This is a genomic window from Algimonas arctica (assembly GCF_014652695.1).
Lineage (GTDB): Bacteria > Pseudomonadota > Alphaproteobacteria > Caulobacterales > Maricaulaceae > Litorimonas > Litorimonas arctica.
On sequence record NZ_BMZH01000016.1, the window covers coordinates 1 to 48,688 of the forward strand.

Below are 48,688 nucleotides of genomic sequence, written 5' to 3' on the forward strand. Positions count from 1 at the left end.
CGTGATGGCGACCGCTTGGTCCGTCGTCGTTGCGCCGTCATTCGCCGTGACAATCACATCATAGACATTATTGCCGCCCGCATCCCCGGGCGCCTCAAAGTCAGGTGACGTGAGGAACGCAACCGCACCGGTGTTCGTATCAATCGAAAACAGCGCCGCGTCAGTCCCTGACAGGCTATATGTCACCGCACTACCATCGGCGTCCATTGTGCTCGCAGTATAGGCCGCCGATTGGTTTTCCGCGACAGACGCGGTTGCAGCGCTCGTAAAGATGGGCGCATTGTCATTTTCATTCGTCACGGTAATCACGACCGCTTGATCGGTGGTGGCTGCGCCGTCATTGGCGCTCACAATAATATCATAGACGTTATTTTCGCCGACATCCGACGGGGTCTCAAAATCGGGAGCATTTAGGAATGCCACCTCACCCGTCGCAGCATTAATCGTGAACTGAGCGGCATCCGCCCCTGACAGGCTATAGGTCACCGCGCTGCCATCAGCATCCGTCGTTGTCGCCGTATAAAATGGCGTCTGAAGTTCGTCTTGGTTCTCCACAACGCTGATAGTTACGCCAGACGTAAACACCGGCGCATTGTCATTCTCATTGGTGACCGTGATGGCGACCGCCTGATCCGTCGTGGTGGCGCCGTCATTCGCCGTGACGACGACGTCAAGGACATAGTCGCCGCCCTCAGGCCTACGTGGACCAATTATAGAGAAATTCTTTCCGCCAGCATCTCCAGGAGTCTCAAAGTCTGGGGCCGTGATGAAGGTAATATCGCCCGTCGTCGCGTTAATATCAAACAGAGCTGCGTCCGCGCCAGAGAGAGAATAGGTGACAACACTGCCATCGGCGTCCGTTGTGGTCGCAGTATAGACGATGCCCGTTGCATTCTCGGCGAAAGACGCGGTCGCAGCGCTCGTAAAGATCGGCGCGTTATCATTCTCATTCGTCACCGTGATGGCGACCGCCTGATCCGTCGTGGTTGCGCCGTCATTCGCCGTAACAATCACATCATAGACATTATTGCCGCCCGCATCTCCGGGCGCCTCAAAGTCAGGCGACGTGAGGAACGCAACCACACCGGTGTTCGTATCAATCGAAAATAGCGCCGCGTCAGCGCCAGAGAGCGAATAGGTGACGGCACTACCGTCGGCGTCCGATGTGGTCGCAGTATAGACGATGCCCGTTGCATTCTCGGCGAAAGACGCGGTCGCAGCGCTTGTGAAGACCGGCGCGTTATCATTCTCATTGGTGACCGTGATGGCGACCGCCTGATCCGTCGTGGCTGCGCCGTCATTGGCGCTCACAATAATATCATAGACGTTATTTTCGCCGACATCCGACGGGGTCTCAAAATCGGGAGCATTTAGGAATGCCACCTCACCCGTCGCAGCATTAATCGTGAACTGAGCGGCATCCGCCCCTGACAGGCTATAGGTGACCGCACTACCATCGGCGTCCGTTGTGGCCGCTATATAGACAGCACCTGTTGCATTCTCCGCGACCGTCGCGGTTGCAGCGCTCGTAAAGATCGGGGCGTTATCGTTTACATTGGTCACCGTAATCGCAACCGCCTGATCCGTCGTGGTGGTGCCGTCACTCGCCGTAACAATTACATCATAGACATTGTCATCATTGGCGTCTGTTGGCGCCTCAAAATCTGGAACCGCCATAAAAGTAACAATGCCTGTCGCGGCATCAATGTCGAATAACGCTGCATCTGTTCCAGACAGCGTGTAAGTCAACGCATCGCCATCCGGATCGACGACTTCGGTCGTGTAAGCCAAAACACCGTTTTCCTCAACGAAAACCGAAGAAGTCGATATGAACTCGGGGGCCTGGTTTGCTAGATTATCGACCGTTATCGTCTCTTGGATACGGACAATGGAATTCCCATCCGTATAAACGATATACGTAATTCCATTTTCAGTGACAGCAGCACCTTGTGTGAAGTTCCCAGTGCTTAAATCAACAAAACCTCCATTTTCCCCGAGAATATCGACGATTGCATTGCCGTTTTCATCTCGCTGTTCCGTCAACGCAGCAATGCCTGCTGCATCAAGACTTATCGACGAACCCTGAGATGTGCCGAAGTCGATAACTTCAATTCCACTTATTCCACTCACACCATCCTTGCGCGAGCTGGAGCTCTCGACCTTTTCAGCGACGTCACCAGCATTCGAAATCGTTAGATCAAGAAATAGATTGTCCGCCCCCATTTTTAGCGTGTCTCGTCCCTCACCGCCAGCGATAGACACAAAGTCTGTCCCGGAAATCGAAATGCTATCGTCCCCAGCTAAACCATCAATGGAATCGCCAGACCCAACATCGGTGAAAGTGTCTCCCTCTTCAGTTCCGACGAAGGTGTCACTGACCTCTGTTCCGACAAAGCTCTGGGCTTCAACGACATCTTGAACAGTTACATCCACATCTAAAGAGGCGCTATCCTGACCATCGGTTGCAGAGACAGTAACCTGATAGACATTGTCTCCATCAGAATCAGCGGGGTCTTCGAAATTAGGCGCCTCTTTAAATGTCACGAGACCCGTGTTGACGTCGATATTGAATAGTCCCGCATCAACGCCAGAGAGGCTATATGTCACGTCATCACCATCCGCGCATGTGGCAATTTTCTGAAACGCCTCAACGCTGTTCTCGGTCGCAGTAACAGGAGAAGGCGGTTTGAATTCTGGGACAGCATTCAATTTAACAGCCGCGTCTTGGAAGGCTGGCTCAGCGGAACCTCCGCCGCCCATCGCCGCAACGGCTAAGCCCGCGACACCTGCGGCACCTCCGACATAAACTCCTGCGCCTCCAAAGCCCGTACCGGCGCTCGTTCCGTCAGAAACAACCGAGAATATCAAGCCTTCAGAATTAACAACAGCTTGAGAGATTAAAATGGAATCGCCTTCAAACTGAACCGATCCCGCATCAATGACAATTGTGCGACCGTCCGACAAAACAATTTCCAGCCCGCCGTCGGCCAGTTTCTTGACGGATTCAATGCCATCGATCACCGCTAGATCAACAAAAGCAATCGAACCAGCTTCTCCGGATTGAGCCGCCGCCGCATCGGCCAACATAGCGAGACTGAACGCAGCTACTGCAACCGCACTTTTTCCAAGGCGTTTTGTTCCGGAGGATAAACTCGCACTATTCGAAACAACTGAGGTCACACAACCTTCGAAAGATAGCGTTTCATCGTACATGAACAATTCCTCAAACAAACCACCCAGCAAAGATTGCTCAAGTAGGCTTCATCCTCAAAATTTTCTCGGAAAAGAGGGCGCCCAATCCAGTAATCAATTCGTATTAGACACGTTCATTAAAAATGCGCGTGAAAAAAATACATTTTTTCGTTTTGGCCAAAAGGGGCGGGAGGTCTTCAACTAGGCCCACACGTGGTCTAAAAATTCATTCTTCTAACCCAACTCACAAACTCGCCCCTCTTCGCAAAGACATTTCTAGAACCAGTCGAAGGCCTTATGTCGGCGTGATGTCGATCAGAGCTTTGAGAACTAAATCGTTATTATGCGAACCGACGCAGGGAATAAATTGGGCGTAACCACCGCTCAATATCGCCGCGCCTGCGTGTAGCCCCTTGACCCCATAACGCTCTCTATGGTTTGAGAACGAAAGACGAACACATACAATTGCCGTTGTGGGTAAGGCTGAGGATAAATCTGTGAATAAGCGTGGGATAACGGGATGAACCGAGCGCGGGCTCATGATCATGTTCGCGCAGAGCAACGTCGCTTTCGCCGGGCAAAGACGGGCAGTGCGTGGAAACCGCGCGAACTCCCCCAATTTTATTACCTGACGCATTTCAATAGCTTCCTAAAGGATGTTCACGCCAAACACTTTGATCTTCTTGGTAAGGTCGATTTGGGATTCATCGCCGCGTTTGACGCGCTGCCCCGCAATGCGCAGGCCACCTACGTCCGGATGGCCAACCGCCGGGGATATGTCTTTGACCGCGATAAGTTTGCCTATGACGAAATCACAGATCAAACCCAACAATGGGTGACGCTCCGCGATCAGAATTTCATTGACCCCATCGCGAGCCCTCTTTTCCGGGACTGGCTATCAAGCCTTCCCAAGCCCGATCTCGTCGCCTTTATGACCGATACGATGTGCGCGACGCTGTTCAAGAAGAGCTGGAAGAAGTCTGTGCTGGTCGATCTCGCCCAATCTCAGACCGACCCGTCCGATGCCGTCATTCCTGAGCGCTACGTCGGACAAGGACGACGTGAGGCGCTGCAATATCTACTCTTCCTCTATTTCGGGCGGATCGAGGATAACCTTCAAACTCTCACCCATCGAGACCTCGGCCTTGTTCGGGATACGAATGATGATCAGAGCGGTCCTCAATTTGACACACCGCAAGAGGCAAAGATCGCGTTCTTCTACGCCAAGGCCTTGCACGACCTCCGTAACGGCACGGATTTTGACGCGACGCGATTCTGCGAAAGCTTCGACACGTGGCCAAGGCCAGACTGTGACCTGTCGACCCGGCATCACGATAAACTCCTGCAAAAATTGGGCGGCTGGTCAGAGCGGCAAGAGGACCACGACCGCGCCCTGCACCTCTATACGCAGAGCGACGCGCCGCTCTGTAATGAACGCGTTATTCGCATTCGCTGGACGCGAAACGCCGACGAGGACAGGCAGTGGTGTAAAGCCCGGCTAGAATCCCTGATCGAAAACCCGGGCTCTGATTCAGAAGCCAGCTTTGCCGAAGATTTTTACGCGCGTAAATTTCATAAAAAACGCACCTCTGCGACAACGGACCTTCTGCGCACGGCGACAGTGCTGACGCTGGACGAAGCCTTTCGCAATCAACCAGAACGAGCCGTGCTCAAACATTATAAAGCCAAAGGGATTGATACCTATCGGTCTGAGAATGTGCCGTGGCGCAATCTGTTTGGCCTGCTGTTTTGGGATATTCTGCACGATGGCCATCAAGGCCGTAGGCGCTTACCCGAAATTCTCCGCGCGGGGGGATTTTACGCTGCGCATCAGACAGAAATCGAAGCGCGCCTGAGCCGTTTAGACAATCCCCCTTTGGCCCTTCTCGATCTACTTCGGACACTGTCCATGCATTACAGCGAAGATAGCGCCCTCGTGCATTGGGGCTCGCGCTCGCTCGACCGGATCAAAGCGCTCTTAATACACGCGCCGCGCGGCGGGGTCGCCCACCTGCTTCGGTTAATGTCGCAGGATTGGCGCGGGACAAAAGACGGGTTTCCTGATCTCATGCTCATTGAGGACGGTCGCGTCAGCTTTGTTGAAGTGAAGACGGTCGGTGACAGTTTGCGCCGCAATCAGCTCACACGCATGCGCCAACTCTCCGCCGCCGGATTCCCGATTAAAATCGCAAAGATCGAATGGGCCGTTGACCCTAGCCAGCCCTATGTTGTTGTCGATGTTGAAACGACAGGTGGTCGACCCGGATTGCACCGACTCACTGAAATCGGTGCCGTGAAGATGATCGGCGGAAAGGTCGTGGATGAGTTCCAGACGCTGTTAAATCCGCAACGCTCGATCCCACCGAACATTACCCGGATCACGAACATCACCAATGAAATGGTCGCGGGTGCCCCTATTTTCTTAGAGATCGCTGAGCAATTTCGTGAGTTCATGGGCGACTCAATATTTGCCGCACATAATGTCAATTTCGATTATGGCTTCATGTCGGCGGAATATGAAATGATCGACCAAAGGTTTCGCTATCCGAAACTCTGCACTGTCGCGTCAATGCGCCGCTTTTATCCGGGCCATCGCTCTTATTCGCTTAAAAACCTCTGCCGCGATTTTGAGATTGATTTGAAAAGCCACCACCGGGCGCTGTGTGATGCCAAAGCGGCCGCAGAACTCCTGATCCTGATCAATGAAAAACGCATGATGGACTAGTCGTCCTATCGGCCCTGTGCCAGAGGCATGTAATGACTGTAACGGCATTCGACCTTAACGAAGACACGCATGCGCAGATCGATGCTATGCGGGGGCGAATAGACGCGTGCCTCGCCGCTCTTGTTCCCACCGCGGACACATGGCCCCGTCAGTTACACGCGGCGCAACGTCATGCCCTGCTCTCTCCCGGTAAACGGTTTAGACCGCTGCTCACAGCTTTTCTCGCCCAAGCCTGCGGAATTGATGAGGCCAGACAAGAGGCCGCGATGGAAGTCGGCTGCGCGATAGAAATGGTCCATGCGGCGTCGCTGATCCTCGATGATCTGCCCTGTATGGATGATGCGAATCTGCGCCGAAATCAGCCCACCACCCATGTCGCATTCGGCGAAAGCACGGCGATCTTATCAGCGACGGCGCTACTGAACCGTTCCTTTGGTGTTGTGGCCCGCAATGGGGCGCTGGACGCCGAACAGCGCGCCGAACTCTGCGATCTTTTATCTTATGCCGTTGGCACAAGCGGTTTAATCGCCGGACAAATGGCCGACCTTGATAATACCGGCAGCGCGAGTGTATCGGAAATCGAGCGTGTCAATCGCTTGAAGACCGGGGCCTTATTTGACTTCTCCGCCGATGCCGCTGCTATAATGTCTAATAGCCCCGCCGCACAGCGCGCCGCGCTCAAAGACTTTTCACGCCAAATCGGCCTTGCGTTTCAGTTACTGGATGACATTAAAGATGTTCTACAGCCCCCTGAAATAAGTGGGAAAACATCCGGACGCGATACAGGAAAAACCACGTTGGTCGCCAAACATTCCATGTCAGAAACCAAAGCGATGCTAGAAACCTATCTCGCCAATGCCAAAACAGCCCTCTCTCGCGCAAACCTTTTGACCACGAAAACGCTCTCCGCTTTAATCGACCGTCAGTTCTCTTTTCTCCGCGATCTCTGATTTTGATATGTTGGCAGAGGGCAGATCGTCGCAAGCCTACCCCGCCTTGAACGGTTCCAACTGTTGCGAATTTAACCTATAAGAGCGACAAAACCCAAACCCGCGAGAAGACCCTATTTCCGCTACCCGCGACATATCCACGCCGAATAGAGGTCCGCTTTTCGCGGCTCTGCTCGGTGGAGCGTGGATTGCGGTTCATTTCTATGCCGTCTTTTTCCATGTTATAGGGGATCCGTGGGTCATAACAATTGCCCTAATTGCCGTCCAAATTTGGCTTTACACAGGCCTATTCATCGTGGCGCATGACACGATGCACGGCTCTTTTTCTCCGGGATACCCGGCCCTTAATAAGTGGGTCGGGCGGATCATTATGGTCTGGTACGCGGGCTTTTCATGGGACCGCATGCGCACCGCGCACCACCAGCATCACGCAACGCCGGGAACCGAGGACGATCCAGACTTTTACGCCGATAATCCGACTGATTTCTGGCCGTGGTATGTGCAGTTCTTTTTACGTTATTTCGCGTGGACGCAAATCCTCGTGCTCGCTGGTATCGGGGCGGTCTATATGCTGCTCGGCGCTTCTTATTTAAACCTCGTCATTATGTGGGCAGTTCCCGCTATCGCCTCATCAGTCCAACTCTTCTATTTCGGCACATACCTGACCCACCGCCACGGCAACACTTTTGCTGATGAGCATCTCGCCCGGACCAATAACTACCCGCGCTGGCTCTCGCTGCTGACCTGTTTTCATTTTGGCTACCACCACGAACACCACCTCTATCCGAATGAACCTTGGTGGCGCCTGCCGGCGCGGAAGCGGGAGCGGAGATTGTGAGTCCATGGGCCGCGACGCTGACCGTTATATTCGCCGTGATTGGCATGGAAATTTTTGCGTGGGCTATCCATAAATATGTGATGCACGGACCCGGTTGGGGGTGGCATGAAAGCCATCATACGGAGACGAAAGGATTGTTTGAAACCAACGATCTCTACGCCGTTGTGTTCTCTGTCTTTGCAGCCGGGCTCTTTATCGTCGGCTCGCTATGGTGGACACCTCTATGGTTTGTCGCGCTCGGACTCACCGTTTATGGGCTCCTCTACGGATTTGTACACGACGGGTTGGTACATCAACGCTGGCCGTTCTTCGTCAAAACACGTGGGTTCTATATGAAACGCCTCGTTCAGGCGCACCGTATCCATCACGCCGTCCACACACGCGACGGGGCCGTCTCTTTTGGTTTTCTTTGGGCGGAAGATATTCGCAAATTGAAAGTTAAACTCAAGTCCGCTGCGGATCAGTGAGCAGTTTCGGCCCCGAGGACCTGATCGCATGCTACCGTCGCGGTGTGTTCCCGATGGCGGATAGCCGAGACGCAGAAGGCTTGTATGTGATGGAGCCAGACACGCGCGCTGTCTTTCCGATTGAGACGTTTTCGCCGTCCCGATCCATGCAAAAATTTGCGCGTAAAACCCCCCTTAAAGTAACGATCAATAACGCGTTTTCTCACATTATTACGGCCTGCGCCGATCTTCGCGAAGAAACGTGGATCAGCTACGGTATCGAATGGCTTTACGGTATTTTAAATGAGCGTGGAGAGGCCCATTCCGTCGAAGTTTGGGATGGAGAGATATTGGTCGGTGGTCTTTACGGTGTCACACAAGGCGGGGCATTCTTTGGGGAGAGCATGTTTTCAACCCAGACAAATGCGTCGAAGCTGGCACTCATACATCTCATTGACCGCTTACGCGCACGTGGGTTCACTCTGCTTGACGCACAATTCATGACGGATCATCTGGCGACACTAGGCGCGATTGAAATCACCAAGGCCCAATATAAAAAATGTCTTGAATCCGCACTTTTGATCGACACATCGTTCGACTAGGACTTGCGCCTAAAAAACTCGACGTTACGGTAATCTCATGATGACACTTCGATCCTGCCTCGCCCTTTCCGCTGCGCTCCTCGTGGCCTGCACTTCCGCCGATGATAGCGAGAAAGAGACAAAAGCTTTCGAGCTACCGACCGCCTTCCCAAGCACCTACACACCGATGGCATCTACGACGACGCTCATCACCAATGCCGCCATTATTGACGGTACTGGCGCGGCAACATCGGCCAACTCTCTTTTAATAGTAGACGGGCGCATTTCAGCGATCGGTACAGACCTAAGCGCCGATGACGCGACTATACTGGACGCAGGTGGACGGTTCGTAACGCCCGGCATTATTGATATACATAGCCATCTCGGCAATTATCCGACGCCCAGCGTCAATGCACATAGTGACGGCAATGAAGTGACCTCGCCGATTACGTCCGAAGTGTCCGCTGAACACGGCGTTTGGCCGCAAGATCCGGGCTTTGACGAAGCATTGCAAGGCGGTGTCACGACCCTGCATATCCTCCCCGGATCCGCTAACTTGTTTGGCGGGCGCGGCGTGACACTTCGCAATGCCCCATCGCGCACCGTCCAAGGGATGAAGTTTCCGGACGCGCCCTACACACTAAAAATGGCCTGCGGCGAAAACCCAAAGCGTGTCTATGGTAACAAAGGTGGCCCCGGGTCTCGTATGGGCAACATTGCTGGATACCGGAAGAACTGGATCAAAGCGGCGGAGTATAAGAAGAAAATCGAAGATGGGGATGAACCTACGCGCGATCTTCAGCTTGAGACCCTTGCCGGTGTTTTGAACGGCGACATCCTCATTCAAATGCATTGCTACCGTGCTGATGAAATGGCGCAGATCATCGACCTGTCCAAAGAATTTGGCTATAAAGTCACGACATTCCATCACGCGGTTGAGGCCTATAAAATTGCCGATTTGCTTGCCGAAAACGGCACCTGTGCAGCGATGTGGGCCGATTGGTACGGCTTTAAGATGGAAAGCTATGACGGCATTCTGGAAAACATCCCCTTCGTCCATGCGGCGGGAGCTTGTGCCATGATCCACTCGGACGATGATAAAAACATTCAACGCCTCAATCAGGAAGTCGCCAAGGCGCGCGCCAATGGCAATCGCGCTGGATTGGATATCTCCAAAGAAGAAGCGTGGACATGGCTTTCGACTAACCCGGCCAAAGCACTGGGCATCTTAGACGAAACAGGCACACTCGAAGTTGGCAAACGCGCGGACGTCCTGATTTGGAACGGAGACCCCTACTCCACTTTCTCGCGCCCTGACCAAGTCTATATAGATGGCGCCTTGATGTTTGATCGCGAAACTGGATTGAAGCCTCAGTCCGACTTCCGCCTTGGTACGGAGATTGCCCGATGAAACACCTCCTTCTCGCGTCCGTCGCGTCCTTGCTTACGGCCACATCTGCTTTCGCTCAGGATATGTTCCTCGATAACGTCACCGTTCTTGCGTCTGATGGCACGCGCCAAACGGCCGACATTCAAATGCGTGACGGTATGATCACCGCGATGGGGCCAGAATTGGCCGCCACAGACGGCTCGACCTTTATGACCGACGTTTGGGTAAGCCCCGCACTCGTGGCCTCTGTCTCCACGCTCGGCATTGTTGATATTGGCGGCGAACGCGACACAAACGATACATCGGCGAATACTGATCTTGCCTCAGCGTCACTCCGAGCCTCTGACTCGTTTAATCCGCGCGAAGTTCATATTGCCAATGCCCGTCGGCGCGGCGTTCTTTATGCCGCCATCGTGCCCAATCCCACGGGCAATACAATCTTTGGCGGAACGGGGCTTGTTGTCAGCCTCGACGGCACAAATTCGTCTGTCTTGAACGACACAGCCCTAATCCATATTGCTCTCGGAGAATCTGGCGCGCGGCGCGCGGGTGGCTCTCGTTCGGCCGCAATGTCCCAACTTCGTGGCGCATTGGATGATGTCCGCCGCAGCTATCTCACCCAAGATGAAGGTGATGTTCTGCGCCGCCGTGACGCGCGTGCCCTTCGTGCCGTTGTTGCCGGACGTGTGCCGCTCATGATTAGCGCCAGTCGCGCTTCTGATCTTATGGCGATTATTGCACTGAAGGCTGACTATCCCGCGCTCGATATTATTGTCGTTGGCGCCGAAGAAGCCCATCTCGTCGCCAATGAGTTGGCCGGCGCCGGCATCAAAGTGATCGTCGACCCGCATGAAAATCTGCCTGACAGCTTTGATTCAGTGAATGCATCGCTCGATAACGTCGTCGCCATTGATGCCGCAGGCGTCGATTTCGCTATTTTGGGTCTCTCTTCGTTCCGCACAATTAAGGCGGGGGGCTTGGCCCACCATGCTGGGAATGCCGTTGGCAATGGCCTATCACGGGAAGCTGCTTTCCAAGCGATCACAGGAACACCGGCTCGTTGGTTTGGGATCGACTTAGGCACTATGGATGTGGGGAGTCCCGCCTCCCTCGTTGTCTGGGACGGTGATCCACTTGAAGCCACGTCGGCCCCTGTCGCCATGTACCGCGACGGAGAGGCTCTCTCGCTGGAATCGCGTATGACAGCCCTTCGGGACCGCTATAATCCGACAATTGACGATGATCGGCCCTATAAATACCGATAGATCAAGTCAGTCCAATCGCTGACGTCCGTGCAGGGTGACGCAAAACTGATGGGAATGAATATGACTGCTAACTGCCTTTGTGGATCTGTCAGTGTCACAATTGATGCCAAGCCTGAATTTATTCACGATTGTAATTGCACTTTATGCCGAAAGTCGGGCGGCGCTTGGGGCTACTTTTCGCCTGCAACTGTTCACGTCGTTGGTGAAACAACATCTGTAATGAGGAAGGATAAAGATAACCCTGCTGCCGAAGTTCAATCTTGCAAATCCTGTTCTGCCACAACGCACTTCACAATGGCAAAGTCCTTTACGGATCAGCACGGGCCCGTTGATATGATGGGCGTAAATATGCGACTGTTTGACACTGACGGGCTTCATGGCGTCGAAGTTCGTTTTCCTGATGGCAAAAATTGGACAGGCGCCGGACCGTTTAAATATAGGCGCAATTCGATGAAAATTGGCAGCCATGAAGCTTGGTGAATCGCTCTGAAAACGGTCGTTCAACTAAACAGATTCCAACTTATAGCATCCCTTGATATTACTGTGCGCCCGTGTAGGGTGCGCTGGCCTGAGAGGTGCGTGCGAGAGTCGCATGCGATGCCGCCATCAAGACCGATGATGCCCGGCGCCTGGCCCGAAAGAACACCCACGTGAGCTCCAAAGACTCCCCGACTGAAATATCCCCTGACGCACCTGTCGACATCACCTTTGCAGAACTTGGCTTAGACGCCAAAATTCTGAAGGCGCTTGGCGAGATTGGGTACGAAAAACCGACGCCTATTCAGGCCCAAGCTATTCCATCTGCGATGCAAAACCGAGACGTTCTCGGCATTGCCCAGACGGGTACGGGTAAAACGGGCGCCTTTGTGCTCCCAACCATGCACAAACTGGCAAAAGGGCGCGCCCGCGCGCGTATGCCGCGCTGTTTGATCATCTGCCCAACTCGCGAACTGGCGGCTCAAGTGGCCGAAGATGTGAAGACCTACGGCAAATATCTAAAGCTCGAAACCGCCCTGCTTATCGGCGGCGTCTCCTTTGCGGAACAAGACCGGAAATTGACCAAAGGCGTTGATATTCTGATCGCGACGCCGGGTCGCCTGCTTGACCAATTCGAACGCGGTAAAATTTTGATGACAGGTGTGCAAACATTGGTTGTCGATGAAGCGGACCGCATGCTGGATATGGGCTTCATTCCCGATATTGAGCGTATTTTCCAAATGACGCCGTTTACGCGCCAAGTTCTGTTTTTCTCGGCCACGATGCCGCCTGAAATCAAACGATTGGTCGATCAATTCTTACACCAGCCTGTTACGGTACAAATCGCGCGCAGAAATTCAACTGCCAAGACGGTTCGTCAGCGGATCGCCCGCGTTCCCTCGTCCGATGGTAAGCTTAAGCGCACAGCGTTGCGCAAGATCATTGAAGGCGAAACTGTCGATAGCGCGATTATCTTTTGTAATCGCAAAAAAGACGTCGATGTTGTTGCCAAGTCATTCACAAAGCATGGCATTAGCGCGGAACCCATTCATGGGGATTTGGCACAAAGCCTGCGTACAAAGACTCTCGACCGTTTCAAAGCGGGCGAAATTAAATTTCTGGTGGCGTCTGATGTCGCCGCACGCGGGCTTGACGTGTCCTCCGTCAGCCACGTTTTTAACTATGACGTCCCTTTCCACTCCGAAGATTATATTCACCGGATCGGCCGGACAGGCCGTGCGGGCCGTAAAGGCGACGCCATCATGCTCGTCGCGCCGTTGGATGATAAAAATTACAGCAGCATTCTCAATCTAATCGGTAAAGATTCGATCGAAGAAATTGAGATTCCGGACGTTGATAATATGCCGCGGGAAGGCCGAGGCGGAAACCGCGGCAATAGTCGTAGCGGAAGTAGCAAGGGTCGTTCATCCGGCTCATCATCGCAGTCTTCATCCTCGCGTGGTAATTCCAGCCGTCGCCCTGCACCAAAATCTGAGCCAGTTCAGTCCGAAACCCCGGCTGTTGAAACGAAAACCGAAACGCCTGCAAAGCCAAAACGTGAACCACGTGCCAAGACAACGCGGACACGCAAAGCGCCCGGTAGACAATCAAATACGGCTTCGAATGATACGGCCCCTGTCCATGCGGACCTGACCGCGACGACGTCGAAGAACACTACACCTGAATCTAACACCGCTGCGTCCAAAACGCCCAGCCGTCGCCCAGCACGATCGCGCTCTAAGCCGCAGTCTGATGAAAAAAATCAGTCGGAGCCAAAACGTCAGTCAAGTCAGCGTGAAAAATCCGAGGTTAAGAAGCCTTTTGAGCCAAAGTCATCCACGCCAAAATCATCGACGAATGCACGCGGGAAATCAAAATCCCGCGGAAATTCGAGCAAAGAGGCTGGATTTGGCGGCGATATGCCGGCTTTCTTCAATCGCTAGGCTTTAATCGCGCGTTGCGATTATTCCCATTCAATGGTTCCGGGTGGCTTTGACGTCACGTCATAGACAACCCGGTTCACCCCCCGCACTTCATTGATGATACGTGTCGCCGTTTCGCCCAGAAATTCGTGGCTGTAGGGATAGTAGTCCGCCGTCATCCCGTCTGTTGACGTGACCGCGCGAAGGGCCAGAACGAAGTCATATGTCCGGCTATCGCCCATAACACCGACGGTTTGCACCGGCAGAAGCACGGCAAAGGCCTGCCAAATATCATCATAAAGCCCGTGTTTACGGATCTGGTCGAGATAGACGGCGTCGGCTTCACGTAGGATATCGAGGCGTGATTTTGTGATCTCACCGGGGCAGCGTATGGCCAGGCCAGGGCCCGGAAATGGGTGACGACCGACAAAGTCATCATGCAAGCCTAGCTCGCGGCCGAGCGCCCTCACCTCATCTTTGAACAATTCGCGCAAAGGTTCGACCAGTTTCAGGTCCATCCGCTCCGGCAAGCCACCCACATTATGGTGGGACTTAATTGTGACGGATGGCCCGCCATCAAAGGAAACAGACTCGATCACATCAGGATATAGGGTTCCTTGGGCGAGGAACTTTGCGCCGCCGACCTTTTTGGCTTCGCGCTCGAAAATATCAATAAAGGTCCCACCGATGATTTTCCGTTTCCGTTCCGGATCGGAGACCCCCGCCAGCAGGCCGAGGAATTCATCGCTCGCATCCACATGAATCAAATTAATGTCGTAGTGATCACGAAACAGGGCTGTGACTTGTGCGCTTTCGCCCATGCGCATCATGCCGGTGTCGACATAAACGCACGTTAGCTGATCGCCAATCGCTTCATGGATCAACACGGCCGCAACAGAACTATCGACACCCCCGGAGAGACCACAAATCACCTTGCCGTCACCGACTTGATCTTTGATCGCTTGGATCATTTCGCCTTTAAAAGCGGCCATCGTCCAATCGCCGTCAAAGCCTGCGATTTCATGCGTGAAGTTACGTAATATACGCGCGCCATTCTCCGTGTGAACAACTTCCGGATGGAACTGAACACCATAGAAACGTCGTGCTTCGTCGGCAATCGCTGCCAGTGGAGCATTGGGACTTTTCGCAATTATTTCAAAGTCCTTGGGCATTTTGCTAACGCGGTCGCCGTGGCTCATCCAAACCTGTTCGCGGTCGGTTAGACCTTCAAACAACGGGGATGACCCTGTCTTTTCCAGATAAGCCCGTCCAAATTCTTGCTCGTCGGATTTTTCGACCGCGCCGCCCAATTGGGCCGCCATTGTTTGCTGTCCGTAACATATACCGAGCACAGGCACACCCAAATCAAAGATGCCCGCATCCGCGCGAGGACTGCCAGCATCAGCGACACTGGCCGGACCGCCAGATAGGATCACAGCTTTGGGATTAAACGAGGCGAGAAATCCGGCATCAACTTTATTGTACGGATGGACTTCAGAATACACGCCACTTTCACGCACACGCCGAGCAATCAGTTTTGTAACCTGAGACCCGAAATCGACAATCAGCAAACGCTCATGTTGCTGAATAATGTCGTCGTGTTGTTCGCTCATTTCGTCCGTTCCATTACTGCGAAAAAGAAGCCATCTGTTCCTGTCGAAGCGGGTGTCATCGTTAAAGTAAGCCCGTCTTCTGACCAAGGTTTCGGGCCATCGACGCCAAACCGTTCTTCGAACACTTCGCCCGCGCTCAGCAGGGAAAATCCCTTATTGCGGTCCAAAAAGGCGTAGACTTGGCCTTCATTTTCTTCGGCCAACATCGAACAGGTGACATAGAAAAGAAACCCGCCGACTTTCACGAATTCAGATCCTTGATCCAGAACCGTGACTTGTTCCTTACGACGACGTTCCAACGCATTTTCTGTCAGACGCCATTTGGCATCCGGCTTCCGACGCCACGTCCCAATACCCGTGCACGGCGCGTCAATTAAGACACGGTCCATAGCCCCTTTAAGCGCAGGCAATGTTTCGGCGGGTGGGGCAATGACCTCTATAATTGAGGCCCCGGCCCGCTCGGATCGTTGCCAAGTTGGAGCGAGACGGCGTTTGTCGATATCATAGGCGTAGATTTCGCCCTTGTTGAGCATGTCAGCCGCAAGCGCGAGCGCCTTGCCACCCCCGCCAGCACAGTAATCCAGAACCTTGTCGCCCGGCTGCGCCGCACAAAGAAGGCTAACCAACTGGCTACCCTCGTCCTGCATTTCGATTTTGCCGCGTTGGTAATCGGATGTGGATTGCACATCAGGATGACGCCCAAACCCGATAATTGGCGGGTGGCGTAAACCGACAGGCGAGAGCGGTGTGGCAATCGCATCCGTTGCGATGTCGGTTCGTTTTGCCTTGATCGTGTTGACCCGCATATCAAGCGGCGGACGCTTGGCGAGCGCTTGACCCTCTTTGATCGCGTCTTCGGTAAAGTTGTTCTCAAACGCAGGCCAAATCCATTCCGGGACATCGGCTTGAATCCAATCCGGGGCGCTCGACAGATCAATTCGTCCGCCAATGTTCGCGCGCTCGTCGTCCGTGAGAGCGGCGGGTGAGTGCTTATCTTCGGAATCAAACTCCAGCTGCTCTAAGGAAACGCCACAGCCCCAAACGGCCCCGGCAATCGCTAGAGCCCGTGGGCTGTCATCATCCATGCGGTAGGCAAAGCTACTACGGTGGCGCAGCGCGTCATAAACAATATTACCGATCGCGGCCCGGTCTTTGGATCCTGCAAAGCGATGCGCTTTGGCCCAATCCCGTAGCGCCATAGCCACAGGTGTGCGTTGCGTGAGAATGTCCTGCAGAACTTCTTCTGCGGCGGCGATACGTCCACCAAGTCTCATGAAAATGTTCCTGCAAAAGCAATGATCGCTACAATGAAAATGCAGATGATCGAAAAAAGACCCGATGCGACATACCACTGAACTGGATCACGAAAAATCATGAAAGCATGGATCGCTAGTCCAACTAACGCAATGGCCCATAGAATGCCTAAGACCCAATTATCATGTGGGGCTGCCGCCATCAAAGCAACTGAGAGCAACAACAACCCTGAAGACAATGTTCTTGTTGATTCAGAAGCCTGCTTCAAAATTTCAAATGAAATCATCGAATTTTTGATGCGTAAGTATCTGCACAGGCTCAAAAGTGCCGAACCGACATAATAAGCTAAAGCAGGTCGAAGGTAGACAACATCCATTTTCTATCCGGGCATCGAATAGTTAGGGGCTTCACGAGCGATGTGAACATCGTGGACATGGCTTTCGCGGAGACCCGCGCCCGTAATCCGGACAAATTCCGCATTCTTATGGAAATCGTCAATCGTTTCCGAACCGGTATACCCCATGGAGGCGCGGAGACCGCCAAGCAGTTGATGTAAGATGGGGCCGACCGGGCCTTTGAACGCGACGCGGCCTTCAATGCCTTCAGGAACAAGTTTCATCGTATCTGAGACTTCTTTCTGGAAATAGCGATCCGCAGACCCGCGCGCCATCGCGGCGACGGACCCCATGCCACGATAGGCTTTATATTGACGACCTTGGTATAGGAACACTTCGCCCGGCGCTTCTTCGGTCCCGGCCAGCAGAGAGCCAACCATGGCGGATGTGGCCCCAGCGGCAAGCGCCTTGGCCATATCGCCCGAATATTTGATCCCGCCATCGGCGATCACAGGAATGCCGGCCGCCGTTGCGGCTTTGCAAACATCCATAATCGCTGTCAGCTGAGGCACGCCGACACCCGCGACTATCCGCGTTGTACAGATCGAGCCGGGGCCAATCCCGACTTTCAGCGCGTCAGCGCCGGCTTTGATAAGCGCGTGAGCGGCGGCTTCGGTGGCAATATTCCCCGCAATAATCTGCGTGTTGGGATAGGCCGCTTTAATGCGCTCGACTTGTGCGCCAACGGCTGAGCTATGACCATGCGCCGTATCGATGACGAGCGCATCCACGCCAGCTTCGATCAAGGCAACAGCCCGGTCAAAACCCGCATCGCCCACAGTAGAGGCCGCAGCAACCCTCAGGCTGCCGGATGCGTCTTTACACGCATTCGGATAGTTTTCGGCCTTTTCCATATCTTTGACGGTGATCAAACCGACGCAACGATAATTATCGTCAACGACAATCAGTTTTTCGATACGGTGCTTGTGCAAGAGGGTCCGGGCTTCAGCCTGCGTCACGCCAACTTTGGCTGTGACGAGATCCGTCGTCATAAGGTCACGGACCTTTTGAGTCGGATCGTCGGCAAAACGTACATCGCGGTTGGTAATAATACCGACCAGTTTTCCGTTCTCTTCAGTCACGGGAAGGCCAGAGAAACGATAGCGTTTCCCGAGCGCCGCTAATTCACCGCGTGTCGCGTCCGGACCAATTGTAACCGGATTGACCACCATGCCGGCTTCATACCGTTTGACCTTGCGGACTTCTTCCGCTTGCTCTTCAATCGTCAGATTGCGGTGAATGACCCCAATGCCGCCGATTTGCGCCATCGCAATTGCAAGAGGGGCTTCCGTGACTGTATCCATGGCCGCACTGATGAGCGGCACATTCATTTTTATGCCACGCGTGAGCTGCGTATGCAGCTTCGCTTGCGCGGGTATTATATCGGACGCCTTGGGTTGCAGTAGGACGTCATCGAAGGTCAAACCTTCTCGAATCTCCATGGGGGAGCCTCCGTTCCATTTGCGAGCCGCACCTATCAGTCATCCGGCTTGCCCGCAAACCCTATTCGACAGGTCGGAAGCCTTTTGCCACAAGATATATTTCTGGTGAGCCTTTGCGCGAGCTTTTCGGCTTCGCATGGCGCACGAACTCAAACCGTTCCCGGAGCCGCTTTAGCAGCTTTTCTTCGGCCCCGCCTTGGAAGACTTTCGTGATGAAATGCCCCCCTGGTGCAAGGACATCGAGGGCAAATTCCGCCGCCGCTTCGACCAAAGCGACCGTTTTCAAGTGATCGGTCTGCTTATGTCCGGTCGTATTCGCGGCGAGATCAGACATGACAAAGTCAGGCGCGCGCTCCAAATGTGCTTTGAGCTCTTCGGTTGCACCCTCAGCCATAAAGTCGAGATGCAATATTTCTGCGTTCGGTACGGACTCAACTTGCAAAATATCAATACCGACGATTCGCCGTGCGCCCCGCTTAAAGGCCGCTTGCATCCAACCGCCCGGGGCACAGCCCAAGTCGACGATGAGAGAATTCGGCGTGATCAAATTATAACGATCATCTAATTCTTCGAGCTTAAAGGCTGCGCGAGAGCGATAGCCCAACTCTTTGGCCCGCTGCACGTAAGGGTCATTGATCTGCCGCTCGATCCAGAGCTTGGAGCTAATCTTCCGCCCCTTCGCCTTCCGAACCTTCTTATGCAGCATACGAGTCGCATTATCGGCTCTAGGCTTGGTCTGCCGTGAACGCTTTACGCCCGACGGTTTACCGCCATACATCTTGCCATCGGAGACTTTGCCGTCAGAGGCATCATCATCATTATTCCCATTATCATCGGTCATTCGGCGGCATCCTTCGTAGAAGCTTGAGCGTCTTCAATACGCCCCGCCCCAATCAGACCGATCAACATACCTTCGCGTAATCCACGGTCTGCGACCCGGATCATCTTGGACGGCCACATTTCGCACACCACATCAATAATCGCGCAGCCCGCAACGAGCATGCGTGCGCGGTCTTCGCCAATGCAAGGTTCCTTCGCCCGGTCTTCCGGCGAACGCGAGGCCATATCACGCGCCACAGTGACTGCATCATGAGAGCGCAGCCAGAGACCATCAACTTTATTCCGCTGATAGTAGGGGAGCTTCAGGTGAATGCCCGCGAGTGAGGTGATTGTCCCACTCGTGCCAATCAAATGCCCTCGCCCCTCTTCAAACGCCCGAACAAACCGCGTATCCGCGCCTTGCTCACGGATCGCTTGACGGATCGTTTCTTTCATATCCGCGTACCATGCTTCCCGGTCCGCATGTTCAGGAACTTTATCGGACAGGGTCACGACACCCAGTGGCAGTGAGCACCAGGCACTAATAGGCGGACGATGCAGGCGGTGACTTCCACCATCCCGTAACTTTCGTACATCGACCCATGATAGTTCCGTTGACCCGCCGCCAATATCAATCACCAGCGCGACATCCTTTGTTGGATCGACAAGCTTGACGCAGCCCATCACCGCCAGTCTAGATTCGACCCGCGGCGAGATGACTTCGAGTGAAATACCGGTTTCTTTTTTAACCCGATCCAAGAAAAAGTCGCCATTACTCGCCCTGCGGCACGCTTCTGTAGCGACGCAGCGCCAGCGTTTGACGTGTTTGGCTTTCATTTTACGGGCGCAGACTTTTAAGGCTTCAACCGCCGCGTCCATACTGGCTTCGTCCAAAGCCCCCGTATGGGCTAAATTATATCCCAAACGAACGACTTTTGAGTAGCTATCGACAATCCTGAATCCGTCAGAGGTTTCACGCGCGATGAGCAAGCGGCAATTATTCGTGCCGAGATCGAGCGCCGCAAATGTGCGTGATGAGTTCCCACCTGAACGGGGGCCCGTTCGGCGCAAATTATTCTGTCGCCTTGCCCGTCCCCGCCCTTTTTCGGTCGCACTGCTCCCCTCGGGTGCAGGCTCCGGGACGGAGCCGGACGGTTCGTTGTCCGGCATGGCCGTGTCTTTCCTTGGCGGCCGTCGGTTCGCGCAATCCGAATTCGGTGCGCGTCGCCTGACGTCCTTTAAGTCTTCTGTCCCCTCGCTGTTAGCGAGCGGACTGATCCTGCGCAAGCCTATGATTTTCGACGGCTTTGCGCCGCTCAATGCATGTCAATGTGATCATCAAGGAAGGACCAGTCAGGCGCCGGACGAAGGGCCTCCATCGCTTCATGTTGCGACAAGAAGATCTGTCCTGTCAGCCGATCAAGGAAAGAGGACCGGAACAACCGTTCCCGCACTCGGCTTTGCATATCGGAAAAGTGCAATGCGATATTAGCCGATTTAAGGCGATTGTTGATGGTCTCTAGCGAACTCAAAGCCGACGCATCGATCCGATTGACGGCAGTACACATGAAAATCAAATCCGTCAGCTCGGGGTTTTCTGATACAATCGTGGCGACACGGTCCTCCAATGTCCGTGCATTCGCATAATAAAGGCTTTCATCGATCCGCATGGTTTTGACTTGATCATTGGTTTCAACCACAAACCGTTGCGCATCACGATAATGCTCTGTGCCGGGGAAACGTCCCACGAGCGGCATGTGAGGATTAACTGTGGTCCGAATATGCAGCGCCATCGCCAGCACAACGCCGACCAAAACCCCATATTGCACCCCTAACATTAACACGGAGAGGAAAGTGGCAACAGCGGTGACGCCATCAATCCGAGAATAGACCCATGTCCGCCAGATCGCTTTGAAATCAAGCAAGCTGAGACAGGCAATGATAATCAGAGCGGCCAAAACGGACAGCGGAAGAGATTTCAGAAGCGGCGTCAAAAACATTGCCGTCAAAGCCATTAAGGCGGCAACGATAATGCCCGACAGAGGGGTCTCAGCCCCCGCTGCCGCATTAACCGCCGACCGCGACATGGAGCCGTTTACGGCATAGCCGCCCGATAACCCCGCCGCGATGTTTGCAGCCCCCAACCCCAATAGTTCACGGTTGGCATTGATTGAATCCCGTTGCCGCGCCGCCAGCTCCTGCGCCGTCGACGTGCTATCCACGAAAGCGACAATGGCAATCACCGCAGCCGGAACAGTCAGCGACTGGATCAAGGAGGTCTCTATCATAGGAATTCGGAACGGCGGTAACCCGCTCGGGACGGCACCAACAATCGCAAGGCCCTTTTGGTCGAGTCCTATCGCCCAACTCACAGTGATAAATAGGCCGATGATGAAAATCGGCGCCATGCGCGACGCCAGCTTAGCCATATTGCTTGAGACCCCGAGCCTAACCAAGCGGTAGGCAAAACTATTTCTCGCCAGATAAAAACTGAGCAAGGCCAGCGACCCGACGCCGACCGTGATCAGGCTTGTTTGTCCAATCTGATCGCTCAGATTTCTAATCATTGAAAATGCTGTGCGGCCGCCCCCATCAACGCCAACAATATGACGTAATTGACTGATAACAATCAGAAGTGCCGCACCTGTTATATAAGCGGACACGACCGGTCGCGAGACGAAATTCATTAAAAAACCCGCCTTGAGTAGCCCTGCTCCGATCAACATCACCCCGACCATCAAGGCAATGGCGGCGGCCCCAACGACCCGTAATTCTTCTGGGAGCTCATAAATGGTTGCGGCAGTCATCAGCGAAATCACGGCTGTCGGACCGACAGTCAATTGTCGCGAACTACCTAAAACCGCATAAGCTAAAAGGGGGGTAATTGAGGCGTAAATGCCGACCTTGGGCGGCAGGCCTGCGAGCAAGGCATAGGCCAAGGATTGCGGCACAAGCAGGATCGTCACAACGATGGCGGCGACTAAGTCACTCGAGAAACGAGACCCTGAATAATCCCCGATCCAACCCCATTGTGCCTTCACGGCGGATCCCAGCCAGCCACTCATGACAGGGGCTCAATACGCTTGAATGTTTTGAGGGGTGTCAGTTTTTCTCTCTTGCAGCAAAATCAATCAAAGGCTGACGGATTTGACCGAGCTGATAACCGGCGGCGCTAACCGCGTCTAAAACGCCATCAACGCCGAGTTTGTCGACATGCGCAAACGCCCACAATGCCGCCGAGCGCGTTCCCGAGGCACAGAAAGTAACGATCGGACGGGGCGCTGATTCATAGGCCGTGATCGACGCTTCGATCAGACCCGGCGTGAGCCCCCCCGCCATCGGAATATGGTAATAGTTTCGCGACACCGCCATTGCGGCTTGCTCAACTTCATCCGACATCGGCTGAAGGGGCGCTTCTTGATCCGGACGGTTATTGATGAAACTCATCACGCCTTGCTCTGCCAAGGCGAACAATTGCGCTGGCATCAACTGTCCCGTGACGAACACATCTCCCGGAAGCTCTTTCATACGGCAAGCTGTGCTTTAGCGGCGGCCACAACGGCATCCGTCGTAATGCCGAAATGTTCAAACAGCGCCGCGCCGGGAGCAGACGCGCCAAAACTGTCCATGCCCACAAAAGCGCCCTGACGCCCGATCAGAGCGTCCCATCCTTGGCGGATACCGGCTTCGACAGCGACCTTTGGCAAATCCTTTCCCAGAACCGAACGAATGTAATTGTCGTCCTGCTCCAAGAAAATATCCATGCAAGGCACTGACACGACTCGCGCCAAAATTCCTTCACTGGCCAAGCGGTATGCCGCTTGGACACAGAGGTGCACTTCTGACCCCGTGCCAATCAACACAATATCATCGGCCCCCTCGCCCGCTTTGAGAACGTAACCGCCGCGTTCGCACCAGTTTTTTGACGCATCATCGCGCACGGCCGGCAATCCCTGACGGGTCAGCGCCATAACGCTTGGGCCATCTTTACGCTGCACAGCCAATTCCCAACATTCCGCCGTCTCAAGCGCATCGGCGGGACGGTATGTGTAAACATTCGGGATGGCGCGTAGGCTGGCCAAGTGTTCGACAGGTTGGTGGGTCGGGCCATCTTCGCCCACGCCAATGGAATCATGCGTCGCCACATAGATCGACTGAATGCCCATCAAACCCGCCAAGCGGACGGAGGGACGGCAGTAATCCATAAACACCATGAACAGACCGGAATACGGTATAATGCCGCCATGCAAGGCCATACCGTTCATCGCGGCGGCCATGCCGTGTTCTCGTATACCGTAATTGACGTAACGCCCCCCATAATGGGCCGCTTGAATTTCGTCAGATGTGGCGGGCGTCTTCGTTTTGTTAGACCCTTCCAAATCAGCAGAGCCAGAGATCATATCGGTGAGTAGTTCCGTCAGCGGCACGAGCGCTTTGCCAGACGCGGCACGGGTCGCCATAGTGGGCTTTTCCGCCGCGATCTGATCTTTATAGACTTGGAAGCTTTCCAGCCAGCCGTCGTTCAATTCACCCGCCATAGCGCGCTCAAAGTCAGCCTTTTGATCTGATGTGGATAGACGCTTGGCCCATTCACGGTGATCCTTTCGACCGCGTTTTCCGGGCCGCTTCCAGAGTTTGTAAACATGGTCCGGGACTTCAAAGGGACCATGATCCCAGCCAATGGCCGCGCGGACGCCCGCAATCTCTTCATCGCCCAGAGGGGAGCCGTGTGCTTTGTTTAAGCCCGCTTTGGTTGGGGCCCCTTTTCCGATCGTAGTTTTACAGGCGATCATCGTAGGTTTTTCGGATTTTTTGGCGCGCCGCAGTGCATTCGCGACATGTTGCGGGTTGTGCCCGTCAATCTCGATAACTTTCCAACCGCTGGCTTCAAACCGCTTCTTCTGATTCGTCGAATCAGACAGCGATACAGGGCCATCAATGGTAATGTTATTATCGTCCCAAAGGACGGTCAGTTTGTTCAGTCCGAGATGCCCGGCCAAGCTTATCGCTTCCTGACTAATGCCTTCCATCAGGCAGCCATCGCCGCAAATGACATACGTATGGTGATTGACAATATCATCACCATAGCGCGCATTCATGTGACGTTCCGCAAGCGCGAAACCGACGGCGTTAGCAATCCCTTGCCCAAGAGGCCCTGTCGTTGTTTCAACGCCCGGCACATGGCCATATTCTGGGTGCCCCGCCGTAATAGAGCCGAGTTGGCGGAAGTTTTTGATCTGATCCATCGTCACGGCTTTGTAGCCCGTAAGGTGCAACAGGCTATAAATCAGCATCGAGCCATGCCCTGCAGACAGGATGAACCGATCTCGATCGGCCCAGTTCGAGTCAGACGGATCAAATTTCAGAAATTTGGAAAACAAGACAGTCGCCGCATCGGCCATGCCCATTGGCATTCCGGGGTGGCCACTATTGGCGCGCTGCACAGCATCCATAGAGAGGGCAGTGATCGCGTTCGCCATGTTACGATGGTCACGCTGGCTTTGAGAGAGTTCGGTCATAAGCGCCCTTTGCCACGAAACGCGCCGAAGGTTAACCCAGAAGGTTGCAGGATTGTGGACTAACCGAGACCAAACGCCACGGCTGTGTGATAAGTTACGGCGGCGGCCAGATAAGCCAGAACAAAGAGGTAGCTAAAGGCGAAGAGCGGCCATTTCCAGCTATTGGTTTCTTTGCGGATAATCGCAAAAGTCGATAAACATTGCGGCGCGAAAACGAACCACGCGAGAAAGGCCAACCCGGTCGCCATAGACCACTGGCTCGCGATAATGTCGGTCATTTGACCCTCAACCATCTCGCCTTGCACAGCGTAGATCGTCGCGAGGCTCGATACAGCGACTTCTCGTGCGGCCATCGCTGGAATCAGAGATATCGACATTTCGAGATTAAAGCCGATGGGCTGCAGCACAGGCAGAATGATATTGCCAATCATGCCCGCGAAAGTCTCGTTTATGCTGACGGCATTACGCGGGAACGTAGTCAGGACCCAAATCACGACAGAGGCGGGCAGAATGATTCGTCCGGCTCGGTTCACGAAAATCATACCGCGATCATAGAGACCCCGTAGATAATCTTTGAAAACAGGCGATTTATAGCTTGGAAGCTCAATCAATAGCCCTGAACTTTCGCCCCGCGCCAAAGTCCGCTTGAAAATTGCCGCCATAATGAAGGCAAACACGATCCCAACAATAATCAAGCCAAACGCCACAAGGCCCTGTTGTGAAAATACGCCGACCCGACCCTCTGGGATGAACGCGCCAATAATCAGAAAATAGACCGGCCATCGCGCCGAACAGGTCATCAAAGGTGCAATCATTATCGTCGTCAGCCGATCGCGTTCCTGCTCGATGGTTCGCGCCGCCATGACACCGGGGATCGCGCAAGCAAAGGACGACAAGAGCGGAATGAAAGCCCGACCGTTTAGCCCAGCCTTGGCCATGATCGAATCAACCAAAAAAGCCGCGCGCGCCATATAGCCCGAGGCTTCGAGCAAGAGGATGAAGGCAAACAAGATAATGATTTGCGGTAAGAAAACGAGAACCGCGCCAACGCCCGCAATCATTCCGTCAACAATAAGCGATTGCAAGAGACCGTCTGGAAGCACCGCGGACACGACGCCTTGCAGCCATCCGATGCCGCTCTCAATCATGTCCATAGCGGGGCCTGACCAAGTGTAGACCGCTTGAAACATCACAAACAAAATACCGAGCAGAATGAAGAGGCCCAAAACCGGGTGCAGCACAAATTTATCGATCCGGTGCGTGAAGGTTTCAATCTGATGCACGCGGGACACGGACCTTGTTGTCGCTGATCGGGCGCGTTGCTGTAATTCGCGAACATCCCCGAGCTCGCTTTTCGGAACAGCGGCGCTCCCATGCTCAACATCACCCGTCCATTCCGTGAGGAAATCCAACAGCGGAGCGCGGCCTGATGCCCGCACTGCTACGCAGTTGATGACGGGAATACCGAGCTCTTGCCCCAATGCAGGGATGTCGATGTTCAAACCGTCTCGTGCGGCCATGTCCATCATATTCAAGACCAAAATGATAGGCAGGCCGTAATTCTTGGCTTGAAGGACATTGTGCAAATGGGTTTCGATGTGCGCCGCATCAAGCATAAATACGATCGCATCGGGCGCGCGCTCACCGCTCAGTCGCCCATTGACCGCGTCAATCGCGATCCGCTCATCCATCGACTTGCCCGTATTGCCATACACCCCCGGCAGATCGAGTAATTCAACTATCTGTCCATCAGGTAGAGAAAACTCGCCCTTGCGGTACTCAACAGTCACGCCCGGATAATTTGCCACCTTGGCCCGACCGCCTGTCAACGCATTAAAAAGTGAGGTTTTGCCGCAATTCGGCGCGCCAAGGAGCGCGAGCCGAACAGGGCGCGCCAAAGTATCTGTTTCAGACATAAGAACGGTCTAAGACTGTACGGATTCAACAAGAATGACTTGAGCGTCTTTTCGGCGCAGCGCAATAATGGCGCCATTTAGCCGGACGCTCATCGGGTTCCGCCCAAATAGTCCAAAATGAAGCGGCTCAACACGGTCACCCTCGGCAAACCCAATATCGCGTAACCGTGTTTCCTGAACCGGATCCGTGGTTGAAAATCCGAGAATTCGAGTCCGGTTCGACCGGGCGATATCAGTTAGACGGGTTGGTATGGAAGTCATAATCTATTTCATAGTGAGAACAAGTTGCAACCGCAAAGGAAAAGCGCATCACTTTTTGACTATGGGATGGTCTGATAAAAACAGTGTGAATTATGCCGCGAAACACGGTGGACAGGAGTCTATTGCCTGCCTATAGGCACGCCTCAGAAACGAGGCCCGAATAGCTCAGTTGGTAGAGCAACGGATTGAAAATCCGTGTGTCCCTGGTTCAAATCCAGGTTCGGGCACCATTCTTTTCCGCGGCTGGCCGCACTCTCCATCTATTTTATCCTACTCAGCCGAAACTGTGGCTCAGATCACCTTAAAGCACGTTGGCTCCCAACCCAAAGGATTAGCGCTAGTCGAGCAAACCGTTCGCAAGCTCATCTCTCAATTTGAATTTATCGACGACCTTAGTTATACCGAGGCGGCGTCGATCCTTGAGGTGTTTGGCGTCTATGTCTTTTGAAATCACAATAATCGGGACGTTAAAGGCCGCTTTTTGGAGCTGAGGAATAGAGTCGGCTGACGTCAAGCCACGCGACAAACGATCGTCCAGTAAAATAACGTCGACACCTTCTTTCGCCAAATGGGTTTGTGCCTCTTCGATGTTTTGCGCGTATGTTAGGGTGAAATCGTTTTTATAACGGTCCTTCAAAAGGAATTTCACGAACATAAACTCGTGCTCATCATCATCAACTAATAAAAAACGTCTCATCTGCCCTGCTTGCCAAATTTTGGATATTCGTCTTTAAGTGACTCTTAAGTGCCAATTTAATGTGCTCCATACGCCCCTTCCCTTACAAAAAAGACAGCAAAAATAGTGATTTTTTGGCTCAATAGGCAGAAAACACAGTGTTTATAGCAGATATTGGGACGAAACACTTTCTTAACCCCGACTCTTGACCCCTGTTTAAACCCCCAGCGTTAGATGTGGCTGCAGGGATAACTTATGTCTCAGGTCAGTATGACGGATACCCGGAGTATTTAGTCTCATTGCCCTTCGATAATGAATTTGCACTTTCCCTTTAGTGACGTCCTTCAAGGACAGCTCACAGAGTGCCCGAGCTTTTAGATAGGGATTGCCAGTATGGCAGTCTTATAGACCTGATAATCTATCAGGCTTACCCGTGCCCGCATCCCGTGGATCCTATGGTCCGCCAACGATGTCGCATGCCGAAAGCATCCGCACAGGTCGCAAGGATTTGCGCCAAAACCCCACCCTAAAATAATTATCATGATGGTTTCGGCCATCTTCACATTCGGCATCTCTGAAGGGAGCCATAATGACCCTTACTGTTAAAAACCTTGTCGCCTGCGTCGCGCTTTCAACTGTTTGTTTCACGTCGACCGCTCACGCGGCTGACACATTCAATAAGTTTGGGGCACAGCCCGCAGCCGCGACACAGACACACGCCGCGCCGTATACGGTTGTGACATATTCAAAAACCAAAGCGTTCAATAAGAAACGCACTCTGAAACGTGTCGTTGAACCTGTAAAAACGGATGCGACATTTTTAATGAATAATGCGGCCGCGACATCGACGGACCGCTTCAACAAAATGGCGACACAGGAGCAATCTGTTTCTCGTGCGATGCCCGTCCTCAACAAGCGCGCCGTCACAATTCGCTAGCCCCACATTCGGAGAAGCTTCTAGGCGTCTCCATTAGGGGTAGTGAGATTTCAGCGACTATCGTTCATAGAACGGTGGTCGTTGCTGTTTGGAGAGTCCAAGGTTTTGGGCTTAATTTGGGCATAGGGCGAAAACGATCCGCACACGCCCGACATCGGTCGCAGCTTGATCGGATTGCCAAAAACTTGACGTGCCCGGATCAAACGCGTCCAATCGGCGGGTTCACTAGGATCATCCGAGCGTTCGTATTGAGCCAGCCCTCGAGCTGTTCGACGAGACTGGCAAGTTGGGCATTGTGGCCACTTCTGTGGCTTACGGCTCCACAACAACGCCAGCTCAATCTAGCAGCAAAACATCACCGAGTCAGGGAGACGTTTTCAATTTTCAACTCTCGCCTGAATCCACGGCCCATTCAACTACGTGTTGACTAAAAGACCCAACCTCTTAAAATCATAAGAAGTTATTAACTTCATTCTCGTGAACCCTAAGGTTCTGATAAAGAGAATAAACCGACGAGACTGAGATATTTATGCCTGAAAACCAAGACGTATCTGGTGGACACATTCGGGACTTGTTTAAAAGCGGTTTGTTACAAGTTGCCCGCCAGCCTAAAGACAGTTTCTTGGACGTTAATACGATAGGCAGTAAGTCCTTATACCTTTTTCCTATCGACCATGACTACCCCGGCGGATCGGCAGCCATGCACAATGCGGTATTTCACCAATTTGGAATGAACAAACAGGCCGCCTTTGTTATTGGTGACCCGGCTGACTGCGAAGCTATTTTTGCTAAGCTAAAAGCCGATCCCGCTTATGATGGAGGCGGAGCCGGCTCCGGCTTCAAAGATAAAGTCGCGCCCTTCCTGGATCGTTTAGATCAATCAGCCAAGTCAATCGGGAGTGTAAATGTCATTTCTCGGGAAGACGGTGAGCTAGTCGGTTATAACACAGATGGCATTGGATTTGTCTTGGGCCTGTTGCACGAATATCCCGATTGTATTGCGGGACGTAAAGTCGTGATTTTGGGAGCGGGCGGCACGGCCTTACCTATCGCCTACGAGATGGCGCAAAAATCACCATCCGAAATTGTGATCGTCAATCGTACTGTCTCCAAAGCCGAGAAAATTGCAGAGCTTATCTCTCCCTTTGTAAAGGCGAGAGCTGTCGGTGAAAACGACATTGGCAATGAAATTGGTACAGCGGGTGTGATCGTCAATACATCGAACAAAGGCGCGCAACCGAATGAGAAATTTTCTGCCTTTGCGCCGATGACTGGGGATGTTGATGGCGATATGGTCGTTAGCAAAGCGAATGCGGCAAAGATCCCGAAAGATACGATTGTAGCGGACATTCTTTTAGAGCCAGAAACAATCACCATGAACCTAGCCATTGAGAATGGTAACCGCGTTCATTCCGGTCGTTTCATGAACTTATTTCAAGCCATCCCAGCATTCAAAATTATGACCAAACTGACCGACGAAAACTTACAATCGATAATGTCAGAGGCCTTAAAGTAAGAGCCAAAGCAGAACCTGTAAAATTACGCTTGATAGGAGTTGTAATGGAACTTCCGCGCTATGAAATCGCTTTTCGTAAACAGTATGAACCGTTAGTTTTAAATGGCTCTCTGACTGTTGTTTTTCGCCCTAGTAATAGAATTTTTCCAAATAGGAGAGGTTACATTCTGGGAGAGACGATTTCAGCCCGGATTATAGAAAAAATTGGATGTGATGAAACAGGCTTTCCTCCCATTTTTAATGATCGAAAAATTGGAGTCACTGTCTCATCTATACGAGTCATGAATTTGAATGAACTTACGGCGAAAGACTTTGAAGGCAGCTCTCCAGATGTCCATGACATTCATTCGTTAGAACGGCATTTAGAAAATATTTATAAAAAATCGATGGATTTTTTTGATCGAAAAGTAACAAAAATCGAATTAAGCTACCTGACAAACCCATTGTTAGGAAACAAACTCGAACACGAGTCGGATGCACTTTAAATATAATAAGAGAACACACTCAATTTACGGAGGAACGTCCATTCCCTCCCCCCGTGATTTGACTTAACCTGACGCATGGTACGGTTAAATCAAATTATCTCCCATCGTTTCCGTGGTTTTTCAGACCATGAGAGCACTATGGCGGGATTGATCTCGGCATTGGATTTCGGCGTCAAGCAGATCGAATTTGATATTCGACTGACCCGATGCGGCACACCCATCATCACGCACGACGAATCAGCGCATGATTATCGCGGACACGTTCACAAAATTTGTGAGATCATGGCGAAAGATATGCCTGCATTAGGTGGGGACTTCGCCCGTATGCCCTCGGCCCGGGACCTCTTTGCCGCCATCGCGAGCCACGAAAACAGCGGTTGTCTCCTGCTCATCGACGTCAAAGATGCTGGGTTCGAAAAGATGCTTTACGCATTATGTGCTGAATATCGGCTCAGAGAGCGGTCAATCTGGGTCTCTTGGTTGCCGGAGGTTCTCTATGCGGTTCACGAAATTGACCCGAAGGCCCGGACGTGCCTGTCACATTGGTGCCAATCTCCGACCCTCTCAACGCGCGCCGTACATAAAGTTTACGCGGCCAAATTGGGCCATATTGAACGCCCCGATAGGCACTATGTCCATGGCGAACGCTCGGGCTGGTTTGTGGACGGGCCGTTACGGGGACGATTGCGTGAAATTGTCGATTGGGTTTGTGTGCCCGCCGGACAGATCAGCGCAGCATTGGTCGAGAATTATCACACGGACGGCACCCAGGTCAGCGCCTTTTCATACACGTCTCTCGACGCCATGAATTTGGCCGAACAACGTTATGGCCATGACGCCTTTTTCAGTGACGCCAAAGCCCCTTACGAATCCGCGCTAATAAACATCTGAATCGTTCGCAGGTGTCGGGGGCATCGCGCTCTCAGGCACATGTTCATCCGTCGGAATGGCATAGCCGCCCTTGAGCCACCGTCCCAGATCAACATCTGCGCAGCGTTTTGAACAAAATGGACGCGACGCCTCGACGACATCTTTCTTTTTACAAATCGGGCAAGTCTGTCTCATCGGTCAGCCCGAACATCAAGGCTGTCGCCAAGCTCTACAGTGAACCGCGCGCCCAGTCGTTCAGTCATCGGGGTCCGCCAATCAAACGGCGGCGTACCGAGCCAATCCCAAACCGCTTTATCAACGGTCAAAACGATCTGTGCACCTGCAGAAGCCTTGGCCTCACGTTCCAAACGCCTCAAGGCATGAATGGCGCGAGTTTCGACTGTCGGCTCTCCGAAACGGTCATTGAGTTGCGCGTCTAACGAAGCACCGTCCTGTCCACGCGTCATCTCGACCACGCCGAACCGCGAAAACGGCGCGATTCGAATGGAGGCCGGATCCGCTTCGGCCATCTCTTCCATCACCCGAATCACGGACGCTCTATGTCTTGGTTGCCGTAAGTTTGGAAAATCGATCGCGATTAATCCGCCCAAGCGCCGCTGGCGCAATTGGCCCATAATCAGCTTTGCGCCATTGATACTGCAATCCATTACGGTCGTCGCGCCGCCCTTATCAACGTCCACAGCAATCAAGGCTTGGGTGCGGTCAATCGTGATTGAGCCTCCGCCCGGTATGGCGACTGTCCGCTCTGTCGATGTGTCCAACCCCACTGAGGAGGCTTCGAATGTGATGTCAGGGAAACGCTGAGTCAGTCTTTCCCGTAAATTCAGCGCGAGGACGACCCCCGGTGTATCTCGTGAGGGCTCGCCGATATAGCGAACAACAGGGCCCTTCTCGGCCATGGCTTCCTTTGCGATCACCACATTAACCCGTTCGCCCTCGGTTAGGCGCGGCATGTCTTTCTGTCCTTTGAAAGACAATAGCGCATCCGGGCCCTGCCCCATCTGCAACCACATGCCCCCCACGGAAGGGTCGACGGTCGCGATACGCGCGGTCCATTGCTCTCCACAGCGGGGTTTGTTGAAATCGGACCAGCGGTCGAGATGAAGCTCAACAAGCTTGCGGCCTTCGTAAACGGCCGCGCGAGTTTCCCCGACCAGCTCTTCAATGACGGCGCGACGTTTCATATTTTAATTCCAGCGGTGCGGAGCATGACAGCCGTTTCATAAATGGGGAGGCCAACAACACCCGTGTAAGAGCCTGAAATAAAAGGGATAAAAGCGCCGGCTTTGCCCTGAATTCCATAGCCGCCAGCCTTGCCGTGCCATTCCTCACTATCGAGGTAATCATTTAGGGATTGATCGGACAAACGCGCCATTTTTAATCGGGTCTCACTCACTTTGGATCGCGACACGCCGTCCGCGTCGATCACACACACACCCGTAAAGACGCGATGGGCGCGCCCACTCATCAAACGAAGGCAAGCTTCAGCCTCCGCGCGGTCCATTGTTTTCGGGAGGATACGACGACCAACACCGACAACCGTATCCGCCGCAAGAATAATTTGTCCGGGTAACATTTGGCTGACCAAAACAGCTTTTTCCTGCGCCAGACGCAAAGCATGCGGGCGCGGCAACTCGCCAGGAATGGGGTCTTCATTAATATCGGCAGGATGGACCGCGTCAGGTGTCAGCCCAATTTGGGCCAACAACTGTAGACGACGCGGGCTGGCGCTCGCCAGAATGAAACCGTCACCAGACATGACGGGGACTGGCATAACTGGCGGGCCGCCTATTTAAAGCGATAGGTAATCCGACCTTTGGTCAGATCATAAGGTGTCATTTCGACGGTGACACGGTCCCCCGCCAAAACACGAATTCGGTTTTTACGCATCCGTCCGGCTGTGTGGGCAATGATTTCGTGATCATTGACCAGTTTTACACGGAAGGTTGCGTTCGGCAGAAGTTCTACGACTTCGCCTTCGAATTCTAAAAGTTCTTCTTTGGCCAAAACTTGTCCTTACTCATCGCCACGAAATGTAGCGGGGTCGTTGGCGCGCTATATAGGGGGTTTGCGCGCGACTAAAAGGGAAAATGCACTAGAATTGGCGATCAAGGCGATTGGAAATGACGGTTCGAATCGACCGATATGTCTCCATAATCGCGCGAACATCGTGACTCCCCATTGACGGCATGGGAATCGACCAAAGCTCGATTGGGGCATTTGCGCCAAAAATCGCGTTCGCAGCAGCCTTACTATCCTCAGAAAAAGTGATGATACGGGCAAATGTTTGACCTGCGACACTCTGCAATGAGCGCGGCTCGTGCTGGCTCATATCAATACCGACGTCGCGCATGACAGACATCATGAGTTCGTCTGCCTCCACGCCCGGGTCGATTCCGCAAGAGATGGCATCTAGCCCTTTTTTACGGGCCAGCCCCTCAGCCATAGGCGAACGGACCATGTTTAGTTGGCAGACAAAGAGAATGCGGTCGTTCATGTTGGCCGCCTATGCAGTGAACAGATTAAAGTGAAGAGACTTCGCGACGTATTAAAACTGATATCCGCTTGGTTTCGCAGGCTATCTGCCAACAAGCGCGAGCCTTCATTGTGCAGCCCGCGCCGCCCCATATCGATCGCTTCGATCTGTGCCGATGTCGCCGTTCGGATCGCGTTATGATAACTTTCACAAATCAAAAAATAGTCTTTCACGAGTCGACGGAAAGGCACCATTGAGACACTAAAGTGCGCGCGCGGCACACCTAATGTCGTATTAACATCAAATTGTAAGCGACGGCCCTCATCCAAAGCGAGCCGAACCATATAAGGACCACTGGGAGAGCCGTGCGGTTTGAATTGATTGTCTTCAATCAGATCGAAGATCGCGACACGGCGTTCATGCTGCATCTCAACCGATGTGACAGGTAGGCTGGCATCATCAATGTGAAATTCAGCGATCCGGTGATCGCCAGTCTCAAAATCAGGTTCCTCCGTCACGCGGCGTCATGATCCGGTTTGGCGCGCGTCGCCCGACCAGCGCCCACGTCTGATAATAGCAGGTCCAGACCTTCAATCGTGAGCCGCAACACGCCGCCGCCCGCGAGGGTGATGTCGAGATATCCGGCAGGCGCATCTGTCGGTTCGAACGTAAGGTCAAGGACAACCATAAAGGCGTCCTTTTGGCCGCGTTCGATGCCGCGGCTTTGCAACGCCAAAACCCCATCAATACGAACCCCGCATTCGACGCGTTCGGCTTTCTTAGTCTCATGGCGGAATCGCGTCATGCGTAGCGAGACAGACCGAGCCACAGGATCATAGCGAATATCGCCGACGCGCAGGATCGCATCCTGCAACGCGCTGGCGATGATTTTCAGATCATCCGTATCATTCGCGAGAAGTTTTAAACTCATGTGCCAGCCACTTTCAATCTGTTCTCAATCGTCCGGAACGCGTTTGATCCGCGCGCCGCATTGTCCGAGCTTTACTTCGATATGCTCGAACCCGCGATCAAGGTGGTAGACCCGAGAAATGTGAGTCTCGCCTCGCGCGGCTAGTCCGGCGTTGATCAAGCTCGCCGAAGCCCGAAGGTCCGTCGCCATGACCGGCGCTCCGACATATTCCGGCACACCGCGCACAATCGCTTCCCGCCCCCGGACGGTAATGTCTGCGCCCATACGCGACAGTTCCGGGCAATGCATGAAGCGATTTTCAAAAATATTCTCGCGAATGATCGACACCCCATCTGCGATGCACATCATGGCCATGAATTGCGCCTGCAAATCCGTCGGAAAGCCCGGATAGGCGGAAGTGTCTATATCAACGGGGCGTGGACGCCCAGTGCCGCGTTCGATCAAGACGGAGTTATCATCAAGGCTCACCCGGGCTCCCGCCTGAGCGATCAAAGGCCAAAGCGAGCCGAGGTGGTCCGGGCGAACATGGGTCAATCGTACCGCCCCCCCGGCCGTCGCGGCGGCCAGCGCATAAGTTCCGGCTTCGATCCGGTCTGGCACGACGGAATGTTCAACGCCGCCTAATGACGCCACACCTTCAATCCGGATTTCAGACCGTCCCGCGCCGACGATTTTCGCGCCCATGGCATTCAGGCACTCTGCCAGATCAATGATTTCAGGTTCTCGCGCAGCATTCATCAGCACGGTCTCCCCCTTCGCGAGCACAGCGGTCAGCAGCGCATGTTCCGTGGCTCCGACCGAGACGAACGGAAAGCTAATCTCAGCGCCCTTCAAGCCGTCTTTGGCCGACGCGACAACATAGCCTTGTTCCAATTCGATCTTCGCCCCGAGCGCTTCCAGCGCTTTCAAATGTAGATCGACGGGGCGCGCGCCGATGGCACAGCCGCCGGGCAAGCTCACCCGGGCATGTCCTTCGCGCGCTAAAAGCGGGCCCAAGACGTTGAACGACGCGCGCATTTTACGCACCAAATCATACGGAGCCTGCGTGCCGGATAGTTTTGGCGCATGAAGTTTTAACGTGTCAGTGCCTTCAAGCTCAACGGACACGCCCAAGTGTGACAAGAGCCCCCCCATCGACCGGGTATCGCGTAGACGAGGCATATTGGTGAGCGTCACAGGCTCAGCAGTCAGCAAGCTCACCGCCATTAACTTGATCGCTGAGTTCTTGGCCCCGCTGATGCGAATATCCCCGCGTAGCGGGAATCCGCCTTCTATAACTATTTTATCCATGTGCGGCGCATGACCTGTGGACGAGACGCAATCAAGGCTGTGGTGCGTCTTTTTTCGGGCGATCCAGTTCGGAGGCTTTTCGGCTCGCAACCTTGCGGCGCCGGAGATTGGCTCGCAATTGCGCCGCCAGCCGGTCTTCGCGCGATTTCTTAGGGTCCGTTTTATTGTCTGACATACGGCTGTTGTAAGCGCGCTTAAGGGCTTTTCAATAGGGAGTGTGACAGCTATGGAACGGCGCTTCCTGCGGGGTCATCCCGTTTTTTGGAACGCCGCGGTAGCTCAGTGGTAGAGCGCATCATTGGTAATGATGAGGTCGGGAGTTCAATTCTCCCTCGCGGCACCAGTTTTTTACAAATAATCAATATAAATCAATGGTATAAATTTGTTTTGATGATTTCATGTACAAATTTATGTACATACTTGCTTTCGTAGGATCAAAAACGTGAGCACATGATTACGTAAATCAACTTTTTGAGTCTCGTTACCCACTCAACGGTCTCAACGGCAGGATTTGATCCAAGTTGGCCGATTCTAGTATCGAACACTGTTGATGTCGCGATCTCCCCTGATCAACAACCCAATTACACCTCCAGACCCAACTCTGTTCCAGTAGTGACCAAAAGTGCAGAAAACGTAGAATAGCTCAACGTGGTCTATGTCACCCCTACCACCCCATCCCCCATAGGGGGTCATCGTTGCACTCTCGCTCTTCTTTCCGAAATACGGTTTCTCCATTCGGGGAGGTATTCACGTCCTGACTAATTTCTTGATTCCCATAACTAGGAGAATCTGAAATGGATGAAAAATACCTCAACACGAAAGAAGCGTACGTGCGGATGAACATAAGCCGGTCGACGTTTTATCGGTATCGAAAAGATAACCCCAACTTCCCTCGACCGTTGAAATTGAGCGAGAGTTGTATGCGCTACAAGCTCTCAGACATCACCCGCTATTGTGACAGTACGCAGGGCGGCCCAGAGTCAAGCAAAGGGCAGCATCATGTTTGATCGTAGATATATGTTCTCAGACTATCACTATAAGTTTGAAGACGAAAACCAAACGCGGGATTATTTGAATGCGCAGATAGGAAAGTTCATACCGAATTATTTTCTGACCATTACAATGCATCCTTACTCAAAGATTTTTGAAATTGACCGAGTTATCAGCGAGTTCGCTGAATCCCACCAACGATTTCCAAAAGAGGTCGTGAATCGTGTGGATTACAAGATGTACGGGCGCAAACATGCCCGTATGCCTAAATCTGAAAAATATTCTTTCATTACTCGCTTAGAAACCAAGTCCCGTAACAACACACGCGTACTCCCACATTTTCATATGTATATGGGGAATATGGATTTTGATCTTCAGGATCAGGTCGATGACTTACGTGATGACATAATGAAGAGCCTAAGGAAGCTATGTTATCAGATGGGTTTCCAACCCAACATCGATTTTAGGCGGCATGATGTGTCTGAGAATGACTACATCCTAAAATTCCCATTGGCGGACATCCAACACATCGATTGGAGAAACGCCTGCCCTCCCATCGAAGACCCCCACTAATTTCGAAACGCTTTGATAAACCCTCTTTAGGCCAGACCATTGAATCAAGGGTTTACCATTGCTTGCTCCATGAGAGCCCTATTTCTCAGTTTAAGATGAGAAGTAGTGTTTAATGTTGCCTAGACCTCACTGAGTCCATCACTTAACCAATTGTTTTATATAACTTATTATTATTCATACCAACTCAGCGTTATTGGTTCTGAGAAGGATTGGTTTAAACTATGGGTTCAAACTATAAGAATGAGTACCGTTAGAATGTGTGACATCTACAGTTCAGTTGAAACCCATGAAGATGGTAATCGCTTCAAATGCACACAGTGTAGACCAAGGGTGTGACCGCAGACTTATCCTTCGGATGAAAAGCTTATACAAACACCAATCATAGCCGTTTAGGGGTAAAGGCTATCATTAAAGACTGAGTTCATAGGCCTAAAAGCTTAAGGTGGTCTCCCAAGGGTTAGGTTGTTAGTAGGAGAGCCACTTAATGGTTAGAAGGGCAATGTGGGTTTGAACACTCTCAAGGCTTTAACCAATCCACCTACATCACTTCCACAATCAGTACTGGTGCCTGTCAGCCTTACTGACCGTCCACTTAAGGGCTTGACCAACGACAACCTCCGGCCAGCCAATTTTAGGCCATTTAATCATCGTCTGCTGAGGTGTCAAAGCGGACCTCAGACGAGCGGCTTAAGACGCCCAAAACCGGCCGCTGGTAATGTTTGCGAATATGGCCGTTATATACTTTATTTAGGAGACTCGCGTCGGCGCATTTACTTGGTAAATACGAAAGCCTCGCCTTTTATGGGTTTGAGTGCATTTGATCCGTTCATTAATATTACAGCGTCAAAATTCTCCGCCGCAGGCCCATCAATGTGGAAGTTTCGGATCATCGACATATAACCACTGCTGCCCACCAATGCCGGGGACTTGATATATGGTGAGCCCGGATTGTTTATATCAAAGAGCATATTTGGCGCATCGCCCATCACAGACTTTGCTGCACCAATCCCCCGTGTTCGAAACATCCAGCCATTGTCGAAGCTCATCGGTGCCTCAGTATAAAGCTCGCCATTCTTTGGTTTTGGTATGCCTGGAAATGCTCCCGACGGTATCATATTGGAACATGCCCCTACACATAAAGTTGTTATCGTCGCGACAGCGTCTTTGAATGTCGGCGAGACTTTCTCTGTTCCGCTATTTAAATAAGCCGATAGGCTAGGCGAACCGTTCGTACCAACCTTATTAATATGAGATATGCCCCATAGACCGTAAAATTTCGCTTCGGGAAGAGCTTTATCCATCAAAGCAATATTTGAGAGGATATGACGGTAGCGAGAGCTGCCGTCCACACGTGACGCATTGGCCTCCAGCAGCATCATATTTACAGCATAAGCTGTGTCCTCGTCTACATCCGAGAGTGTTTGAGCCATTGCAACGAATTTCTCCTTCGACGGTCCGTCTACTCCAATAAACCTAATCTTCTGGTCGTCAGGGAGAGACACGTTTAAGTCTCTGATAGAACGAATTTTTTTTAAGAAGTCTAAATTTCCCCACTGGGATTGTCGCTCATCATGCCAGGCATTAAACACATTAATGAGGGCCTCATCTTGTCCCGTTCGCAGATAATGATTAAATATAATGGCAGTGGCCGGGTCGATTTCAGCCATATAGTCGCGAACGCCCAGACGTTGATTGAGGTGAGTCAGCAGGGCCAAATCGATAGATTGCACTCGCGAATACCCGTGCATTTCTCCCAACATAAACAATCGATTTTCATAGAAAGCATCGTCAAAGGCAAAGTTTCCATCGGCTTGGGTCAAGTCGAGCCTAACTTCGTTTTCAGATAGATAGTCTTTTTGTGTTTTCGCCGTAAAGCTATCAGCGATGACCGGAAACCAAGGCAGCGCAATGACTAACAAAACGCTTGAAAGAAACAGAAGGCCGAGCCATTTCAAGATCTTTATTATTACCTGCATTTAACGCTCCCGTTTGGAGTAAGGCTGGCCTTATGAAGAGGATAATGTCAAGTCTCTGATAATGGTAAAGGCTAAATAAATTTGAAATTTGAGCGTCTTTAACTCGCCCCACAGCGGCCCCTCAGTTCAGAGGCTTAAAACGCTCAAAGATGGCCGCTGGTAATGTTTGCCAATAAGGCGGCATTCTCCAAAAGAAGGACACTCGGTAAATTCTGTTGCAACCCGATTGCGGACATTTGCCCCATATGCCTCCAGGTTTTGGGTTTGGAGCTTAACGGACGTTGCCGATGGTAAGTTTCCTAGAAAGATCGACCTTAAATTGGCATAGCAAAGTCTAAAGTTTAGAATCTTTCAAACTCTAGAGAATCGAATGCATTTCAACATTCCTGCCAGTCCAAATGAGGCTCACTACTTTCCAATAGAAAGCTGTCGACCCAATCGTGAAAAACCCCGGCTTTCAAGACCCTGTCATGCTCATCGGTCGGATGAAGTTGCGCACGATCATTGCATTCAAGCACAAGAGGAACATTTTGCTTGTTTAGAATAATGTCGAGACCCACCAATTGCGAAAACCGTTCGTTCGGTAAAGCCCCGGATGCCGCCGTTTTATCCGCGATGCTGTCTATCATCTTCCTAAACAGCGAACAGACACCCGACCAAAAATTCGCCTCATTTAAGGGTATTGAGCTGGCGAAAAGCTGGCTTGTGTATCGCGGAAGCGTGTCTTTTTTGACCACCGAGTTGGCTGTTATCGGATTGTCTGCACTCTCGCTGTAGATGATCTTTCCTTCCCGGGCGATCACGCCGGAGAGCCGGCCATTAAAGTAGTTTATGATACCATAGACGCGGATATTGAAGATTTCGCCGTCCAGCAGGTCTGAACACTCAATGAGCTCTTGCACCAAAATATAACCATCGGAACGACGGAGGTTTTGCAGGTCAGAGAGATTGACCACATCCACCGCTTTGCGGTTATGGCCCCGACCCTTTGCAATCATTTTGATGGGAAGGTTGAGGTTGATCTTATGCGTCAGCCTGACGAGATCACGTTTCGCGCTCAGCACAAAGCTTTCGGGCATAATGGTCATCGCGGCATCGCGACCATGATGTCTGACTAACGCGACCCATAAATATTGCTTTAAACTCAAAAATTCGACGCCAGGCACGCACATATAGTAGTCATGACAATGGAGCGCTAGGCGCTCCCTTAATAATCGTATGGCCTGTTTTCCGGAAGGGAAATATAGCGGCGCTTGGCCGCTATATATGGGCGTAATCCCTTGTCTCGAAAATGCCTGCAAGTATGGCTTAGATGTCTCGGGGTAGGTGAGAACATCCATCATCACAGATTTACTGACTTAGGCCCTCAAAAACGTGGCTTTAATATTCTTCGAATTCATCGTCTTCACCCTCACCTTCGATAGAATCAACACCGACTTCTTCATAATCTCGTTCTAAGGAAAAATAGGGATTTGTATCGTCAAGGTCGTCGCCATTCACGACAAAACCGGCCTCAGTTTCCTCACATGACGTGAAATAAACGTCCGCATTCCCGTAACCATCTCCGTCTGCGTCTTCATAAAATGTCGTTGGAAGGAAATCGCCGTGGGACCGGATGTGGCTGTTCGCGGCCTTTGACGGCAAAGTCAGAACGCGAAAGCTACCGTGACCATTATAATGGCAAAGCTCAACCTTCGCCTTTTTGGCCGCAAAGGCGGGCTCGGCAAAGGCTAAAACTGCGACAGTCGCCGACAAAAGTAAGATATTTTTCATGTGTAATCCCCCTGAGTGACGGCAGATTATTTTGCGGTATTTTAAAAAAACTTAAAATTGTGCAAGTTGCAGCCCCAAATTTAGAGTAGTCAATAAGCTCGCAGAATGTCAATCTGATTCAGTGTTGCCAGATCGGTTAAGTCCTTACGATCTCACAAACGATGACATTCTAACGCTGAGGCGCGAATTTAAACGTGGATATGCGGAGCGGCTTAAAATCGCCTCAAGTTGGACACTCGGCTAATGTCAGGTTTAGGGACCATCTTGACTTCAGCTCAGGGGGCGAAGCGGACCTCTCGAGAGTGTCTTTATTGAGGCGATTTTAAGCCGCTCAGTTTCAGCAGCTTTGGGGGCTTAGCGGACATTTATTGAGTGTTTTAGAACACCCAAGATAAGCCGCTCACCCGTCACTAAATAGATTCATGTAAGTCGATGTGTTTTGTGTGAGGGAATTTGGGTGCACCACTTCACTTGGAAATTCAGCAAAACACCTGGAAGATCAGAGCTAGTTCGCGGGTGCGTTCGATTGTTCCGTCGCTTGGTTTACTCGAAACTTGGTGATTTCTATCTTTTACCATGGTCGCACATCCATTCATTCTCAGGCGTGGATAAAACGTATTACGCTCACTTGTTGAGTGTGGCGACATTGTTGGATTAGGCGGCGGCCTCTGAAGTGCTTTATAGCGCGCATTTTCCCGGACCGTCATAAAATTGTCTCAAGAAAAAGACAAAACTGTCAACAAACTGATATCTTCCTGTTATCAAATTTTGTCATCGGGGGCCCAACATAGCTTGGAGCTGAATCACTGTTCTTAGCATCCTAATCACACCAAGAGATGAGTGATGACGTTCAATAAGGTAACAATTTTCGGCGTATCGATGCTGGCATTGTGCATGAGCGCTCCCAACGGCGCCTTTGCACAAGACGCGACGCTCGATGTCGGGGGGCGGGTTATGATTGACTATACAATTGCGGACTTCGACACGCCTGACTCAAGTATCCGTGATAGTGAAGTCCGCCGAGCTCGCCTTTTCGCCAGCGGCACATATGGCTCTAGCGTCAAATATAAGTTTGAGTTCAACCACGCGACAGGTGGTGGCTTAGAATTAACGGATGGCTATGTGCAGTTCGCGCCACAAGACAGTCAGTTCAAATTCAAAGTTGGACATTTTAAGACGCACAATTCTCTTGAAGAAGAAACCTCGTCGCGCTTCATCTCTACGATTGAACGCGGTGCATTCACCGATGCCTTTGAACTGAATCGCCGCGCCGGCGTGTCGATCAATATGACGGGTGATAATTATGGTGTTGATGTCGGCGCATTCGGTACAAATGTCGAAACGGAAGGTGGCCCTGATGAAGGTTTCGCCTTTGCCGGACGCGGCTATTACAACCCAATCAAAAGTGATGACACAATTGTCCATCTTGGCGCGTCATGGCGTTACCGCGAACAAGGCGATTCTCAGTCTGATTTGAGATACCGTCAGCGCCCATACACGCATGTTGCACCCGACCGCATCATCAACACTGGACGTTTCGCAGAGAGCGATAATTTTTACGGTGCGGAAATTGCCGTGATTCGGGACAATATTTGGGCTGCTGGAGAATATGCGCTACTCCGGGCCAATGGCTCAAATGCAAATGAAGATGCTGAGTTTTCTGGCGGGTATATGGAAGTTGGCATCATGTTCGGTGGTAACAGAACTTACAAGAGCGGTAAGTTCAACCGTCCCAAAGTCGATAAGCCGATAGGCGAGAGCGGCATGGGTGCACTTGCACTCGTCGCACGCTATGACACGATCGACCTGCAAGATGGTCCTTATCTAGGCCAGTTAAATACAATCGTACTCGGTGCGGATTGGTGGGCCACAAAGCAAACTCGCTTTGCTCTAAATTACTTCAACGTCGATTCGGAGAACGGTTCCACAAAAAGCGGTAGTGGTATCGTTGGCCGTCTCTCATTTGATTTTTAGACTTTCAGTCGAGGAAAAATAAAATGTTTAAGAAAATTCTATTGTGCAGCGTTGCCGCATTCGGGTTGAGCGCGTGTGGAAATGGCGGAGGTAGCGCATCGGATACGTCGGAGGGTACAGCCGAGACGACACCTTTTACGACAGGGCGCGATCAGATTAAAATTGTTGGATCATCAACGGTTTATCCTTTTGCGACAACAGTGGCTGAGAACTTTGGGCGAAGCACATCGTTTAAGACACCGATTGTAGAGGCAACGGGTTCTGGCGGCGGTTTAAAGCTATTTTGTTCTGGGCTTGGTGATAATTTTCCGGACATCACAAATGCGTCTCGCCGCATCAAGGCCTCCGAAGTTAAGCGCTGTGCTGAAAACGGTATTACTGATATTGTTGAAGTCAAAATTGGATATGACGGTATCGTCGTCGCGAATTCGACAAAATCTGACCGCATGGAATTGACGTTGCGCGAACTTTATCTTGCGCTGGCGAAAGATGTACCTGATGGAAATGGTGGCCTAAAGCCAAATGACTACATTTATTGGAGCGACATCAACCCCACTTTTAAAAGCACCAAAATTGAGATTATGGGGCCGCCACCAACTTCAGGAACGCGCGATGCATTTGTCGAACTGGCGATGGAGGGCGGTTGCCAGACATTTGACTGGATCAAAGCGCTCAAAGAGACAGACAGCGATACTTATAAAGCGATTTGCCATGCGTTTCGCGAGGACGATAGTTTTATCGAAGCCGGCGAGAATGACAATCTGATCGTCCGCAAACTAAATGCGAACCCGAATGCGCTGGGTATCTTTGGTTTTGGCTTTTTAGATCAAAATGGCGACAGTGTTCAAGGCAGCGTTATTGACGGTACGCCGCCAACATTCGAAAATATTTCAGATGGAACTTATCCCGTCTCTCGTTCGCTTTACTTCTACGTGAAGAAAGACCTCGTTGGGACAGTGCCCGGTATCACAGAATATCTGACAGAGTTCACGAGTGTCCGTGCAAGCGGGCAAGATGGATATTTATCCGAAAAAGGTCTAATTCCAATGAATGTGGATGAGCATGCGCAGTGGCAATCCCAAGTGCTGGCTCTTGAAACATTAAGCCTCAACTAATGTCAGGCTCTCGCGACTTTACATTGCGGCGGATAAACCGCCGCAACCAAATCAAAGAATATGCGATCCAGAGTGTCCTGATCGCCTGTTCCTTTGTGGCTATTTTTACGACTATCGGTATCGTCGCGTCCCTGGCATTTGAGGCCTATCGTTTCTTTGGCAGAATACCTCTCGCTGATTTTCTGTTCGGGCTGGAATGGAGCCCGCAAACGGCGATGCGCGTAGACCAAGTCGGCGCCAGCGGTAAGTTCGGCGTATTGCCCTTGTTATCGGGTACAATCTTGATCAGTTTCATCGCAATGTGCGTGGCAACGCCGTTAGGTATTTTATCTGCAGTTTATCTCGCTGAATTTGCGCGCCCAAAAACCCGCAATATAATTAAACCTATGTTGGAACTTCTGGCAGGTATCCCGACCGTTGTTTACGGTTTTTTTGCGGCCCTTGTCGTTGCGCCTATCATTCGAGGCATGGGGTCTGGGGCTGGGTTTCAAATTTCTTCTGAAAGCGCGCTTGCTGCGGGGCTCGTAATGGGGATCATGTTGGTTCCGTTTATCTCGTCATTATCAGATGATGTAATCAATGCTGTGCCGCAGGCACTGCGTGATGCTTCTAATGGAATGGGCGCGACTGAAACGGAAACGATCACAAAGGTCGTTCTACCGGCTGCGACACCGGGAATTATCGGTAGCCTACTTCTCGCGGTCTCGCGTGCCATAGGCGAAACGATGATTGTGGTCATGGCGGCTGGCCTTGCTGCGAACCTGACTGCGAACCCATTCGAAGCTGTTACAACCATGACGGTCCAGATCGTGACATTGCTGACGGGGGATCAAGAATTCGATAGCGCTAAAACACTCGCGGCTTTTGCGATTGCCTTGTTCCTTTTGGTGCTCACTTTGGGTTTGAATATCGTGGCGTTGAGAATTGTCGATAAATACAAGCGAAAATATGCCTGACTATCTTCTGACAACATCGCCCCAGATGGCCAAGCGTCATGCTCGGCATTTGCGGTTCCAATGGTATGGGCGCGTCGCGATCGCGGTTTCTATCTCATTCATGCTGTTGATGTTTACAGCGATTTTTGTTCGCGGGGCGGGTGCCTTCGAAAAGACAATGATCGCTGTCGATATAGAATTTGCGGAAGCTGTTATTGACCCCAGAGGCACTCGTGTTGAGATGGACCTAAAGCAGGGCAACTACAAACCCCTTATTCTTTCTGGCCTTCAAGAGGTTGTTCCTAGTGCAACGGAACGCAAGGAGAGAAACCGTCTATACAAGCTCGTAAGCGGCGGAGCCGCATTTGACCTAGGAGAACGTGTTGCCGCCAAACCGGATATGATCGGCACAACCCAGCGAGTTTGGATCGCCGCCTCATCCGAGGTTGATCTCTATATAAAAGGTAAAGTTGATCCGGAATCTGATGAGGCAGTCCGACGTCTGAACGACCAAGACATCGCGTGGGTGACAACATTGCAACAAGAAGGACGCGTTAAGAGGAAGTTCAACCGTGTGTTCTTCACAAGTGGAGATTCCCGAGCGCCAGAAATGGCGGGTATTTTAAGTGCCGCGTTGGGTTCTTTTTTCAGTCTCCTAGTTTGTTTCTTGATCGCCTTTCCGCTTGGTATTCTGACTGCTGTTTATCTGGAGGAATATGCAAAAAAAAACCTGCTGACCAATTTGATTGAAGTGAATATTAATAACCTTGCTGCTGTACCTTCTATCGTGTTCGGTCTCTTGGGATTGGCGGTGTTTTTGAACTTCTTCAATCTACCACGCTCAACCCCGCTTGTCGGTGGGATGGTTTTGGCACTCATGACCTTACCGACCATTATTATCGCCTCACGGTCGATCTTGCGTTCTATACCGCAAAGCACGCGAGACGCGGCAATGGGCTTAGGCGCTAGTAAGACACAGACAACTTTCCATCATGTTGTTCCTCTGGCGATGCCGGGCATGTTGACAGGTACGATCTTGGGCATGGCGCGCGCATTGGGCGAAACGGCACCTTTGCTGATGATTGGTATGGTGGCCTTTATTGTGGATATTCCAAAAGGAATAACTGATGTCGCGACATCCTTACCCGTCCAAATTTTCTTATGGGCGGATAGTCCTGAAAAAGGGTTTGTCGAATTAACGTCAGCGGCCATCATGGTGCTGTTGGTTTTTCTTATATTGATGAATTTATTCGCTGTGTATCTACGCAGACGCTTGGAGAGTCGCAGGTAATGGAAAAGAACAATACAGAGGAAGCCACTGCAGAGACACATGCTTCCGCCCCAATCCTGATCGCTCGCGATGTTGACGTGTTTTACGGGAAGAAACAGGCCATCAAGAACGTTAGCCTTGATATTCCTGAAAACCAGATCACGGCTCTAATTGGTCCGTCAGGTTGTGGGAAATCTACGTTTCTTCGTTGTTTCAACAGGATGAATGACTCCATCGATTCATGCCAAGTTAGCGGTAATATTCAGTTTGCGGGTCAGGACATCTACGGCCCAAAAGTTGATGTCGTGGCGCTTCGTTCGCGAATAGGTATGGTCTTTCAGAAGGCGAACCCTTTTCCAAAATCCATCTTCGATAATGTAGCCTATGGGCCAAGAATTCATGGCTTGTCTGAATCTAAAGACCATCTTGAAGACATTGTAATCACCTCTCTTCGCCGCGCAGGTCTCTATGACGAGGTCTCCGATCGTTTAGATGAACCTGGAACAAGTTTGTCGGGTGGTCAGCAGCAACGTCTATGTATCGCTCGAGCTATCGCCATCGACCCTCAAATTATTCTGATGGACGAACCATGTTCCGCGCTTGACCCGATTGCGACAGCCATAATCGAAGATTTGATGGATTCCATGAAAGAGAAATACACAATAGTGATTGTAACACACTCCATGCAGCAGGCCGCGCGTGTCTCTCAGCAGACAGCCTTCTTCCATCTGGGTGAGTTGGTAGAAAGCGGTGACACGGAGTCAATATTTACCAAACCCGCTCAAAAACAAACTCAAAATTATATTTCCGGCCGAATTGGATAACTATATGAGCAATGATCACATCGCTACCTCCTTTGACGAGGATATGACCCGCCTAGAGGCTATGTTTCTTGAAATGGGCGGCATTGTCACTGCCCAGCTAAAAGCCGCGACACGGGCCTTACGCAAAGAGGACCGTGCCCTTGCCAAAGAAGTCGTAAAAGGGGACAAGAAGCTCAATAAAATAGAAGCGGACCTCAACAACCTTGCCATAAAAATTCTCGCCTTGCGCCAACCATTCGCGGGAGATCTTCGCAAGGTTGTAATCACTTTAAAAAGTGCGGGCCATTTGGAACGGATTGGTGATTTGACGCGGAATATGGCGCAGCGGACGAACACGATTGCGAAAGCAGAGGCTGACACAGGGCCGATCGATACATTGATACGCATGAGTGAAATCGTTCAAGATATGATTGCATCCATTATGCTGGCTTACAAAATGCGGGATACAGAACTTGCGATAAAAGTGCGAGCATTAGACCAAAATGTCGATACATCACACAATGCTCTATTCCGTGAAATGCTCACCTATATGATGGAAGATCTTCGAAACATTTCGGGATGTATGCATGTGATGTTTATGGCCAAAAACATCGAACGTATGGGCGACAATGTGGCCGATATCGCCAAAGAGATTGTCTACATGAATACGGGCAATTGGCCTGAAGGCAAACGCACGAAAAGCGATAAAACAAGTAAAATGATCATTGAGCACGATCTCGCTTAAGAGTGATATTGACCTATATTCTCTAAGCACTTTTTCTCATTAAATGAAATGGAGAGCTTAGGTGGATTTTGGTCCCCTGGTTGTTCATTTCGTCAGTCTCGACTGTCATTCACCGGTCGTACCGATGCCTGACTGTTCACTTTGCGGGTTACCTTGCATTAAGTCGAACGACTTAAAACATCCAAATTAAGCAACTGATCTAATGTCCGGTTTGGGGATGGGTGATGTGCCCCTAGCTTTATAGACACCTTGCTACTTCATTTTGCTGTCATCTCAAATTCGACGGGTGACAACATCCCGTTGTTAGCATGCCTGCGTTTCGGATTG

The 48,688-nt window shown here is 51.8% G+C and carries 45 protein-coding genes, 2 tRNA genes and 1 pseudogene; 23 read left to right on the forward strand and 25 right to left on the reverse strand.

Features of this window, described 5'->3' with window-relative positions; genetic code table 11:
• Positions 1-3,213 (reverse strand): cadherin repeat domain-containing protein (locus tag IE105_RS13595; RefSeq protein ID WP_189499363.1); only part of this gene is annotated, 3,213 nt, incomplete at its 3' end.
• A gap of 499 nt (positions 3,214-3,712) precedes the next feature.
• On the opposite strand from IE105_RS13595, the gene IE105_RS13600 reads away from it, so the two are divergent.
• The 9 genes from IE105_RS13600 to IE105_RS13640 all read left to right on the forward strand — a co-directional run bounded on the left by IE105_RS13600 (position 3,713) and on the right by IE105_RS13640 (position 13,807).
• Complete coding sequence (locus tag IE105_RS13600; RefSeq protein ID WP_189499365.1) at positions 3,713-5,917, forward strand: exonuclease domain-containing protein; 2,205 nt, start codon at positions 3,713-3,715, stop codon at positions 5,915-5,917.
• Between the two features lie 32 nt (positions 5,918-5,949).
• Entirely contained in the window at positions 5,950-6,867 is a 918-nt protein-coding gene (locus tag IE105_RS13605; protein WP_189499367.1) for a polyprenyl synthetase family protein, read from the forward strand.
• 247 nt (positions 6,868-7,114) lie between these two features.
• Positions 7,115-7,705 (forward strand): fatty acid desaturase, encoded by a 591-nt coding sequence (locus IE105_RS13610; protein ID WP_373299109.1) that lies wholly within the window; start codon positions 7,115-7,117, stop codon positions 7,703-7,705.
• On the forward strand, positions 7,702-8,172 hold the full coding sequence (locus tag IE105_RS13615; RefSeq protein WP_189499370.1) for a sterol desaturase family protein: 471 nt from the start codon (positions 7,702-7,704) through the stop codon (positions 8,170-8,172). The genes IE105_RS13610 and IE105_RS13615 overlap by 4 nt, the downstream gene beginning before the upstream one ends.
• The gene (gene aat / locus IE105_RS13620) at positions 8,169-8,753 is read left to right on the forward strand and encodes a leucyl/phenylalanyl-tRNA--protein transferase (protein ID WP_189499372.1); all 585 of its coding nucleotides are present in this window, start codon (positions 8,169-8,171) and stop codon (positions 8,751-8,753) included. The genes IE105_RS13615 and aat overlap by 4 nt, the downstream gene beginning before the upstream one ends.
• Before the next feature lie 37 nt (positions 8,754-8,790).
• Positions 8,791-10,143, forward strand: a complete 1,353-nt coding sequence (locus tag IE105_RS13625; RefSeq protein ID WP_189499374.1) for an amidohydrolase — start codon at positions 8,791-8,793, stop codon at positions 10,141-10,143.
• Positions 10,140-11,387 (forward strand): amidohydrolase family protein, encoded by a 1,248-nt coding sequence (locus IE105_RS13630; protein ID WP_189499376.1) that lies wholly within the window; start codon positions 10,140-10,142, stop codon positions 11,385-11,387. Before IE105_RS13625 ends, IE105_RS13630 begins: the two co-directional genes overlap by 4 nt.
• Before the next feature lie 27 nt (positions 11,388-11,414).
• Positions 11,415-11,867, forward strand: coding sequence for a GFA family protein (locus IE105_RS13635; RefSeq protein ID WP_189499378.1), 453 nt, complete (start codon positions 11,415-11,417; stop codon positions 11,865-11,867).
• A gap of 170 nt (positions 11,868-12,037) precedes the next feature.
• On the forward strand, positions 12,038-13,807 hold the full coding sequence (locus IE105_RS13640; protein WP_233354168.1) for a DEAD/DEAH box helicase: 1,770 nt from the start codon (positions 12,038-12,040) through the stop codon (positions 13,805-13,807).
• A 20-nt stretch (positions 13,808-13,827) separates the two neighbouring features.
• Here the strand turns inward: IE105_RS13640 and guaA are convergent, their stop codons facing one another.
• From guaA to IE105_RS13695, 11 genes are all read right to left on the reverse strand, one after another.
• On the reverse strand, positions 13,828-15,399 hold the full coding sequence (gene guaA / locus IE105_RS13645; protein ID WP_233354169.1) for a glutamine-hydrolyzing GMP synthase: 1,572 nt from the start codon (positions 15,397-15,399) through the stop codon (positions 13,828-13,830).
• Positions 15,396-16,673: an RsmB/NOP family class I SAM-dependent RNA methyltransferase gene (locus IE105_RS13650; protein WP_189499380.1), complete on the reverse strand. Its 1,278-nt coding sequence runs from the start codon at positions 16,671-16,673 to the stop codon at positions 15,396-15,398. Before IE105_RS13650 ends, guaA begins: the two co-directional genes overlap by 4 nt.
• On the reverse strand, positions 16,670-17,029 hold the full coding sequence (locus tag IE105_RS13655; protein WP_189499382.1) for a hypothetical protein: 360 nt from the start codon (positions 17,027-17,029) through the stop codon (positions 16,670-16,672). The genes IE105_RS13650 and IE105_RS13655 overlap by 4 nt, the downstream gene beginning before the upstream one ends.
• A 3-nt stretch (positions 17,030-17,032) precedes the next feature.
• Positions 17,033-18,490 (reverse strand): IMP dehydrogenase, encoded by a 1,458-nt coding sequence (gene guaB, locus IE105_RS13660; protein WP_189499384.1) that lies wholly within the window; start codon positions 18,488-18,490, stop codon positions 17,033-17,035.
• A 61-nt stretch (positions 18,491-18,551) separates the two neighbouring features.
• Positions 18,552-19,268, reverse strand: coding sequence for an RlmE family RNA methyltransferase (locus IE105_RS13665; protein ID WP_189499450.1), 717 nt, complete (start codon positions 19,266-19,268; stop codon positions 18,552-18,554).
• A gap of 59 nt (positions 19,269-19,327) precedes the next feature.
• The gene (locus IE105_RS13670; RefSeq protein ID WP_189499386.1) at positions 19,328-20,479 is read right to left on the reverse strand and encodes a Ppx/GppA phosphatase family protein; all 1,152 of its coding nucleotides are present in this window, start codon (positions 20,477-20,479) and stop codon (positions 19,328-19,330) included.
• 146 nt (positions 20,480-20,625) lie between these two features.
• The gene (locus IE105_RS13675) at positions 20,626-22,374 is read right to left on the reverse strand and encodes a SulP family inorganic anion transporter (RefSeq protein WP_189499388.1); all 1,749 of its coding nucleotides are present in this window, start codon (positions 22,372-22,374) and stop codon (positions 20,626-20,628) included.
• Between the two features lie 37 nt (positions 22,375-22,411).
• Positions 22,412-22,837 (reverse strand): protein tyrosine phosphatase family protein, encoded by a 426-nt coding sequence (locus IE105_RS13680; protein WP_189499390.1) that lies wholly within the window; start codon positions 22,835-22,837, stop codon positions 22,412-22,414.
• Positions 22,834-24,828, reverse strand: a complete 1,995-nt coding sequence (gene tkt / locus IE105_RS13685; RefSeq protein ID WP_189499392.1) for a transketolase — start codon at positions 24,826-24,828, stop codon at positions 22,834-22,836. The genes IE105_RS13680 and tkt overlap by 4 nt, the downstream gene beginning before the upstream one ends.
• A gap of 59 nt (positions 24,829-24,887) precedes the next feature.
• Entirely contained in the window at positions 24,888-26,744 is a 1,857-nt protein-coding gene (gene feoB / locus IE105_RS13690; protein WP_189499394.1) for a ferrous iron transporter B, read from the reverse strand.
• Positions 26,745-26,753: 9 nt separating this feature from the next.
• The gene (locus IE105_RS13695; RefSeq protein WP_189499396.1) at positions 26,754-27,005 is read right to left on the reverse strand and encodes a FeoA family protein; all 252 of its coding nucleotides are present in this window, start codon (positions 27,003-27,005) and stop codon (positions 26,754-26,756) included.
• Positions 27,006-27,159: 154 nt separating this feature from the next.
• On the opposite strand from IE105_RS13695, the gene IE105_RS13700 reads away from it, so the two are divergent.
• Positions 27,160-27,235: transfer RNA gene (locus IE105_RS13700), tRNA-Phe, on the forward strand.
• A 107-nt stretch (positions 27,236-27,342) separates the two neighbouring features.
• Here IE105_RS13700 and IE105_RS13705 read toward each other — a convergent pair.
• The gene (locus tag IE105_RS13705) at positions 27,343-27,702 is read right to left on the reverse strand and encodes a response regulator (protein ID WP_189499398.1); all 360 of its coding nucleotides are present in this window, start codon (positions 27,700-27,702) and stop codon (positions 27,343-27,345) included.
• 568 nt (positions 27,703-28,270) lie between these two features.
• On the opposite strand from IE105_RS13705, the gene IE105_RS13710 reads away from it, so the two are divergent.
• The 4 genes from IE105_RS13710 (at position 28,271) to IE105_RS13725 (ending at position 31,510) form a co-directional block, all read left to right on the forward strand.
• Positions 28,271-28,618 carry a hypothetical protein gene (locus IE105_RS13710; RefSeq protein WP_189499400.1) on the forward strand — a complete coding sequence of 116 codons (348 nt, stop codon included), beginning with the start codon at positions 28,271-28,273 and terminating at the stop codon, positions 28,616-28,618.
• A gap of 529 nt (positions 28,619-29,147) precedes the next feature.
• Positions 29,148-30,134, forward strand: a complete 987-nt coding sequence (locus tag IE105_RS13715) for a shikimate dehydrogenase family protein (protein ID WP_189499401.1) — start codon at positions 29,148-29,150, stop codon at positions 30,132-30,134.
• A 44-nt stretch (positions 30,135-30,178) separates the two neighbouring features.
• Complete coding sequence (locus IE105_RS13720; protein ID WP_189499403.1) at positions 30,179-30,619, forward strand: hypothetical protein; 441 nt, start codon at positions 30,179-30,181, stop codon at positions 30,617-30,619.
• Between the two features lie 138 nt (positions 30,620-30,757).
• On the forward strand, positions 30,758-31,510 hold the full coding sequence (locus IE105_RS13725) for a glycerophosphodiester phosphodiesterase (protein WP_189499405.1): 753 nt from the start codon (positions 30,758-30,760) through the stop codon (positions 31,508-31,510).
• Here IE105_RS13725 and IE105_RS13730 read toward each other — a convergent pair.
• The 9 genes from IE105_RS13730 to IE105_RS13770 form a co-directional block, all read right to left on the reverse strand.
• The gene (locus IE105_RS13730; RefSeq protein WP_189499407.1) at positions 31,496-31,684 is read right to left on the reverse strand and encodes a DNA gyrase inhibitor YacG; all 189 of its coding nucleotides are present in this window, start codon (positions 31,682-31,684) and stop codon (positions 31,496-31,498) included. The genes IE105_RS13725 and IE105_RS13730 overlap by 15 nt on opposite strands.
• Complete coding sequence (locus IE105_RS13735) at positions 31,681-32,694, reverse strand: ribonuclease E/G (RefSeq protein ID WP_189499409.1); 1,014 nt, start codon at positions 32,692-32,694, stop codon at positions 31,681-31,683. The genes IE105_RS13730 and IE105_RS13735 overlap by 4 nt, the downstream gene beginning before the upstream one ends.
• Positions 32,691-33,284 (reverse strand): Maf family protein, encoded by a 594-nt coding sequence (locus IE105_RS13740; RefSeq protein ID WP_189499411.1) that lies wholly within the window; start codon positions 33,282-33,284, stop codon positions 32,691-32,693. The genes IE105_RS13735 and IE105_RS13740 overlap by 4 nt, the downstream gene beginning before the upstream one ends.
• 14 nt (positions 33,285-33,298) lie before the next feature.
• A complete protein-coding gene (gene infA / locus IE105_RS13745; RefSeq protein WP_189499413.1) occupies positions 33,299-33,517 on the reverse strand; it encodes a translation initiation factor IF-1 in 219 nt (72 codons plus the stop codon).
• Positions 33,518-33,605: 88 nt separating this feature from the next.
• Positions 33,606-34,007, reverse strand: coding sequence for an arsenate-mycothiol transferase ArsC (locus IE105_RS13750; RefSeq protein WP_189499415.1), 402 nt, complete (start codon positions 34,005-34,007; stop codon positions 33,606-33,608).
• Positions 34,004-34,504 carry a UPF0262 family protein gene (locus tag IE105_RS13755; RefSeq protein ID WP_189499417.1) on the reverse strand — a complete coding sequence of 167 codons (501 nt, stop codon included), beginning with the start codon at positions 34,502-34,504 and terminating at the stop codon, positions 34,004-34,006. Before IE105_RS13755 ends, IE105_RS13750 begins: the two co-directional genes overlap by 4 nt.
• Positions 34,501-34,917: a DUF2948 family protein gene (locus IE105_RS13760; RefSeq protein WP_189499419.1), complete on the reverse strand. Its 417-nt coding sequence runs from the start codon at positions 34,915-34,917 to the stop codon at positions 34,501-34,503. Before IE105_RS13760 ends, IE105_RS13755 begins: the two co-directional genes overlap by 4 nt.
• A 24-nt stretch (positions 34,918-34,941) precedes the next feature.
• Positions 34,942-36,207 (reverse strand): UDP-N-acetylglucosamine 1-carboxyvinyltransferase, encoded by a 1,266-nt coding sequence (murA, locus tag IE105_RS13765; RefSeq protein WP_189499420.1) that lies wholly within the window; start codon positions 36,205-36,207, stop codon positions 34,942-34,944.
• A gap of 31 nt (positions 36,208-36,238) precedes the next feature.
• Positions 36,239-36,382: a hypothetical protein gene (locus tag IE105_RS13770; protein WP_189499421.1), complete on the reverse strand. Its 144-nt coding sequence runs from the start codon at positions 36,380-36,382 to the stop codon at positions 36,239-36,241.
• Positions 36,383-36,475: 93 nt separating this feature from the next.
• On the opposite strand from IE105_RS13770, the gene IE105_RS13775 reads away from it, so the two are divergent.
• The 3 genes from IE105_RS13775 (at position 36,476) to IE105_RS13785 (ending at position 37,770) form a co-directional block, all read left to right on the forward strand.
• Positions 36,476-36,550, forward strand: a tRNA-Thr gene (locus tag IE105_RS13775).
• A 451-nt stretch (positions 36,551-37,001) separates the two neighbouring features.
• Positions 37,002-37,214, forward strand: a complete 213-nt coding sequence (locus IE105_RS15715; protein ID WP_189499423.1) for a helix-turn-helix transcriptional regulator — start codon at positions 37,002-37,004, stop codon at positions 37,212-37,214.
• The gene (locus IE105_RS13785; RefSeq protein ID WP_189499425.1) at positions 37,207-37,770 is read left to right on the forward strand and encodes a hypothetical protein; all 564 of its coding nucleotides are present in this window, start codon (positions 37,207-37,209) and stop codon (positions 37,768-37,770) included. The genes IE105_RS15715 and IE105_RS13785 overlap by 8 nt, the downstream gene beginning before the upstream one ends.
• Before the next feature lie 770 nt (positions 37,771-38,540).
• On the opposite strand, the gene IE105_RS13790 is transcribed toward IE105_RS13785, so the two are convergent.
• The 3 genes from IE105_RS13790 to IE105_RS13800 all read right to left on the reverse strand — a co-directional run bounded on the left by IE105_RS13790 (position 38,541) and on the right by IE105_RS13800 (position 41,519).
• Positions 38,541-39,746: a TraB/GumN family protein gene (locus tag IE105_RS13790; RefSeq protein ID WP_189499426.1), complete on the reverse strand. Its 1,206-nt coding sequence runs from the start codon at positions 39,744-39,746 to the stop codon at positions 38,541-38,543.
• 377 nt (positions 39,747-40,123) lie between these two features.
• On the reverse strand, positions 40,124-41,089 hold the full coding sequence (locus IE105_RS13795; protein ID WP_189499428.1) for an ATP-grasp domain-containing protein: 966 nt from the start codon (positions 41,087-41,089) through the stop codon (positions 40,124-40,126).
• A gap of 37 nt (positions 41,090-41,126) precedes the next feature.
• On the reverse strand, positions 41,127-41,519 hold the full coding sequence (locus tag IE105_RS13800; protein WP_189499430.1) for a hypothetical protein: 393 nt from the start codon (positions 41,517-41,519) through the stop codon (positions 41,127-41,129).
• An 894-nt stretch (positions 41,520-42,413) separates the two neighbouring features.
• On the opposite strand from IE105_RS13800, the gene IE105_RS13805 reads away from it, so the two are divergent.
• From IE105_RS13805 to phoU, 6 genes and pseudogenes are all read left to right on the forward strand, one after another.
• Positions 42,414-43,493 carry an OprO/OprP family phosphate-selective porin gene (locus IE105_RS13805; protein ID WP_189499432.1) on the forward strand — a complete coding sequence of 360 codons (1,080 nt, stop codon included), beginning with the start codon at positions 42,414-42,416 and terminating at the stop codon, positions 43,491-43,493.
• Between the two features lie 23 nt (positions 43,494-43,516).
• Positions 43,517-44,608: a substrate-binding domain-containing protein gene (locus tag IE105_RS13810; RefSeq protein WP_189499434.1), complete on the forward strand. Its 1,092-nt coding sequence runs from the start codon at positions 43,517-43,519 to the stop codon at positions 44,606-44,608.
• Positions 44,609-44,649: 41 nt separating this feature from the next.
• Positions 44,650-45,564: pseudogene (gene pstC / locus IE105_RS13815) on the forward strand (phosphate ABC transporter permease subunit PstC); the annotation flags it as partial.
• Positions 45,557-46,834 carry a phosphate ABC transporter permease PstA gene (gene pstA, locus IE105_RS13820; protein ID WP_189499437.1) on the forward strand — a complete coding sequence of 426 codons (1,278 nt, stop codon included), beginning with the start codon at positions 45,557-45,559 and terminating at the stop codon, positions 46,832-46,834. The pseudogene pstC and the gene pstA, both read left to right, overlap by 8 nt.
• Positions 46,834-47,637: a phosphate ABC transporter ATP-binding protein PstB gene (gene pstB / locus IE105_RS13825; RefSeq protein WP_189499439.1), complete on the forward strand. Its 804-nt coding sequence runs from the start codon at positions 46,834-46,836 to the stop codon at positions 47,635-47,637. The genes pstA and pstB overlap by 1 nt, the downstream gene beginning before the upstream one ends.
• 4 nt (positions 47,638-47,641) lie before the next feature.
• Positions 47,642-48,361, forward strand: a complete 720-nt coding sequence (phoU, locus tag IE105_RS13830) for a phosphate signaling complex protein PhoU (RefSeq protein ID WP_189499442.1) — start codon at positions 47,642-47,644, stop codon at positions 48,359-48,361.
• The last annotated feature ends 327 nt before the right edge of the window (positions 48,362-48,688 follow it).

What these genes read in the sequence shown, in the direction of transcription:
- IE105_RS13710 (WP_189499400.1), top strand. Translation starts at nt 28,271, where the DNA reads ATGACCCTTACTGTTAAAAACCTTGTCGCCTGCGTCGCGCTTTCAACT.
- IE105_RS13725 (WP_189499405.1), top strand. Translation starts at nt 30,758, where the DNA reads ATGGCGGGATTGATCTCGGCATTGGATTTCGGCGTCAAGCAGATCGAA.
- IE105_RS13715 (WP_189499401.1), top strand. Translation starts at nt 29,148, where the DNA reads ATGCCTGAAAACCAAGACGTATCTGGTGGACACATTCGGGACTTGTTT.
- IE105_RS13800 (WP_189499430.1), bottom strand. Translation starts at nt 41,519, where the DNA reads ATGAAAAATATCTTACTTTTGTCGGCGACTGTCGCAGTTTTAGCCTTT.
- IE105_RS13675 (WP_189499388.1), bottom strand. Translation starts at nt 22,374, where the DNA reads ATGAGTGGCTGGCTGGGATCCGCCGTGAAGGCACAATGGGGTTGGATC.
- IE105_RS13625 (WP_189499374.1), top strand. Translation starts at nt 8,791, where the DNA reads ATGATGACACTTCGATCCTGCCTCGCCCTTTCCGCTGCGCTCCTCGTG.
- IE105_RS13705 (WP_189499398.1), bottom strand. Translation starts at nt 27,702, where the DNA reads ATGAGACGTTTTTTATTAGTTGATGATGATGAGCACGAGTTTATGTTC.
- IE105_RS13670 (WP_189499386.1), bottom strand. Translation starts at nt 20,479, where the DNA reads ATGCCGGACAACGAACCGTCCGGCTCCGTCCCGGAGCCTGCACCCGAG.
- IE105_RS13785 (WP_189499425.1), top strand. Translation starts at nt 37,207, where the DNA reads ATGTTTGATCGTAGATATATGTTCTCAGACTATCACTATAAGTTTGAA.
- IE105_RS13805 (WP_189499432.1), top strand. Translation starts at nt 42,414, where the DNA reads ATGAGCGCTCCCAACGGCGCCTTTGCACAAGACGCGACGCTCGATGTC.
- IE105_RS13770 (WP_189499421.1), bottom strand. Translation starts at nt 36,382, where the DNA reads ATGTCAGACAATAAAACGGACCCTAAGAAATCGCGCGAAGACCGGCTG.
- phoU (WP_189499442.1), top strand. Translation starts at nt 47,642, where the DNA reads ATGAGCAATGATCACATCGCTACCTCCTTTGACGAGGATATGACCCGC.
- IE105_RS13760 (WP_189499419.1), bottom strand. Translation starts at nt 34,917, where the DNA reads ATGAGTTTAAAACTTCTCGCGAATGATACGGATGATCTGAAAATCATC.
- IE105_RS13750 (WP_189499415.1), bottom strand. Translation starts at nt 34,007, where the DNA reads ATGAACGACCGCATTCTCTTTGTCTGCCAACTAAACATGGTCCGTTCG.
- IE105_RS15715 (WP_189499423.1), top strand. Translation starts at nt 37,002, where the DNA reads ATGGATGAAAAATACCTCAACACGAAAGAAGCGTACGTGCGGATGAAC.
- IE105_RS13730 (WP_189499407.1), bottom strand. Translation starts at nt 31,684, where the DNA reads ATGAGACAGACTTGCCCGATTTGTAAAAAGAAAGATGTCGTCGAGGCG.
- feoB (WP_189499394.1), bottom strand. Translation starts at nt 26,744, where the DNA reads ATGTCTGAAACAGATACTTTGGCGCGCCCTGTTCGGCTCGCGCTCCTT.
- tkt (WP_189499392.1), bottom strand. Translation starts at nt 24,828, where the DNA reads ATGACCGAACTCTCTCAAAGCCAGCGTGACCATCGTAACATGGCGAAC.
- pstA (WP_189499437.1), top strand. Translation starts at nt 45,557, where the DNA reads ATGCCTGACTATCTTCTGACAACATCGCCCCAGATGGCCAAGCGTCAT.
- IE105_RS13695 (WP_189499396.1), bottom strand. Translation starts at nt 27,005, where the DNA reads ATGACTTCCATACCAACCCGTCTAACTGATATCGCCCGGTCGAACCGG.
- pstB (WP_189499439.1), top strand. Translation starts at nt 46,834, where the DNA reads ATGGAAAAGAACAATACAGAGGAAGCCACTGCAGAGACACATGCTTCC.
- IE105_RS13630 (WP_189499376.1), top strand. Translation starts at nt 10,140, where the DNA reads ATGAAACACCTCCTTCTCGCGTCCGTCGCGTCCTTGCTTACGGCCACA.
- IE105_RS13740 (WP_189499411.1), bottom strand. Translation starts at nt 33,284, where the DNA reads ATGCCAGTCCCCGTCATGTCTGGTGACGGTTTCATTCTGGCGAGCGCC.
- IE105_RS13600 (WP_189499365.1), top strand. Translation starts at nt 3,713, where the DNA reads ATGAACCGAGCGCGGGCTCATGATCATGTTCGCGCAGAGCAACGTCGC.
- murA (WP_189499420.1), bottom strand. Translation starts at nt 36,207, where the DNA reads ATGGATAAAATAGTTATAGAAGGCGGATTCCCGCTACGCGGGGATATT.
- guaB (WP_189499384.1), bottom strand. Translation starts at nt 18,490, where the DNA reads ATGGAGATTCGAGAAGGTTTGACCTTCGATGACGTCCTACTGCAACCC.
- IE105_RS13795 (WP_189499428.1), bottom strand. Translation starts at nt 41,089, where the DNA reads ATGATGGATGTTCTCACCTACCCCGAGACATCTAAGCCATACTTGCAG.
- IE105_RS13735 (WP_189499409.1), bottom strand. Translation starts at nt 32,694, where the DNA reads ATGAAACGTCGCGCCGTCATTGAAGAGCTGGTCGGGGAAACTCGCGCG.
- IE105_RS13720 (WP_189499403.1), top strand. Translation starts at nt 30,179, where the DNA reads ATGGAACTTCCGCGCTATGAAATCGCTTTTCGTAAACAGTATGAACCG.
- guaA (WP_233354169.1), bottom strand. Translation starts at nt 15,399, where the DNA reads ATGAGCGAACAACACGACGACATTATTCAGCAACATGAGCGTTTGCTG.
- IE105_RS13605 (WP_189499367.1), top strand. Translation starts at nt 5,950, where the DNA reads ATGACTGTAACGGCATTCGACCTTAACGAAGACACGCATGCGCAGATC.
- IE105_RS13790 (WP_189499426.1), bottom strand. Translation starts at nt 39,746, where the DNA reads ATGCAGGTAATAATAAAGATCTTGAAATGGCTCGGCCTTCTGTTTCTT.
- IE105_RS13810 (WP_189499434.1), top strand. Translation starts at nt 43,517, where the DNA reads ATGTTTAAGAAAATTCTATTGTGCAGCGTTGCCGCATTCGGGTTGAGC.
- IE105_RS13665 (WP_189499450.1), bottom strand. Translation starts at nt 19,268, where the DNA reads ATGTATGGCGGTAAACCGTCGGGCGTAAAGCGTTCACGGCAGACCAAG.
- IE105_RS13680 (WP_189499390.1), bottom strand. Translation starts at nt 22,837, where the DNA reads ATGAAAGAGCTTCCGGGAGATGTGTTCGTCACGGGACAGTTGATGCCA.
- IE105_RS13655 (WP_189499382.1), bottom strand. Translation starts at nt 17,029, where the DNA reads ATGGATGTTGTCTACCTTCGACCTGCTTTAGCTTATTATGTCGGTTCG.
- IE105_RS13650 (WP_189499380.1), bottom strand. Translation starts at nt 16,673, where the DNA reads ATGAGACTTGGTGGACGTATCGCCGCCGCAGAAGAAGTTCTGCAGGAC.